48 protein-coding genes (2 of these 48 cut by a window edge) are annotated in these 56,827 nt (G+C 72.8%); 20 read left to right on the forward strand and 28 right to left on the reverse strand.

The window, feature by feature from the left end:
- Nucleotides 1-2,182 carry the 5' portion of an amino acid adenylation domain-containing protein gene (locus ACLWS4_RS02190; protein ID WP_416873182.1) on the reverse strand. 1,343 nt of this gene lie to the left of the window's left edge, so the window shows 2,182 of its 3,525 coding nt (coding positions 1-2,182); the start codon lies at nt 2,180-2,182; its stop codon lies off the left edge, out of view.
- A gap of 231 nt (nt 2,183-2,413) precedes the next feature.
- On the opposite strand from ACLWS4_RS02190, the gene ACLWS4_RS02195 reads away from it, so the two are divergent.
- Nucleotides 2,414-5,587, forward strand: a complete 3,174-nt coding sequence (locus ACLWS4_RS02195) for a putative bifunctional diguanylate cyclase/phosphodiesterase (RefSeq protein WP_159028424.1) — start codon at nt 2,414-2,416, stop codon at nt 5,585-5,587.
- Between the two features lie 12 nt (nt 5,588-5,599).
- On the opposite strand, the gene ACLWS4_RS02200 is transcribed toward ACLWS4_RS02195, so the two are convergent.
- Together ACLWS4_RS02200 and ACLWS4_RS02205 are read right to left on the reverse strand one after the other, a co-directional pair.
- Complete coding sequence (locus ACLWS4_RS02200) at nt 5,600-5,833, reverse strand: helix-turn-helix domain-containing protein (protein ID WP_049650998.1); 234 nt, start codon at nt 5,831-5,833, stop codon at nt 5,600-5,602.
- 110 nt (nt 5,834-5,943) lie between these two features.
- Complete coding sequence (locus ACLWS4_RS02205) at nt 5,944-6,255, reverse strand: ArsR/SmtB family transcription factor (RefSeq protein ID WP_416873183.1); 312 nt, start codon at nt 6,253-6,255, stop codon at nt 5,944-5,946.
- Between the two features lie 118 nt (nt 6,256-6,373).
- Here ACLWS4_RS02205 and ACLWS4_RS02210 point away from each other — a divergent pair, with 118 nt between their 5' ends.
- Nucleotides 6,374-7,984 carry an MFS transporter gene (locus ACLWS4_RS02210; protein WP_416873184.1) on the forward strand — a complete coding sequence of 537 codons (1,611 nt, stop codon included), beginning with the start codon at nt 6,374-6,376 and terminating at the stop codon, nt 7,982-7,984.
- 60 nt (nt 7,985-8,044) lie between these two features.
- On the opposite strand, the gene ACLWS4_RS02215 is transcribed toward ACLWS4_RS02210, so the two are convergent.
- Both ACLWS4_RS02215 and ACLWS4_RS02220 read right to left on the reverse strand, forming a co-directional pair.
- Nucleotides 8,045-9,853: a CocE/NonD family hydrolase C-terminal non-catalytic domain-containing protein gene (locus tag ACLWS4_RS02215; protein WP_416873185.1), complete on the reverse strand. Its 1,809-nt coding sequence runs from the start codon at nt 9,851-9,853 to the stop codon at nt 8,045-8,047.
- A gap of 143 nt (nt 9,854-9,996) precedes the next feature.
- Nucleotides 9,997-10,836, reverse strand: a complete 840-nt coding sequence (locus ACLWS4_RS02220) for a helix-turn-helix domain-containing protein (protein WP_416873186.1) — start codon at nt 10,834-10,836, stop codon at nt 9,997-9,999.
- Nucleotides 10,837-11,048: 212 nt separating this feature from the next.
- Between ACLWS4_RS02220 and ACLWS4_RS02225 the strand changes: the two genes are divergently transcribed.
- The 4 genes from ACLWS4_RS02225 (at nt 11,049) to ACLWS4_RS02240 (ending at nt 14,198) form a co-directional block, all read left to right on the forward strand.
- A complete protein-coding gene (locus tag ACLWS4_RS02225; protein ID WP_416873187.1) occupies nt 11,049-11,726 on the forward strand; it encodes a CPCC family cysteine-rich protein in 678 nt (225 codons plus the stop codon).
- Nucleotides 11,727-11,833: 107 nt separating this feature from the next.
- On the forward strand, nt 11,834-12,925 hold the full coding sequence (locus ACLWS4_RS02230; protein ID WP_416873188.1) for a hypothetical protein: 1,092 nt from the start codon (nt 11,834-11,836) through the stop codon (nt 12,923-12,925).
- Nucleotides 12,926-12,949: 24 nt separating this feature from the next.
- Nucleotides 12,950-13,816 carry a DUF3592 domain-containing protein gene (locus ACLWS4_RS02235; RefSeq protein WP_416873189.1) on the forward strand — a complete coding sequence of 289 codons (867 nt, stop codon included), beginning with the start codon at nt 12,950-12,952 and terminating at the stop codon, nt 13,814-13,816.
- Between the two features lie 16 nt (nt 13,817-13,832).
- Complete coding sequence (locus ACLWS4_RS02240) at nt 13,833-14,198, forward strand: hypothetical protein (RefSeq protein ID WP_416873190.1); 366 nt, start codon at nt 13,833-13,835, stop codon at nt 14,196-14,198.
- Here ACLWS4_RS02240 and ACLWS4_RS02245 read toward each other — a convergent pair.
- Nucleotides 14,185-14,568 (reverse strand): VOC family protein, encoded by a 384-nt coding sequence (locus tag ACLWS4_RS02245; RefSeq protein ID WP_416873191.1) that lies wholly within the window; start codon nt 14,566-14,568, stop codon nt 14,185-14,187. The genes ACLWS4_RS02240 and ACLWS4_RS02245 overlap by 14 nt on opposite strands.
- A gap of 198 nt (nt 14,569-14,766) precedes the next feature.
- On the opposite strand from ACLWS4_RS02245, the gene ACLWS4_RS02250 reads away from it, so the two are divergent.
- Nucleotides 14,767-15,108, forward strand: coding sequence for a hypothetical protein (locus ACLWS4_RS02250; RefSeq protein ID WP_074004125.1), 342 nt, complete (start codon nt 14,767-14,769; stop codon nt 15,106-15,108).
- Nucleotides 15,109-15,217: 109 nt separating this feature from the next.
- Here the strand turns inward: ACLWS4_RS02250 and ACLWS4_RS02255 are convergent, their stop codons facing one another.
- From ACLWS4_RS02255 to ACLWS4_RS02270, 4 genes are read right to left on the reverse strand one after another with little or no spacing between them, the layout of a single operon-like run.
- Nucleotides 15,218-15,703, reverse strand: a complete 486-nt coding sequence (locus ACLWS4_RS02255) for a GNAT family N-acetyltransferase (RefSeq protein ID WP_416873296.1) — start codon at nt 15,701-15,703, stop codon at nt 15,218-15,220.
- Between the two features lie 23 nt (nt 15,704-15,726).
- Nucleotides 15,727-16,158: an arsenate reductase ArsC gene (locus ACLWS4_RS02260; protein WP_049651010.1), complete on the reverse strand. Its 432-nt coding sequence runs from the start codon at nt 16,156-16,158 to the stop codon at nt 15,727-15,729.
- Between the two features lie 28 nt (nt 16,159-16,186).
- The gene (arsB, locus tag ACLWS4_RS02265; protein ID WP_049651011.1) at nt 16,187-17,287 is read right to left on the reverse strand and encodes an ACR3 family arsenite efflux transporter; all 1,101 of its coding nucleotides are present in this window, start codon (nt 17,285-17,287) and stop codon (nt 16,187-16,189) included.
- On the reverse strand, nt 17,284-17,706 hold the full coding sequence (locus ACLWS4_RS02270) for an ArsR/SmtB family transcription factor (protein WP_416873192.1): 423 nt from the start codon (nt 17,704-17,706) through the stop codon (nt 17,284-17,286). Before ACLWS4_RS02270 ends, arsB begins: the two co-directional genes overlap by 4 nt.
- A gap of 88 nt (nt 17,707-17,794) precedes the next feature.
- Here ACLWS4_RS02270 and ACLWS4_RS02275 point away from each other — a divergent pair, with 88 nt between their 5' ends.
- The 4 genes from ACLWS4_RS02275 to ACLWS4_RS02290 all read left to right on the forward strand — a co-directional run bounded on the left by ACLWS4_RS02275 (nt 17,795) and on the right by ACLWS4_RS02290 (nt 20,604).
- Complete coding sequence (locus ACLWS4_RS02275) at nt 17,795-18,238, forward strand: ArsI/CadI family heavy metal resistance metalloenzyme (RefSeq protein WP_416873193.1); 444 nt, start codon at nt 17,795-17,797, stop codon at nt 18,236-18,238.
- 82 nt (nt 18,239-18,320) lie between these two features.
- Complete coding sequence (locus ACLWS4_RS02280) at nt 18,321-18,815, forward strand: hypothetical protein (protein WP_049651013.1); 495 nt, start codon at nt 18,321-18,323, stop codon at nt 18,813-18,815.
- Nucleotides 18,816-18,937: 122 nt separating this feature from the next.
- Nucleotides 18,938-19,600: a ferredoxin gene (locus ACLWS4_RS02285; protein WP_416873194.1), complete on the forward strand. Its 663-nt coding sequence runs from the start codon at nt 18,938-18,940 to the stop codon at nt 19,598-19,600.
- Between the two features lie 161 nt (nt 19,601-19,761).
- Nucleotides 19,762-20,604: a methyltransferase domain-containing protein gene (locus tag ACLWS4_RS02290; RefSeq protein ID WP_416873195.1), complete on the forward strand. Its 843-nt coding sequence runs from the start codon at nt 19,762-19,764 to the stop codon at nt 20,602-20,604.
- A gap of 36 nt (nt 20,605-20,640) precedes the next feature.
- Here the strand turns inward: ACLWS4_RS02290 and ACLWS4_RS02295 are convergent, their stop codons facing one another.
- Nucleotides 20,641-20,907, reverse strand: coding sequence for a hypothetical protein (locus ACLWS4_RS02295; RefSeq protein WP_053111985.1), 267 nt, complete (start codon nt 20,905-20,907; stop codon nt 20,641-20,643).
- 228 nt (nt 20,908-21,135) lie between these two features.
- Between ACLWS4_RS02295 and ACLWS4_RS02300 the strand changes: the two genes are divergently transcribed.
- A complete protein-coding gene (locus tag ACLWS4_RS02300) occupies nt 21,136-22,098 on the forward strand; it encodes a phosphatidylinositol-specific phospholipase C (protein WP_049650199.1) in 963 nt (320 codons plus the stop codon).
- A gap of 240 nt (nt 22,099-22,338) precedes the next feature.
- Nucleotides 22,339-23,619: an acetylhydrolase gene (locus ACLWS4_RS02305; RefSeq protein WP_416873196.1), complete on the forward strand. Its 1,281-nt coding sequence runs from the start codon at nt 22,339-22,341 to the stop codon at nt 23,617-23,619.
- Nucleotides 23,620-23,677: 58 nt separating this feature from the next.
- On the opposite strand, the gene ACLWS4_RS02310 is transcribed toward ACLWS4_RS02305, so the two are convergent.
- From ACLWS4_RS02310 to ACLWS4_RS02335, 6 genes are all read right to left on the reverse strand, one after another.
- Nucleotides 23,678-23,926 (reverse strand): hypothetical protein, encoded by a 249-nt coding sequence (locus ACLWS4_RS02310; RefSeq protein WP_416873197.1) that lies wholly within the window; start codon nt 23,924-23,926, stop codon nt 23,678-23,680.
- A gap of 175 nt (nt 23,927-24,101) precedes the next feature.
- Nucleotides 24,102-24,614 (reverse strand): hypothetical protein, encoded by a 513-nt coding sequence (locus ACLWS4_RS02315; RefSeq protein ID WP_416873198.1) that lies wholly within the window; start codon nt 24,612-24,614, stop codon nt 24,102-24,104.
- Between the two features lie 479 nt (nt 24,615-25,093).
- Nucleotides 25,094-25,312, reverse strand: a complete 219-nt coding sequence (locus ACLWS4_RS02320; RefSeq protein WP_049650196.1) for a hypothetical protein — start codon at nt 25,310-25,312, stop codon at nt 25,094-25,096.
- A 91-nt stretch (nt 25,313-25,403) separates the two neighbouring features.
- Nucleotides 25,404-26,084: a hypothetical protein gene (locus ACLWS4_RS02325; RefSeq protein ID WP_416873199.1), complete on the reverse strand. Its 681-nt coding sequence runs from the start codon at nt 26,082-26,084 to the stop codon at nt 25,404-25,406.
- Nucleotides 26,085-26,646: 562 nt separating this feature from the next.
- Nucleotides 26,647-27,078 carry a hypothetical protein gene (locus ACLWS4_RS02330; RefSeq protein WP_049650194.1) on the reverse strand — a complete coding sequence of 144 codons (432 nt, stop codon included), beginning with the start codon at nt 27,076-27,078 and terminating at the stop codon, nt 26,647-26,649.
- 276 nt (nt 27,079-27,354) lie between these two features.
- Nucleotides 27,355-34,311 carry an RHS repeat-associated core domain-containing protein gene (locus tag ACLWS4_RS02335; protein WP_416873200.1) on the reverse strand — a complete coding sequence of 2,319 codons (6,957 nt, stop codon included), beginning with the start codon at nt 34,309-34,311 and terminating at the stop codon, nt 27,355-27,357.
- Between the two features lie 597 nt (nt 34,312-34,908).
- Here ACLWS4_RS02335 and ACLWS4_RS02340 point away from each other — a divergent pair.
- Nucleotides 34,909-39,195 carry a LamG-like jellyroll fold domain-containing protein gene (locus tag ACLWS4_RS02340; RefSeq protein ID WP_416873201.1) on the forward strand — a complete coding sequence of 1,429 codons (4,287 nt, stop codon included), beginning with the start codon at nt 34,909-34,911 and terminating at the stop codon, nt 39,193-39,195.
- 98 nt (nt 39,196-39,293) lie between these two features.
- Here ACLWS4_RS02340 and ACLWS4_RS02345 read toward each other — a convergent pair whose 3' ends face one another.
- The 4 genes from ACLWS4_RS02345 to ACLWS4_RS02360 form a co-directional block, all read right to left on the reverse strand.
- Nucleotides 39,294-40,055 carry a hypothetical protein gene (locus ACLWS4_RS02345; RefSeq protein WP_416873202.1) on the reverse strand — a complete coding sequence of 254 codons (762 nt, stop codon included), beginning with the start codon at nt 40,053-40,055 and terminating at the stop codon, nt 39,294-39,296.
- 91 nt (nt 40,056-40,146) lie between these two features.
- A complete protein-coding gene (locus ACLWS4_RS02350; protein ID WP_416873203.1) occupies nt 40,147-40,731 on the reverse strand; it encodes a PadR family transcriptional regulator in 585 nt (194 codons plus the stop codon).
- Nucleotides 40,732-40,807: 76 nt separating this feature from the next.
- Nucleotides 40,808-41,368, reverse strand: coding sequence for a YcxB family protein (locus tag ACLWS4_RS02355; protein WP_117490641.1), 561 nt, complete (start codon nt 41,366-41,368; stop codon nt 40,808-40,810).
- Between the two features lie 205 nt (nt 41,369-41,573).
- Nucleotides 41,574-43,616 (reverse strand): FAD-dependent oxidoreductase, encoded by a 2,043-nt coding sequence (locus ACLWS4_RS02360; protein ID WP_416873204.1) that lies wholly within the window; start codon nt 43,614-43,616, stop codon nt 41,574-41,576.
- A gap of 299 nt (nt 43,617-43,915) precedes the next feature.
- Between ACLWS4_RS02360 and ACLWS4_RS02365 the strand changes: the two genes are divergently transcribed.
- Nucleotides 43,916-45,226: an FAD-dependent monooxygenase gene (locus ACLWS4_RS02365; protein ID WP_416873205.1), complete on the forward strand. Its 1,311-nt coding sequence runs from the start codon at nt 43,916-43,918 to the stop codon at nt 45,224-45,226.
- Between the two features lie 77 nt (nt 45,227-45,303).
- Here ACLWS4_RS02365 and ACLWS4_RS02370 read toward each other — a convergent pair whose 3' ends face one another.
- Both ACLWS4_RS02370 and ACLWS4_RS02375 read right to left on the reverse strand, forming a co-directional pair.
- Nucleotides 45,304-45,879 (reverse strand): TerD family protein, encoded by a 576-nt coding sequence (locus ACLWS4_RS02370; protein ID WP_049650185.1) that lies wholly within the window; start codon nt 45,877-45,879, stop codon nt 45,304-45,306.
- A gap of 148 nt (nt 45,880-46,027) precedes the next feature.
- Nucleotides 46,028-46,444 carry a hypothetical protein gene (locus ACLWS4_RS02375; RefSeq protein WP_159028378.1) on the reverse strand — a complete coding sequence of 139 codons (417 nt, stop codon included), beginning with the start codon at nt 46,442-46,444 and terminating at the stop codon, nt 46,028-46,030.
- Nucleotides 46,445-46,572: 128 nt separating this feature from the next.
- Here ACLWS4_RS02375 and ACLWS4_RS02380 point away from each other — a divergent pair, with 128 nt between their 5' ends.
- Entirely contained in the window at nt 46,573-46,875 is a 303-nt protein-coding gene (locus ACLWS4_RS02380) for a hypothetical protein (RefSeq protein WP_074004108.1), read from the forward strand.
- A gap of 123 nt (nt 46,876-46,998) precedes the next feature.
- Here ACLWS4_RS02380 and ACLWS4_RS02385 read toward each other — a convergent pair whose 3' ends face one another.
- Together ACLWS4_RS02385 and ACLWS4_RS02390 are read right to left on the reverse strand one after the other, a co-directional pair.
- A complete protein-coding gene (locus ACLWS4_RS02385) occupies nt 46,999-48,642 on the reverse strand; it encodes a glycerol-3-phosphate dehydrogenase/oxidase (RefSeq protein WP_416873206.1) in 1,644 nt (547 codons plus the stop codon).
- On the reverse strand, nt 48,639-49,268 hold the full coding sequence (locus ACLWS4_RS02390; protein WP_079272406.1) for a TetR/AcrR family transcriptional regulator: 630 nt from the start codon (nt 49,266-49,268) through the stop codon (nt 48,639-48,641). The genes ACLWS4_RS02385 and ACLWS4_RS02390 overlap by 4 nt, the downstream gene beginning before the upstream one ends.
- Before the next feature lie 74 nt (nt 49,269-49,342).
- On the opposite strand from ACLWS4_RS02390, the gene ACLWS4_RS02395 reads away from it, so the two are divergent.
- Together ACLWS4_RS02395 and ACLWS4_RS02400 are read left to right on the forward strand one after the other, a co-directional pair.
- On the forward strand, nt 49,343-50,911 hold the full coding sequence (locus ACLWS4_RS02395; RefSeq protein WP_416873207.1) for an FAD-binding oxidoreductase: 1,569 nt from the start codon (nt 49,343-49,345) through the stop codon (nt 50,909-50,911).
- The gene (locus ACLWS4_RS02400) at nt 50,908-51,816 is read left to right on the forward strand and encodes a diacylglycerol kinase (RefSeq protein WP_416873208.1); all 909 of its coding nucleotides are present in this window, start codon (nt 50,908-50,910) and stop codon (nt 51,814-51,816) included. The genes ACLWS4_RS02395 and ACLWS4_RS02400 overlap by 4 nt, the downstream gene beginning before the upstream one ends.
- A gap of 54 nt (nt 51,817-51,870) precedes the next feature.
- Here the strand turns inward: ACLWS4_RS02400 and ACLWS4_RS02405 are convergent, their stop codons facing one another.
- Both ACLWS4_RS02405 and ACLWS4_RS02410 read right to left on the reverse strand, forming a co-directional pair.
- Nucleotides 51,871-52,788: a DUF6891 domain-containing protein gene (locus ACLWS4_RS02405; protein ID WP_416873209.1), complete on the reverse strand. Its 918-nt coding sequence runs from the start codon at nt 52,786-52,788 to the stop codon at nt 51,871-51,873.
- Between the two features lie 140 nt (nt 52,789-52,928).
- Entirely contained in the window at nt 52,929-53,549 is a 621-nt protein-coding gene (locus ACLWS4_RS02410) for a hypothetical protein (RefSeq protein ID WP_416873210.1), read from the reverse strand.
- A gap of 234 nt (nt 53,550-53,783) precedes the next feature.
- On the opposite strand from ACLWS4_RS02410, the gene ACLWS4_RS02415 reads away from it, so the two are divergent.
- Complete coding sequence (locus ACLWS4_RS02415) at nt 53,784-54,551, forward strand: dienelactone hydrolase family protein (RefSeq protein ID WP_416873211.1); 768 nt, start codon at nt 53,784-53,786, stop codon at nt 54,549-54,551.
- 329 nt (nt 54,552-54,880) lie between these two features.
- Entirely contained in the window at nt 54,881-56,041 is a 1,161-nt protein-coding gene (locus ACLWS4_RS02420) for a Cmx/CmrA family chloramphenicol efflux MFS transporter (protein WP_416873212.1), read from the forward strand.
- A 340-nt stretch (nt 56,042-56,381) separates the two neighbouring features.
- Here the strand turns inward: ACLWS4_RS02420 and ACLWS4_RS02425 are convergent, their stop codons facing one another.
- Nucleotides 56,382-56,827 carry the end of an NADP-dependent oxidoreductase gene (locus tag ACLWS4_RS02425; RefSeq protein WP_416873213.1) on the reverse strand. 532 nt of this gene lie beyond the right edge of the window, so only the last 446 of its 978 coding nucleotides appear in the window; the start codon falls outside the window, past its right edge — the gene reads right to left on this strand; the stop codon is at nt 56,382-56,384.

Consider the following 56,827-nt stretch of genomic DNA (forward strand, 5'->3'; position numbering starts at 1 on the left):
TCCGGGCCCGCGCCAGCATCTCCATCGCGAGCAGCGAGGTGCCGCCGAGCGCGAAGAAGTCGCCGTCCGGGCCGATGTGTTCGACGCCGAGCAGCTCCGCCCACAGCTGCCCGACGGCCGCCTCCAGCGCCCCGTCTCCGGCGGGGCCGGGTGCGGGAGCCGGCGAAGGGGTCGACGGGGGAACGGGAGCCGACGCCGGGGAGCGCACCGGCGCGTGCGGCAGCCGCCGCCGGTCGATCTTCCCCGCCGCCGTGAGGGGCATCGCCTCCAGCGGCACGAACTCGGCCGGCACCAGGTACTCCGGCAGCCGGTCGGCCAGGAACGCCCGGAGCCCCGGCGCCCCGACGGCCGTCCCGGAGGCGGGCGTGTAGTACGCGGTGAGCGTGCGGCTGCCGTCGGCCGACTCGCCGTCGGCCGCGACCCGGGCCTGCCGGACGTCGGGGTGCGCGGCCAGGACGGCCTCGACCTCGGCCGGGTCCACCCGGTGCCCGCGCACCTTCACCTGGTCGTCGAAGCGGCCGAGGATCTCCAGCTGCCCGTCCGCCCGCCAGCGCCCGGCGTCGCCGGTGCGGTACATCCGCTCGCCGGGCAGCGGCGCGTACGGGTCGGGCAGGAAGGACTCGGCGGTGAGCCCGGCCTGCCGCCAGTAGCCCCGGGCCAGTCCGGGCCCGCCGAGGTGGATCTGCCCCTTCTCCCCGGGCCGGACGGGGCGCAGCCGGGCGTCCAGCACGTGCACCCGCACCCCGGGCAGCGGCCGTCCGATCGGCACGGGCGCGGCCGGGGTGCCGCCCGCCCCCGCGGAGCTTCCGCCGCCCCCGTCGAGCAGCTCCGCGGTGACCTCGCAGAGCGTCGAGGTGACGGCCGCCTCGGTGACCCCGTACGCGTTGAGCAGCCGGGCGCCCGGCAGCCGGTCCAGGCAGTGCCGGCTGTCGGCGGCGTGCACGGCGTCCCCGCCGACCACCACCAGGCGCAGCCCCTGGGGGCCGGGCCCGCCGGGCGGGAGCAGGTCGAGCAGGTGGTGCCAGTAGGCGGGGGTGAGGTCGGCGACGGCCAGGCCCAGCCCGGGCAGCCGGCCGGCCAGCTCGGTGGGCGCCCAGGTGCCGCCCGCGCCGCCGCCCCCGCCGAGCACCACCGTCGCGCCCGCGAGCAGCGCGCCGAACGCCTGCTCCAGCGCGGTGTCGGAGCCCAGCGCGGCCAGGTGCAGGACGCGTTCGCCGGGGCGCAGCCGGTAGGCGTGGACGATCCGGTCGAGGGTGAACAGCAGTGCGCGGTGGGTGACGGGGACGCCCTTGGGGCGGCCGGTGGTGCCGGAGGTGTAGATCAGGTAGGCGAGGTCGTCGGGGACGGCGCCGTCGTCCCCGGCGAAGTACGCCCCGGGGTTCAGGGGCTCCCCGCCGTCCTCCGGCCCGGGCGCGGACACCCCGAGCACGGACACCCCGGGCACGGACACCCCGGGCACGGACACCCCGGGCACGGACACCCCGGGCACGGACACCCCGGGCACGGAAGCCCCGGACACAGACACCCCGGGCGCCTCCGGGAACCCGTCACCGTCCGCGACCACCACCCGCGCCCCGCAGTCCTCGACCAGCCGGGCCAGTCGCCGCGGCGGGTGGGCCGGGTCCAGCGGCAGGAAGGCCCCGCCGGCCTTGAGCACGGCCAGCCAGGCGGTGACCAGGCCCGCCCCGCGGTCCAGGCAGACCGGCACCACCTGCTCCGGGCCGGTCCCGCGCGCCCGCAGCGCGGCGGCCAACCGGTCGCTGCGCAGGTCGAGTTCGCGGTAGCTCAGCGTGGCGTCCGCGGCGATGACGGCAACCGCGTCCGGGTCGTGCGCCGCCCGCGCGCGGAACAGCCCGTGCACCGTGTCCGCGAATCCGGCGACGGTGTGCGGGAATCCGGCCGACGGGTCCGCCGATCCGGCCGTCGGGTCGGCGATTCCGCCCGCCGCCCGCCGCACCGGGGCGCCGTCGGGGAAGCCCAGCCCGGCCGGGCGCCACTCGCGCTCCACCCAGTCCCGGCAGTCGGCCCGTCCGGCCGGCCCGTGGACCTGCTGCCAGCCGGCCGGGACGGTCAAGTCGCCCGGCCAGATCGCATACTGACCGTTGCCGTTGCGGACCACGGCGTGACGGCCGGAGTTCGCATCCGTTCGTACGCCCTGTGCGCTGTCTACTGCGTCGTCCACCGGCTTGACCTCGTGCTGTGGCGGCAGAATGCTGGGGAGTGCGACATTTCCGACTATACGCACTCCTGCCCCGTCGAGGACGTCCGGTCGCACCCCCCACCGGACGCCTCGCTGCTGCGCGAAAGCGCCCATCCGCCCCACCCGGACCGGCTCCAACGCCCGGCCCGTCCCGTCCTCACCCGAACTCCCCCGCCCGACCGGCGGGGTGATGTCGTGGAGGAGGTAGCCTCGTTGACTCGCCGGCGACAACACCTGATGGTCTGTTACCTGCTCTGGATGGTGCTGTTCACCGGCATCTACTACGCGAATCCCGGCCAGCGGATCATCTGGTGGACCGGCATCGGCCTCGGCGGCGTCGCCGCCATCGTGGTCGGCGTCCGCCTCAACCGTCCCGCGCACGCGCGCTACTGGTACGTGCTGGCGCTCGCCAACCTCAGCTTCACGGTGGGCGAGGTGGTGCAGGCCGTCCAGTTGGACATCCTGCACGTGCCCAACCCGTTCCCGTCCGTCGCGGACGGCTTCTACCTCGCCGAGTACGTGCTGTACGCGGTCGGCGTGCTGGGCTTCATCCGCTGGCGCACAGCTCGTCAGGACCGCGCCGGGCTGCTCGACGCCCTCGTCCCCACCATGGGGCTGGCCCTGCTCGCCTGGATCTACCTGATCCTCCCGTACGCCCGGAACCCGGACCTCGACTGGTTCCAGAAGGCCGTCTCGATCGCCTACCCGCTCGGCGACGTGGTCGTGCTCGCCCTGCTGCTGCGGCTGCTGACCCCGCGCGGCGGCAACTCCCGCTCCCTGCAGCTGCTCGCCGTCGGCTCGCTCGGCATCATGGTCTCCGACGTGCTGTACGGGCTGATCCAGCTGCACGGCACCTGGCACATCGGCACGCCCGTCGAACTCGGCTGGGCCGCCTTCTACACCGCCTGGGGCGCGGCGGCGCTGCACCCGTCGATGGTCGAGCTGACCCGGCCGGTGCCCACCCAGCAGCCGGACCTGAGCACCGCCCGGCTGGTGCTGCTCACCCTCGCCTCGCTGATCGCCCCGGCGATCCTGATCATCGAGGCACTGGCCGGCAACACCAGCAACGCGGGCGTGATCGGCGCCTTCTCGGCGGTGCTCTACCTGCTGGTGCTGGCCCGGCTGGCGGTGGTCGTCTCCGCCCGCAGGCAGGCCGTGGCCCGCGAGCGGGCGCTGCGCGAGGCGGGCGCCCGGCTGACCGCGGCCGTCACGGTGGGGGAGGTCGCGGACGCCGTCCAGTCCGCCGCCTCCACCCTGATGCCGGCCGAGGCCGGGCACGTCGCCCTGCTCTCCGTCGCCGAGGCCGGGGTGCTGCACGTCCGGCACGCCGGGAGCGACACCCCCCGGCCCACGCCCGGGGACACCGCGCAGTCCGACCGGGTGCTGGAGCTCGCCACCGCCCGGGAGACCGTGCTGCTGCCCGTCGGCTCCCTCGGCCTGGACCCGGCCGCCACCCCGGCCGACGGCGGCCTCCTCGCCCGCCTCGGCGGCATGCCGTACGCCCTGGTCTGCCCGCTCACCCTCGCCGAGCGCCCCTCCGGCGACCCGCTGATCGGCGCGCTCGTCGTCACCGGGACGGAGCAGGAGCTGGCCGGCCTCTGGAGCTCGCTGGAGATCCTCGCCGCGCAGGCGGCCCTCGCGGTCGAGCGGGTGGTGCTGAGCCGCGAGGTCACCCAGCGCAACAGCGAGCTGTACTTCCGCACGCTGGTGCAGAACGCCAGCGACGTCATCCTGATCCTCGACGCCGACGACGGCGTGCGCTACGCCTCCCCGTCCGCCGCGACGGTGCTCGGCCGCCCCGACCTGGCCGGCACCCCGCTGACCGACCTGGTCCCGCCCGAGGACAGCCGGGAGGTCGGCAAGGCGCTGGCCCGGATGCGCGGGACCGCCGAGCCGCCCCGGGGCGAGCAGCCGCGCGAGCACTGGCGGCTGCTGCGCCAGGACCGCACCCCGATCGAGGCCGAGGTCCGCTCCGACGACCTGCGCGCGGACCCGACCGTCGGCGCCCTGGTGCTCACCCTGCGCGACGTGACCGAGCAGCGGCAGATGGAGCGCGAGCTGACCCACCGGGCCTTCCACGACTCGCTGACCGGCCTGGCCAACCGGGTGCTGTTCCAGGACCGGGTCGGGCACGCGCTCTCCCGGGGCGAGCGCAGCGGGGCCGTCACCGGGGTGCTCTTCATCGACCTGGACGACTTCAAGGTGGTCAACGACACCCAGGGGCACGCGGTCGGCGACGAGCTGCTGGTAGCCGTCTCGCTGCGGATCTCCACCGCGCTGCGCGCCTCGGACACCGCCGCCCGGCTCGGCGGCGACGAGTTCGCCGTCCTGGTGGAGGACGCGAGACGGCCCGCCGACGTGGACACCATCGCGTCCGGGGTGCTGGCGGTGTTCGCCGAACCGTTCAAGCTCACGTCGGGCACGGTGCGGGTGACGGCCAGCATCGGTGTGGCGACCACCGAGGACAGCGTGGACGCGACCGAGCTGCTCACCCACGCCGACCTCGCGCTCTACTCCGCCAAGGCGGCCGGCCGCCGCCAGTGGCGCCACTACCGGCCGGCCCTCCAGACCGGCATGGTGGAGCGGCACGAGCTGAACGAGCACCTCGACTCGGCGATCGCGGAATCAGCCTTCCAGCTGTACTACCAGCCGATCGTCGACCTGCGCTCGGGCGATCTGGTCGCCTTCGAGGCGCTGGTCCGCTGGCCGCACGACCGGCGCGGCATGGTGCTGCCCGACGAGTTCATCGCCCTCGCCGAGGAGAGCGGCCAGATCGTCCCGCTCGGCGCCTGGGTGCTGGAACGCGCCGCCCAGGAGGTCGCCGCCTGGCACGCCGCGAGCTCGGCGGCGCGGACGGCCGCCGGCCGGCCTCCGCTGCGGGTCAACGTCAACGTCTCGGCCCGCCAGTTCCGCGACGCCGGCTTCGTGGACGTGGTCCGCCGGGCGCTGGCCGCCACCGGCATCGACCCCCACACCCTCGTCCTGGAGCTCACCGAGTCGGTCCTGATGCGCCGCGACGACCGCGTCCACGCCGACATGGCCACGCTGTCCGGACTCGGTGTCGGCATCGCCATCGACGACTTCGGGACCGGCTACTCCTCGCTGTCCTACCTGCGCGAGTTCCCGATCTCCCTACTCAAGATCGACAAGTCCTTCATCGACGGCCTCGGCCACTCGCCCCAGCAGTACGCCCTGGTCGAGGGCATCACCCGGATCGCCGACACCCTCGGGGTCCAGGTCATCGCCGAGGGCATCGAACACCCCGACCAGCGCGACCTGCTCGCCGCCATGGGCTGCCCGCTCGGCCAGGGGTACCTCTTCGCCCACCCCATGGACTCCCCCCACGCCCGCGCCCTGGTCCGCCGGACCTCCTACGAGCCGGTCTGAAGACCTCCCCGGCTACACCTTCCGCAGGGCGCGCGACAGCACCGTGAGCAGCGCCAGTGTCGGCCTCGCGTGCCCCGCCTCGACGGCCCGGACGTCGGCCTCGGCGAGGCCCGTGCGAACGGCGAGGTCGGGGAGGGTGAGACCGAGGGCGGTGCGGCGGGCCCGGACGGCGCGGGCCAGGGCGTCGGCGGGGTCGCCGTCCGGGTGGGCGGGGAAGTCCTCGATCAGGGGGCGCGCCAGATCCACCGAACTCTCCTCATCGGCCTGCGGGGCGCACAGTTTGACACGCCGTCAGCCCTGGACGGCCCCAAGTGGAGGTCAAGGTTCCTTGACCTCCACTTGGGCCTCCCCCGCCGTCAGGAGTCGGCGCGGACCAGGTCGAGCAGCCCCGGAAAGCGCTGGTCGAGGTCGTCGCGGCGCAGCGTGGCGGCCCGGCTGTTGCCGCGGTCGACCTGGCGGATCAGGCCGGACTCGCGCAGCACCCGGAAGTGGTGGGTGAGGGTGGACTTGGAGACCGGGAGGTTGAACGAGGCGCAGGTGCGCGCCGCCCCCTCGCCCTCCCGCAGCAGGGCCGCGACCACGCCGTAGCGCAGCGGGTCGGCGAGCGCGCCCAGGACGGTGCGCAGGTCCATCTCCCCGGTCGAGGGGTGGCCTTCGGCGTCGGGCATCGGTTCCTCCTCCGCAAGGTATGGGTTGCATCGTACCTCGGCGCCGTGACAGCTTTAGGTTCGATCAAATCCGTACCTGGCCACCCCGTGGCCGGTTCAAGCCTGGAGTCACACCCCCTTGAGCACGCAGCCCACACAGGCCGCACAGCCGACGCAGGCCGTGCCGGCCGCGCCGTCAGACGCCCCCGACCAGCAGCGACGCCCCGCCCACACCCCCGTCCTCGCCGCCGTCCTCCTCGCGGTCTTCGTCGTCCCGATGTCCATCTCCGGCACCGCGGTCGCCCTCCCCCGGATCGGCGCCGGCACCCACGCCGACCTCGCCCCGCTCCAGTGGGTGGTCAACGCCTTCAACGTGGCCTTCGCCTGCTTCACCCTGGTCTGGGGCTCGATCGCCGACGTCATCGGCCGGGCCAGGGCCTTCGCCGCCGGCGTCGCCCTCTACGCGCTCGGCTCGCTCGCCAGCGCCGTCGCCGCCGACGTGCTCTGGCTGGACGCCGCCCGCGCCCTCACCGGCATCGGCGGCGCCGCGATCTTCTCCTGCGGCGCGGCGATCCTCTCCACCGTCTTCGACGGCCCGGCCCGCGCCAGAGCCTTCGCGCTGTTCGGCACCGTCGCCGGGGCCGGCGTCGCCCTCGGCCCGTCGCTGGCCGGCGTGCTGGTGCAGGGCCTCGGCTGGCGCTGGGTGTTCGCGGTGCACGCCGTCGCCCTGGCGTTCGTCCTACTCGCGCTGCCCGCGATCGCCCGCGCCGTGGCCGCCACATCCGCCGGCAGCGGCGGCACCGGCGGCGGGCGGATCGACGTCCCCGGCAGCGCGCTGTTCGTGCTCGCCATGGTGCTGCTCACCACCGCCATCGTCCAGGGCTCCCAGTGGGGTTGGGGCAGCGCGGGCGTGCTCGGCCTGTTCGCCGGCGCGGTCGCCGTACTCGGCGTCTTCGCGGCCGTCGAGCACCGCAGCGCCCACCCGATGCTGGACCTCGGCCTGCTGCGCGACCGCCGCTTCCTCGGCCTCTGCCTGGTGCCGGTGGCCGCCTCCTTCGGCTTCGTCACCGTGCTCACCTACCTGCCGAGCTACCTGACCGCCGTCACCGGCCGCGGCACCGGCGCCGCCGGGCTGCTGATGCTGCTGCTCACCGCACCGGTACTGGTCCTGCCGATGCTCGCCGCCAGGCTGGTCGCCCACGGCATGCGTCCGCTCACCCTGGTCCTCCTCAGCCTGGCCTGCCTGGTCGCGGGCGACCTCGCCCTCACCCTGCTCTCCCCCTCCGCCACCGTGCTGCTGCTCGCCGCCCCGATGCTCATCACCGGCGCCGGAATGGGGCTGTCGGCCGGCCTGGTCGACGGCCAGGCGCTGGAGTTGGTCGACCCGGCCAAGGCGGGCATGGCGGCGGGCTTCCTCAACACCCTGCGCCTGGGCAGCGAGGCCGTCGCCGTCGCGGTGTACGGCTCCGCGCTGGCCACCGTGCTCGGCACCCGGGTCGCCGACGGCATCGGCGCCCACCCGGGCGCCTCCCGGGCCGGCGAGGTCGCCGACCGGGCGGCCGGCGGGGACCTCACCGGCGCCGCCGAACTCTCCGGCGCCACCGACCACCGCGCCTTCACGGACTTCCTGGCGCACGCCTACGACTCGGCCTTCCACTCCGTGCTGTGGGGCCTGGCGGCCGTCGGCGCGCTGCTCGCCGTCCTCATCGCGCTGCTGCTGCGCGGCTCCTCCGCCAGGACCACGGTCTGACGGACGCCAACCGGCCCGCCGCCACGAGGGCGACGGGCCGGGGCAGGAGCGGCGGGCGGATCAGCCCAGCGGCAGCTCCAGCCGGGACTCGTTCCCGCGCGGCGAACCGATGGTGGTGGTGCTGCCCACCTCGCCCGTGAAGGCATACAGCCGGTCGCGGCTGTTGACGACCAGCGCCACCCGGTGCCCGTCCGGCACGTCGTACGCGGCGGGCTGGAGCTCCCACTCGACGGTGGCGTCCTGGCCGGGCGTCAGGCCGAGCACGGTGTAGGGATCGTGGGTGATGATCCGCGAGGTGCCGTCCGGGGCGACGTCGAACAGGTACGCCACCAGGGTGGCGGCGTCCGCGGTGCTGCGCACGGTCAGCCGGACCGTCGCGGCGCCCCGGATGCGGCGGGCCACCCCGCCGCTGCCGGTCAGCGCATCGGTCGACCAGACGAGCAGGTTCTCCCGCTCGAACTCGGCCAGGACGTACGGCCGGGGGTTGCCCGTCCACTCCTTCTGGCCGGTCTTGATGACCTCGTCCACGGCGGTGGCCTTGGTCTCCAGGCCGGCGGTGAAGCTCCGCGACCAGTCGTCGTTCTGCTTGTCGGCCAGCGCGCCGTCACCGTCGCCGTTGACGCCGGTGAGGTACCAGACCTCCGTGCCGGTGGTGACGTCCGCCCACGAGTCGTGGCCCTCCCTGCGGGCGGCCTCGGTGATCCGCTGCCCGCCGCCCAGCACGGGCTTGGTCTTGTAGGTGAACATGACCTGATTGGTCACCTGCTTGCGGTTCGGCGCCTCGTTGTCGGCACCCAGCAGGTGGTGGTCCAGGAACTCGTAGGCCTCCCGGAGGGGCTCCGCCAGGCCGGGGAACGGCAGGTGGGTCAGCAGGCCGGACAGGCCGGCGCCCTCCGGCGCGCCGTGGTCGCCGATCCACAGGTTCAGCTGCTTCGGCACGGTCAGCCGGTTGTAGACGTCGATCACCGGGGCGACCGGGAAGAGGGTCTCGTGCCAGGTGTTGGAGATGTAGGTCGGGATGCCGAGTTCGTTGGTCTTGTCCAGGTACGTCTCCGGCGAGCGCTTGGTGCCCCAGGCGACCACGTCGTCGAGGTCGCGGTCCTGGTCGAACTTGTCGAGGATGTCCAGGGCCTCCTCGTCGAACTTGTCGTCCCGCTCCCCGCCGGTGAAGCCGACCAGCAGGTTGACGGCCTCCACATGCCGCGTGTCGTTGGTGTAGAGGCTGGTGGCCAGGTTGCCCCAGGTGCTCAGCGCGACCACGGCGGCCACCCGTCGGCCCTCGTCGTGCGCGGCGACCAGCTGGCTGATCCCGGACCCGTAGGACATGCCGAGGAAGCCGACCTTGCTCGGGCTGAAGTGTCCCTGCGCATAGGTGATGACCTTCGAGCCGTCGGCCCAGTCCTTGGGCCCGGCGACGTCGACGCGCCCCTCGGAGGTGGAGATCCAGTCCGGGAAGCCGAGGCCTCGCGGGGTGTAGGTCAGCACGTGGTAGCCGCGCAGCGCCAGCTTGAAGTAGGCGTAGACGAAGGGCAGCCAGCCGAGCGGGTTCCACCCCGCGGGCAGGATCACGACCGGACGCGGCTCGTCGCCGTTCAGCTTGATGGTGAACGCCGACAGCTTGAGGTTCTCCTCGACGGGGATCCCCGTGACCTCGACCTCGGCGATCCGCCGCACCTGGGCCACCAGCTCGGCCAGCTCCGGCGGGAGCTCGACGCTCTCGTCGCCCTGGACGGCCGCCACCAAGGCGTTGCCGAGGTCGACGACGGCCTGGTTGACGGTGTTGCCAGGGCCCCGGAGGCCGCTGTCGGCGATCTCCGTGAGGGTCGCCTCGGTGATCGCCGGGATCGGCTGCCCACTGATACTGGCCATGCGAACCACCTTTTCCGTAACGGATGCTGACCGCATCATGGTCCGGAGCGACCGGATGCTAACTGATGCATCGTCAGATTCGCTCGGATAGGTGGTTCGCGGTCATCCTCCCTTGCCGATCGCCGAACCGTGGTACTCGCGCGTCACCCGAGCGTGTCGAGCGCCGAACCGATCAGCGCCCGGGCCCGGTCCCCGTACACGGCCGTGCCGGACAACTTCTCGAAGGCGTCCAGGTAGTGGGCGACCTCGCGGGGCCTGGTCACGGTCAGGCTCGCCGTGAGGGTCTCCACCTCCACCTGCTCCTCGTCGTAGACGCTGAAGGTCTCCAGCGGCCACACCTCCCGCTCCGCACCCGCCGGGACGATCCCCAACGAGACGGCGGGCAGCGCGGTCGCGGCCAGCAGGTCGTCCAACTGCCCGCGCATCACCCCGGCGTCCCCGATCCGGTGGCGCAGGACCGACTCCTCCACCAGCAGGGCGAACCGCCGCCCGCCCTCCCGGACGATCCGCGAGCGCGCGAGCCGGGCGTCGACCGCGTCGGCGACGTCGTCGGGGGTGCCGTGGAAACGGGTGATGGCGGAGAGCAACGCCGTTGCGTAGCCCCGGCTTTGCAGGAACCCGGGGACGAGGGAGGAGCTGTACACCCGGAACACCCTGGTGCGCTCGAACAGCGGTACGTAGGAGTTCTGCAGCCGGGTGAGCCCGGTGCGCTGGAGCCGCCGCCACTCCACGTACATCGACTCGGCGGAGCGCGTCGCGGCGATGAGGTCGGCCGACTCCTCCTCCGCCCCGCAGAGCCGGCACCAGGTGCGGATGTCCTCGTCGGACGGCGAGGTCAGCGCGTTGATGATCCGGGAGGACTTGGAGGGGTGCCAGCCGGCCCGGAGCGCCAGCTCGCGCCCGTTGAACCCGGCGTCGCGGCACAGCTCGCGCAACCGGTCGGCGACCTCCTTGCGGACCGCCACCGCGCTGCTGGACGGCATGACTGAGGGCATGGTTCACCTGCCTGGGAATTGTCGGGGTGGACGGCGCACTCCCCGTGCGGCTCCTACCGAGAAGCGTAGCCGCGCACCGCCGCCGCCCCCGAGCCGATTGCACACAGTTGCAGCGGAGTTGGGGAGCAGAACGGAAGGCTGACGAACGGCCGCGCGAAACCGGGTCGCCACGCACCGGGACGGCGGGCCAGACTGCCGGGGTGGACACTCGTCGGCCTTGCCCCTGCTGCGGCCATCTCGTCTTCGACGTCCGGGAGGGGTGGCCCGGTTCGTCCGTCGTCTGCCCGGTCTGCTCCTGGGAGGACGACCCGACCCAGCTCCGCCGGCCGCTCCTGCCGCGCGGCGCCAACAGCGTCTCGCTGGTGCGGGCCCAGCGGAACGTCCAGGAGTACGGCGCCTGCGACCAGCGCGGCCGCCGCTTCGTCCGGCCGCCGACGCCGGACGAGCCGCTCGACCCCGCCTGGCGGCCCATCGACCTGGCCACGGACGTCTTCGAGGACCGGGCGGACGAGGAAGGCCGCCCCTGGCCCGAGGACCGGTCGGTCTGGTGCTGGTGGCTGCCGTCCTTCCCGGGCGCCACCGAGGACCCGACGCCGAGCGTGCCCCGCCTCGTCACCATCGACGTCGGATCCGTCCGCGACGAGAGCGGTCTCCACACCGTCCTGAAGCGCGAACTCGGCTTCCCGGCGTTCTACGGCAGGAACTGGAACGCCTTCTGGGACGCGATCACCGGCCTGGTCGCGATGCCCCGCGAGCTGCGCTTCACCGGCTGGGCCGAGCTGGAGCGCGAGGTCCCGTCCTCGGCCGCGCTGCTACGCAGCCGGCTGGCCGAATTCGCCACGGCTGAAAGGGACTTCACGGTCGTCTATGACGAGTAGCCGACCGAGGCCGAAGCCCGTCCGGCGGGGCCCGTCGCGAGCAACTCCCCACCGGTGACGGCACAAAGGCCTATCGGCCGGCTCCTCCGCCCGGCACAATCACCGGTATGACGATCACCCCCGGCGTGCCGCCCAGGCGCAACCTGCCGATCGCCCTCGCCCGCAGTTTCCTGACGGGTGGCGTCATCGGAGGCTCGCTCGCCGGGCTGGTCGTCGGCGTCGTCCTGGAGAATGTGCCGCTGCTCGTCGGCGGCCTGGGCGTGCCGATCGGCTACGGCCTGCTGTACCTCCTCGCCGGTTGGCCGCGGCGGGCGCGGGAGGCGGCCGTCGTCCCGCGTACGGCGCTGGCGGTGGTCGAGGGCCGGACCGTCCCCGAGGGCCAGGTGACCGACCGGGCGGTGCGGTTCGACCTCACCGTCGTACCGGACGACGGGCCCGCGTTCCGGGTGGAGCTCACCCAGGACATCAACGTCGCCGACCTCCCCGACTACGTGCCGCGCACCGTCCTGGTGGTCCGCTACCCGCCGGACCGGCCGACGGACATGCGGATCGTGAAGCGGCCGACCCCGGAGTGGGAGGAGCGGGCGGCCGGAGCCCGACTCGACTCCGCACCCGAGGCGACCAGGCTGAGCGAGCCTCCCGAGAGCCGTGCCGTCGGCTTCGTCGGGCTCCTCGGCCTGCTGCTCGCCGCCACGGCCGTCGTCTTCCTGTTCCGCGCGGACCTGTTCGAGCAGCGGCCCGCCGACCCGCCGTCCTCCTCGGCGGACCCCTCGGTCTCCTCCTCGTGGTCGGCCGAGGTGGTGACGGGCGGGTCCGGCACCGTCGTGCTCGGCGCCGGCCAGTCCTTCCTCGACGACGGCGCGTTGGGCCGGTCGATCGACTCGGTGACCCGGAACGGCGAGTACGGCCCGGTGACCACCCTCCAGGTGACGGACAACCTGCTGGCGGTGACGTTCTCCTCGGCCGCCACGAAGGCCCGCGAGTTCGACCCGAAGTCGCTGCCCTACGAGCGGTTCCCCGCCCTGGTCGAGGAGGCCAGGACCACCCTCGGCGTCCACGCCCCGCAGGCCTGGAGCATCACCGTCCTCCGCACCGACGGCCCCGTCACCATCACGGTCAGCGTGACCGGGCCCGGGGGCGCCGCCGTGCTGGAGGCGGACGGGCAGGGCCGGGTGCTGCGGCGCACCTCGGCGCACTGAACCACGGACAGGAACGGGACGCAGATGAACTGGCACGGAGTTCTGGCGCTGTGGTGCGGGGCGTTCGGCCTCGTCGCGCTGGTCGGGTACGGGCGGTCGCTGGCCGGCCTGACCCGGGCGCAGCGGACGGTACGGGTGACGGGGCGGATCGAACGGGTGCGGGAGCCGCGGCACGGGAGCTCCCAGGAGGACGGGATCGCGGTGGTCGTCCGCTTCCGGGACCCTTCCACCGGCGAGGAGTTCGTCGTCACGAACGACACCGGGACCGGCGACCTGATCACCACGGCCTGGGTGGGCCGGGAGGTCGGAATCCGCTACCCGCCGGGGCGGCCGCACGCCTTCCGGTTCACCAACAGCCCCCAGGACGGCGGGCGCGGGCTCGGCCTGCCGAACTCCGCCGTCCTGCTGATCTACGTCGGGCTGGTGGTCGTCGCCTCGATCGACTGGGGCTGGCCGTGGGCCCTGGTCGCGGTCTGCGGGCCGCTCACCGTCCTCACCGCCTTCCACCTGCCCGGGGAGCGGCGGCGCATGAGGAAGCGTCTCGCCGAGCTGGACGCCATGGCGTCCGCGACGGGCCGCGTCATCGCCGTCCTCAGGACCGTCGAGACCGACGCGGACGGCGACCTCCGCACCAGCCGGACGCCCGTCTACTCCTTCACCACCCACGAGGGGACGGCCGTCACCGGCTACCAGCCCTCGTACCTGTCCGACACCACCGCCGTGTACGGCCAGGAGGTCGTGATCCACTACGCGCCCGACAACCCGGCCGACTTCACACCGGCCCTCGCCGCCACCCGCGGGTCCGTGGAGGCGAACCTCGGCTGCGCGGTCCTGGCCCTCGTCATCCTGGCCGCGGCGGCCGCCGCGGGAGCGGTCCTGCTCTCCCGGTAGCTCCCGGCCCCCGTCAGTGGGAAGTCGGCGCAACGGCGCGCCCGGGGCCCTGGTCTGGCTCGAACGGCACGGCGTCGACTTCACCGCCGTCCTCGCCCTGGCCGGGCTCGCCATGGCCTGCGCCCTCGCCTGGCCGTGGGGACGGCGCCTCCCGCGCGGGCCGCTGCTCGCCCTGGCCTGCGCGGGGACGCTGCTGGTCCCGTACGGCCTGCTCACCGCGCTGCTCGCCCTCACCGGGGAGGGCGGCGGCGCGGCGGCGCCGATCACCGGGTGGGTCGGGCCGGCCGGGGTCGGCGCCTTCCTGGGGATCGGGACGGCCTTGGGCGTCGGGGCCTGGTCGCAGCTCCGGCCGAGGCGGCGCGCCGGCGTCAGGAGTTCGTGACGGCCCGGTCGGAGTCGCTGCGCAGCACACAGAACTCGTTGCCCTCGGGGTCGGAGAGGACGGCCCACCCCGAACCGTCGGGGTTCCGGTGGTCGCCGACGAAGGTGGCGCCGAGGCCGAGCAGCCGCTCCACCTCCTGGTCGCGCGAGGTCTCGGGCCGCAGGCACAGGTGGACCCGGTTCTTGACCGTCTTCGCCTCGGACACCTGGTTGAAGTACAGCACCGGCCCCTCCGCCAGCAGCACCTGCGTCTCCCGGTCCCCCGGCCGGCAGTCGGGGTCCAACGGCCGACCGGTCACACCACTCCAGAACCGCGCCAGCTCATAGGCGTCCGCACAGTCGATCGCCACGTTCTGCAACACCGAAACCATGCGCGCGAGTCTCCCCGATCCCCGCGCCGGACGCCACCGGGTCGCGCCCGCTCCCCGCACCCCCGCCGAGGGCGGGACCGGCCCGTGAGGAGCGGCCCCGCCGACGACCCTGACCTGCGGCGATACGGCCCGGATGCAGGCCCTCACGGACGTGCCTACGGTGGAAGGAGTAGCCCAGAGCATCCAGGAGGTTACGTTATGACTTCCGACAAGAAGCCCGTCCAGCTCACGGCACGCACGGTGAGCGGCCACGTGGTCGCCAACGCACCGATCAGCGGCGACTTCGAGGCCACGCTGACCGACACGGACGGCAAGCCGATCGTGGGGCGGCAGATCACCTTCTACAGCACCGCGAGCGGCCAGCGCGTCGGCTCCGCGACCACCGACCAGAGCGGGATCGCCAAGCTGAACTCCGGCTCCAAGATCCTCGATCCGGTCATCGTCGCCAGCACCCTCACCACCGGCTGCGAAGCACGGTTCGAGGGCGACGACGAGTACCAGGCGGCCTCCGCCCACGCCGGCACCGCGGTCGGCGTGTAGTCGGCGCCGTACCCGGACACGTACGGAGTGGGAAGTCGGCCCGGCCGACTTCCCACTCCGCACCGCCGGGCGGACGGCGCTCCGGACGGCGATTCGGTCAGCGATGTGCTCAACCGACCGTAGGACTGCGGCGTTCGAGGAGAACCACGTCGCGCCACCGGCCGTCGCGCCGGCCGATGCGCTCCCGCGTCCCGACGACCCGGAACCCGGCCCTGGCGTGCAGGGCGAGACTGGCCGTGTTCTCCGGGAAGATCCCCGACTGGATCGTCCAGATCCCGGCCCGCTCGGTGGAGGCGATCAGCGCCTCCAGCAACGCGGCGCCCACGCCCCGCCCCCGCGCTTCGGGGTGGACGTAGACGGAGTGTTCGACCACACCCGCGTACGCGCACCGGTCCGACACCCGGGCCACGGCGGCCCAGCCGAGCACCCGGCCGTCCCCGTCCCCATCCCCGTCGAGGGCGACGAAGCGGTGCTCGGCCAGGCGCGCGGCGTCGAACGCCTCCCAGCTCGGCGCGGCGGTCTCGAAAGTGGCGTCGCCGCCGTCGATCCCGAACCGGTAGATCGCCAGGACCTGTTCGGCGTGCGCCGCCGTCATCGCGACGACGGCCACTCCCCCGTTCACGCCCCCGCCCCCACGCCCAGTTCGGCGAGCAGACCGCGGACGCGCCGCTCGATCTCGTCGCGGATCGGGCGCACGGCGTCGACACCCTGGCCGGCCGGGTCCGCCAACTGCCAGTCCAGGTAGCGCTTTCCGGGGAAGTACGGGCAGGCGTCGCCGCAGCCCATGGTGATCACCACGTCCGAGGCCCGGACCGCCTCGACGGTGAGGACCTTGGGCGTCTCGGCGGAGAGGTCGATCCCCACCTCGGCCATCGCCCGGACCACGGCCGGGTTGACGGTGTCGGCGGGCGCAGAGCCGGCTGACCGGACCTCGACCCGGTCGCCGCCGAGGTGGCTGAGGAAGGCGGCGGCCATCTGGGAACGGCCGGCGTTGTGCACGCAGACGAACAGCACGGACGGCTTGGAGGGCTTGGACGGCCCGGACGGCAACACGGCTGCGGGCACGGGCGGCTGAGGCTCAGACACGGGCGGACCCTTCGACGGCGGTGGCGGGCTGGGGGAAGTAGCGGCGGGCGGCGAGGGCCACGTGGACGAGGCCGATGAGCACCGGCACCTCGATCAGCGGCCCGACGACTCCGGCGAGGGCCTGGCCGCTGGTGGCGCCGAAGGTGGCGATGGCGACGGCGATGGCCAGTTCGAAGTTGTTGCCCGCGGCGGTGAACGCCAGGGTGGTGGCGCGCGGGTGGTCCAGGCCCACCGCGCGGCCCAGCGCCAGGGAACCGGCCCACATGACGGCGAAGTACACCAGCAGCGGCAGCGCGATCCGGGCGACGTCGAGGGGCTGCGAGGTGATCGCACGGCCCTGGAGCGCGAACAGGACGACGATCGTGAACAGCAGCCCGTACAGCGCGAACGGGCCGATCCGCGGCAGCAGCCCGGTCTCGTACCAGGTGCGGCCGCGGGCCTTCTCGCCCAGGCGGCGGGTGAGGTAGCCGGCGGCGAGCGGGATGCCGAGGAAGACCAGCACGCTGCGGGCGATCTCCCAGGCCGACACGTCGAGCGCCGCCTGTTCCAGGCCGAGCCACCCGGGCAGCACGGACAGGTAGAACCAGCCCAGCGCGCCGAACGCGACCACCTGGAAGACGGAGTTCAGGGCGACGAGCACGGCGGCGGCCTCCCGGTCGCCGCAGGCCAGGTCGTTCCAGATGATCACCATGGCGATGCAGCGGGCGAGGCCGACGATGATCAGCCCGGTGCGGTACTCCGGCAGGTCGGGCAGCAGCAGCCAGGCGAGGGCGAACATCACGGCGGGCCCGACCAGCCAGTTGAGCACCAGGGAGGGGATCAGCAGGCGGCGGTTCCGGGTGACGGTGTCGAGCCGGTCGTAGCGGACCTTGGCGAGCACCGGGTACATCATCACCAGCAGGCCGAGCGCGATCGGCAGCGAGACGCCGGTGACGGTCACCTTCGCGAGCGCGTCGCCCAGGCCCGGGACGAGCCGGCCGAGGCCGATGCCGAGGGCCATCGCGGCGAGGATCCAGAGCGCGAGGTAGCGGTCGACGAACGACAGCCGGCCGGCGACGGGGGCGGGGGCGGGGGCCCCGGTTGCGGCGCTCACTCGGCGGCTCCGAGCGGCACCGGGCGGGTTCGGGTCGACGCCGGGCCGGGTTCGAGCGGCGCCGGGCGGGTGAGGACGCCCGCGAGGCGGTCGGTGGTCTCGGGGACCAGCCGGTAGTACACCCAGGTGCCCCGGCGCTCGGAGTCGATCAGCCCGGCCTGCCGCAGCAGCTTCAGGTGGTGGGAGATCGTCGGCTGGGACAGGTCGAAGGCCGGGGTCAGGTCGCAGACGCACACCTCGCCGCCGGCGCCGGAGGCGATCATCGACAGCAGCCGCAGCCGCACCGGATCGCCCAGGGCCTTGAACAGCGGCGCCAGTTCGGCGGCCTGCCCTTCGTCCAGCGGAGCGCTCAGCAGCCCGGGGCAGCAGCCGTCCGCGCCGTCGTCCTGGCCCAGCACTCGGAGTTCCTGTTTCGACATGCTTCTATATTGACGAACGCCGATCCAGTCCGCAAGCTTGCATCGACGGATATCGATCCAGGCTCGATCCAGCCTGTTGGAGGCCACCATGTCCCGTGTCCAGCTCGCCCTGCGCGTCGCCGACCTCGAAGGCTCCATCGCCTTCTACGCCAAGCTCTTCGGCACCGAGCCCGCCAAGCGCCGCCCCGGCTACGCGAACTTCGCCATCACCGAGCCCCCGCTGAAGCTCGTCCTCATCGAGGGCGAGCCGGGCGAGGACACCCGCCTGGACCACCTCGGCGTTGAGGTCGCCTCCACCGAGCAGGTCACCGCCGCCACCACCCGCCTCCGGGACGCCGGCCTCGCCGCCTTCGAGGAGAACGACACCTCCTGCTGCTATGCCGTCCAGGACAAGGTCTGGGTGACCGCCCCCGGCAAGGAGCCCTGGGAGGTCTACGTGGTCAAAGCCGACGCCGACACCCTCGGCAAGAGCGCCGCCGGCGCCCCCGAGGCCTGCTGCACGGACACCGCCACCGGCGAGCCGTCCGCCTGAGCCGGCGTCCGCGGGAAGTCGGCGTGCGCGGGAAGTCGGCCCGGCCGACTTCCCGCACACCGGGCCTGATTGGATGACGACCATGAACAGCGGCGGTCACCAGGAATCAGGCCTCTCGAAAAGCGTCTGGAGCGACGCCGACTTCGAGGAAATGGGCTGGCACGACGCCACCGTCCACGGCCTGTACGTGCAGCAGACCGACGACTTCCTGCCGCGCCTCCTCCTCGACCTCGACTACATCGTCCAGTGGGTCCACCCCGTCCGGCCCGCGCGGAACTTCTCCTTCTGGGTCGCCCCCGCGACCCTCGCCTTCGAAGAGGTCTGGGACCTCCAGGGCGACTTCGGCTTCGAGGGCATGGCCCCGGAGCTGGAGATCGCCGACCTGCACCGGCTGGCACCGGACGACGACAAGCAGGACTCGCCGCACTGGCACATCGAGGGCCACTCCTTCGACCTGAAGTTCCGCGCCTCCGGCTTCCGCCAGTACATCCGCGAGACCCCGCGGCTCACCTCGACCCCGGTCCTGTCCGGCGCCGAGCGCGGCGGCTGCCGCTTCACCGAGGCCGGCTTCGCCTGAGCGGTTCCGAGGGCCCGCGAGCCCGCGAGCCCGCTCAGGCGAATGCCCCGTCCACGGGCCGGCACTCCCCCGCCCCCCGGGCGAACGACGCGCGCCCAAAGGCAGGTCCTAGGCTGGGCCGCATGAGCAAGACGCAGGTGGGCGGGGTGATCGGCCGGTGGATCCGGTCGCTGAACCGGGGGCAGGAGCTCTCGCACGAGGCGGCGCTGCGGCAGTCGGCAGTACGGATGCGCGGGCGGCTGCTCCTCCACCCGGCGGAGGGGCCGTGGCAGGAGCTCGCCTACTGGGACCCGCTGCCGACCGCCCGGGAGATGACCGACTCGGTGGGCTACGGCCGCTGGGAGCAGCGCGGCAGGCTGAACGTGCCCGGCCCGTTCTACGCCGGCGAGACCGACAGCGGGCTGAACGGCCCGTACTACCTCCCCGAGCACGTGCTCTCCGACGACAGGCACTGCGAGTTCGTCCACCGCCAGCCCGCCAACCCGCGCGAAGTGGCCGCCCTGGTCGAGATCGCCCACGACGAGCCCCTGGGCGGCTACGCCTGGGACGGCGACCGGCACTGGACCCCGCAGGCGGTGCGCGACTGGTGGTCCCGCCGGGACGAGGTCCGCGCCTGGATCACCGCCGAATTGCAGCTGGGCGATGGCAGCCGGAACGAACCGGAAGCCCTGCGCCAGTACGCCGCCTACCTCGACGACGGACTGGAGGCCTACCTGCGCGGCTACCTGTTCTGGCTCACCGAGCACCGCGAACCCCGCGCCGGCGAGGCACTGCCGGAACTCTGACCCGCGGCGGCGGGCACGAGGAGCGGAAAGCCGGCCGGACCCGCCACGCCAGGGGCCCTGCCGGTTGGCAGGGGCTGACCGCCGTCCGGGACGAGCCGTGCCGCGAGGAGCGAGGGCAGGATGTCACTGATGGACCGTCATGTCCGTTTAGGGTGGCGCCCATGACCGACCCGCGCCCCACCTCGGCCTTCCACCGCGCCAACGCCGACCCGGCGAAAACCGACCGCTTGGTCGCCGCGCTGGACGCCCAGGCCGCCAACCCCGGGGTACGGCGCCTGCGCGCGTGGGCGCACGCCCGGCTCGCCGTACGCCCCGGCGAGCGCGCGCTGGACGTCGGCGCCGGCACCGGCTCGGAGACCCGCGTGCTCGCGGCGGCGGTCACCCCGGAGGGCGGTGCGGCCGGCCGCCCCACGGGAAGCGCGATCGGCGTCGAACCCCACCCCGGTCTGCGGGCCGTCGCCGAGCGGCGCACCACCGAGGCCGGCAGCCCGGCCCGCTTCCTGGACGGCGACGCGCAGGCGCTGCCGCTGCCCGACGGCGAGCTGGACGCGGTCTGGTGCGAGCGCGTTCTCCAGCACCTCACCGACCCGGCGAAGGCCGTCGCCGAGATGGCCCGGGTGCTGCGCCCGGGCGGCCGGGTCGCGCTGCTGGACACCGACTGGTCGACCTTCCTGCTGCACCCGGTGGCCCCGGACGTCCGTCCCGCGCTGGCCGCCGTCGTCCAGGGCGCCGCCGCCCAGCCGGAGGCCGGGCGCAGCCTCGCGGGCTGGCTGGTCGAGGCCGGGCTGACCGTCGACACCCTCGGCGCCGACGTCCTCCTGCACGACCCCCACACGGTCGGCGGACCGATCCTCCGCGGTCTCGGCGCGGCGGCCGTCGGCCGGGGCCTGCTCACCGAGGAGCAGCGCGACCGGCTCTACGCCGACCTCGACGCGGCCGCCGGGCACGGGGCGTTCCACCTGTCGGTGACGATGTTCGCCGCGATCGCCCACCGGCCCCGCTGACCGGCCGCTCGAACGTTCTCCTGGTCCTCAGGACTCTCAAAGCCGGTGCAGCGCCGCCTCGCAGAGCCGGCACCGCTGCTGCTCCAGCTCGGGCGGGTACCACGGCTCGCCCGGCCGGGCGGGGCGGTAGTGGGCGTGCTCCATCGGCGCGGTGTCCAGCCCGCAGAGGGTGCGCGCCTGCGGGTCCTCCGGGACGTCCGGGTCCTGGCCGGCGGCGTGCACCGCGACCACACCCGGCCCGACGCCCTCGGGGCCGAGGGCCTGGTCCGGGGCCAGTTCGAAGAGGACGACGATCGCAGCCACGGTCCCACCGTGGCGGGCGGCGGCCGTCCGCGCATTTCGATCTTCACCCCGCCGGGGCCGTCCGGCCCCGGATTGCTGGCGTCGTGAACCTGCCAAAGCAGTGGCCGCGTGCTCCAAGATGACAAGCGCACCACTCGCACGCCTCGCACAACTCGTACGACCGACCGGACCGACCCCGGATCAACCCCGGATCGACCCCGGACCGACTGGACCCCAAGGAGCCGCACCATGGGCATCGCACGTCGTGAACTCCTCAGCTGGGGGGCGGGATTCGGCGCCGCCGCCCTCGGAGGCCTCGCCCTCCCGGGCAGCGCCTCGGCCTCCCCCTCTGCCGCCGCCTCGACCACCCCGCGCGGGCTGCCGACCGACAGCTGGATGAGCCGCCTGAACGGCAGCACCTCCCTCCTGGACCTCACCATCCCCGGCACCCACGACTCCTGCTGCGAGAACCCCGCCTACGGCACCGAGTGGTCGCACACCCAGAACTGGGGCCTGCCCCAGCAGTTGACCGAGGGCGTCCGCTTCCTCGACATCCGCTGCAACGGCCTCCAGGGCGCGCCCGACGAACTCGGGATCTACCACTCGGACAACTACCAGCACATTCGGCTCCAGGACGTGCTCGACCAGTGCCGCTCCTTCCTCCGCTCGCACCCCGGCGAGACCGTCCTGATGCGCCTGCGCAACGAGCGCGCCGGCGGCCAGGCGCTCGACGACACCGAGTTCATGCGGCGGATCAACCACTACCTCGACGGGCTCGGCTACCGCGGCCTGTTCCACTTCTACGGCTGGCCGACCCTCGCCACCGCCCGGGGGAAGGTCGTCCTGATCGCCGACTTCACCAACCCGTGGGGCCTGATCGACTGGTCCAGCGGCGAGAACGGCTACTTCGACACCCAGGACCTCTGGCAGACCGGCGGCACCGACCCCCTGGGGACCAAGGGCCAGCGCATCGTCGCCCAGTTCGACAAGGCCTTCCTCAACCCGGGCTACTCGAAGATGTTCGTCAACTTCCTCTCGTACGCCGGTGGTTACTGGCCCAAGACCAGCTCTCAGGCGTTGATGGACCGCAGCATCTACCCGTACCTGAACGCCCGCACCCAGCAGCGCGCCCGGTTCGGCATCGTGCCGATGGACTTCCCGGACTTCCACGTCAACGTGCTGCAGATGCTGATCGACAAGAACTTCGTCTAGGCACATCGGCAACGGCACCATCCCTCTCGGCACCATCCGCCTCGGCCCCCTCGGCCCCCTCCCGCACCCGAGGGGGCCGAGACGTCGACCGCACGCCCTCGGGGCCGCCCTTCGCGAGACCCCGCGCACGCCCGTTCCGCATCAGCCCGGGGATGTAAACCCGTGGGCCAATGCCGGGTGACAGATCATCAATCCGCAGGCCGATGCCGCCCCCGCGCCCCACGTGACAGCGTTCCGCGCATGGACACCACGCCGATGGACACGACGCCGACGGGCACCACGCCGATGGACAGCACGCCGACCGCCCGCCCCACCGGACCGAGCCGCCGCCGCATGCTCGGCGCCGCCCTCGCACTGGGCGCCGTCGCGCCGCTGGGCCTCGCCCACGCCGCCTCGGCCGCCCCCGCCTCCACCCCCGCTTCCTCCACCGGCTCCCCCGGCCGCCTCACCCTGCCCGCGCCCACCGGCCCCTTCCCCGTGGGCATGGTGCCGCTGCACCTGCGCGACGAGGCCAGGCTCGACCCGAACGCCCGACCCGGAAAGTTCCGCGAGCTGATGGCCACCGTCTGGTACCCGGCCCGGGCCGCGGCCGCCGACGCGTACCCGCTCGCCCCCTGGATGACCGACGGCGCCCTGAAGGCCTTCCTCGACGACGCCGGCTTCCCCCTCCCTCTCTCGCTCGCCCCGCTCACCGCCGGCCACCAGGGCGCCCCCGTCCACCGGGCCGGCCGGCCGCTGCCCGTCATCGTCTACTCGCACGGCGCGGGCAGCCACCGCGCCGACCACACCATCGTGGTCCAGGAGTTGGCCAGCCACGGCTTCGCCGTCGTCACCGTCGACCACACCCACGACGGATTCACCGAGTTCCCCGACGGCACCGTCGTCACCCGGGACGGCGTCGCCCCGGGGCTGGCCCCGAAGGACTACGCCGCCGACCTGCTCTTCCTCCTCGACCGCGTCGTCGACCTCGCCAACGGCCGCAACCCCGACGTCGACGGCCGCACCCTGCCGACCGGCCTGCTCGGCAACCTGGACGCGCGGAACATGGGCGCCTTCGGCTGGTCCAAGGGCGGCACCGCCGTCGGCCTCGCCATGGTCGCCGACCAGCGCATCCGCGCCGGGCTCACCCTGGACGGGCGGATGGAGTCGAACCCCGCCATCACCACCGACATCGACCGGCCGTTCATGATGATGACCGCCCGCTACACCCGGGCCACCAGCCCGTTCATCGAGACCTTCTGGGGCCACCTGCGCGGCTGGCGCCTCGACGTCCAGGCCACCGGCGCCATCCACAGCTCCTACGGCGACAACATGACGCTGATCCCGCAGGCGGGCAAGCTGCTCGGCATGACCGAGCAGGACATCCAGTCCCAGGTCGGCACCCTCGACCCCGACCGCGGCGTCCTCGTCCAACAGGCCTACCCGCGCGCCTTCTTCGACCTCCACCTGCGGGGCCGCCACTGCGGCAACCTGCTCGACGGACCGTCGACGGCCTTCCCGGAGGTCGTCTACCACCCGTAGGCCCGGTACGGCGGGCGGCCGTCACGGGGGTACGGCCGCCCGCAAGGCCCGCAGACGCTCAACTCCCCTCCCTGATCTTCGGGTTGACCGCGCAGAAGTAGACCCGGCCAGTCTGCTTGTCGAAGTAGAAGCTCCCCGAGTACTGGGTCCGGGTGACCGACTCGTCGAAGGCCCTGCTGTGGAGCCACCTGGTCGGGTCACCCACCTCGGCGGCGATCTCCTCCGGGACACCGCACCCGATGGAGACCTCCTCCCACGTCCCGTTCGCCGTGATCTCCGCCAGCGTCGCCGACTCGACCTGTGCCACCCCTTGCACACTCACGTCGGTCGGCCCGGGAACCCACGTCACGGAGTTCTGCGTCAGCACCCGACCGACCCACATCGCCGCCGACAGCGAACCCAGCTGCGGGAAACGGCGCTTCAGCAGTTCGGCGTCGGCCAGGCAGATTCCGCCCGCGCACCGGCCCGCGGCGGCCGGCCCCTCAGCACTGCACGACACGGCCCTTCTCGAAGCCGAGGTCGAGACGATCCTCGTCCGGCTTCCCGTCCCGCTGGACGGCCACCCGGTACTCCCCCTGGAGATTCCTCGGGATCGAGGCGGTGTAGACGGTGCGCCGGGCCCCGGCCAGGTCGACCGCGAACACCTGACGGACCGGGAACTCCCTTCCCTGGCACGACAGACGGTCGATCGTCTCACCGCTGGCCATCACCCGCACCACCCACGACGCCTCCCCGTCGCGTTCGCGCAGCCCCGGGTCCACGAAGACGCCGACGCCGGGAACCCGCCGACCGGAGGTCTCCTCCACCGTCTCGCACCAACCCGCCATGACGCTCTCCGACGCGGCGCACAGACCCCCGGTCCGCTCCGCCTGCCAGATCAGCTCCGGCCCGTACCCGCCGTCGTACTCGACCAGCGTGAACCGATCACCCGCCGGCGCCGTCCCGTTCTCCTTCGCCGTCCGCAGGATCACCTGCTTCGAGCTCTCCGCAAACACCGGCCGGACCACGGGCGCCGACGTGACACTCTTGCCCGCCACCCCTCCGGCCCCACCCCCGCTGCACGCACTGGCAGCACACACCAGACCCACGAGAACAGCGCTCACCCTCATGGAACGTCCCACCACGTGACTCATCCCCCCATGCGCATTGCTCAAGACTTCGCCATGGCACCGCCGACCGGACGGCCCCAGTCTTCTCGGCCTGCCGGATCAGCGCCGGGCGAACTACGCTCTCACGATCAGCAGGAGGCCTGCCAGCAGGACCACCCCCTCCCGCGACTTCGGGAAGCCCCGCACAGCACGGTCACCTGTTCCTCCCCCGGCGGCCCGGGCCGGGACCGGCACCGCTTCGCCTCCGGATGAACGCCGTGGGCGTCCCACCCGATCATCGGATGGGACGCTCACGGATGACCCACCGTTCCACGTCAGCGGCCCGGAACGCACCCGGGATCGCCTCCGCGGCGGAACTCAGCGGCTCACTTGTTGAAGAAGAGCGACACGAGTATGCGTATGACCATGACGCTCGAGAGGACGGTGAACCCCCACCCCACGACCAGGTGGATGCCGGCTGGCCCGTCCTTGGAGGACCTCCCGGAGGGCTGCGTGAACCACTTCGAGAAACCTCGGTAGTCCGTGACCATGGCCACTCCGAGGAACAGGGGGATCAGGAACGCCAGAGCAACGAGGATGCGCACAAGGATCTCCCGGACGGTCCAGGGCGGTAGCGGCGGCAGGAACCCGACCCGCGGACCCTACCAAGCCCAGTCCGCTGCCTCGCCCGCCCGGTCAGCACCGCGCCGGGCCGGCGACCCGATCCATGTTGAGCGTCACGCGGTCCTCGGCCGGCTGCCCGTCCCGTCGGACGGCCACCCGGTACTCGCCCTGGAGTCCGCGCGGTATCGACACCGTGTAGACGGTGTGGAGCACGCCGTCGACCGTGACCTCGTACGCCCGCCGCGCCGGAAAGCTCCGCCCCTGGCACATGACCCGATCGACCGTCTCACCGCTGGACAACAGCATGACCGACCACTTCCCCTCGTAGTAGGCGGCGCCGATGAAGATTCCGACGCCCGGGTTCGGCCTCGCGGCGATGTCCGCCAGCGGAACACAGGGACCCGAGCCACGCGACGATCCCGAACAGACCGCGCCGGTCCCCTTCGCCCGCCAGATCAGCCCCGGGCCGTACCCGCTGTCGTACCGGACCACCGTGGCCTCGCCACCGGCCGGAGCCCAGCCGTTCTCCTCGGCCGATCGCAGGATCCGCCGCCTCTCGACCTCCGAGAGCGTCGCCCCTTCCTCACCGAGCGGCCACGCGACCTCGGCCGCCACCCCACCGGACACGGCGCCCGCCGACGCCCCGCCGTGCCCACCGGACGCCCCAGTGCACGCACTGGCGCCACACAACAGCCCCACCAGAACCACCCGGAACACCGTCGAGCGTCCCACCACGCGAATCGCCTCCCCCACCGAAGACCGGTCTCCCGCTCGTCCCACCGCGCGCGTCAGGATCCCGCCACGCGAGCCACCTCCCCTCCAGAAGCCAGGTCCTCGTGCCCATCAATCGTCACCAACCCCCTTCCGCCCCTGAACAAGTACGCAGGGACGCCCCACGCGACGAACGGATGGGAAGATTCCCGGAGACCGGTTCGACGCAGCTTCGTGATCCTCGGGCTATTGCCGATAGGACGGCCCTTGGCGGGCACCCATATCGACCAGCCTTAGCACGTCCCGACAAGCCCCGTCGCGGAGACCATCACGAGGGCGCCCAAGGCGTAGGGGATCGGCCAGCCCATCCCTGGTCCCGGAGTGACCGTCGCGACCCCGGCCAGCCAGGCCGGAAGTCCCCCGTGACACCGTCGTACAAGACGCCGATATCGGTAGGGCTGCGACCCGAGTCCCAGCCATCGCTCCAATACAGGGTTCGAAGGTCCCTCACAGACTCCGCCAGCTCAAGGGCCTCACCAAACACCGGTGGCGGGACAGCCCCGAAGGCCGCCCCGCCACCGTCACACATACCGACTACGTCGGCTCAGCACTGAACGGCGTAGCCCTTCTCCAGACCGAGGTCGAGCCGTTCTTCTTCCGACTGCCCGTCTCGCTGGACGGCCACCCGGTACTCACCTTGAAGACTCCTTGGGATGATGGCGGTGTAGACGGTGCGCTGGGCGCCGGCCAGGCTGATCGAGTACACCTGACGCACCGGGAAGTTCCTTCCCTGGCAGGAGAGATGGTCGATCGTCTCACCGCTGGCCATCACCTGCACTGCCCACCATGGATCCTCCTCGCGGTTGAACAGCCCGGAGTCTCCGAAGATGCCGACTCCGGGAACCCGTTCCTCGGCAATCTGCTTCTCAGTCTTGCATCTCCCGGACGCGACGACCTCCGATGCGATGCAGAGACCACCGGTCTCCTCCGGCTGCCAGATCAGCTGCGGGTCGTACCCGCCGTCGAACTCGATCACCGTAAACCGGTCACCCGCTGGTGCCGTCCCGTCCGCCTTCGCGGTACGAAGGATCAGCTTCTTGTAGCTCTCCGGGAAGGTGTGCTGAGCCGTAGCCGTCGATGCGGTCCCACCAGTGGCGACCGACCCGTCGCCTCCGGACGCCCCGGTGCACGCACTTACACCGCACAACAGACCTGCGAGGACAACACAGAATATCGCCGAACGTCCCGTCACATCACTCACCTCCCGTGGGCGAAAATTTGCGCCTGCTCGAACCGGAGACTCCATGGCCCATCAATTCCTACCTAGGACCAGCTCGGGCGAGGAGTCGAAGGTGACGCGGTTCCAGTTGAGCATCTCGTAGGTTGCCCAATCCTTCGTTGTCACACTGCCGTCCGAATGATAGTAGGTCGTCCGGTAGCTCCATTTCCGGAAAGACGGCGCGAACCCGTATTGTTGCCCCTTCTTGACCATCAGGTTCCGTGACTCGGTGGTCGTGTCCGCGTCGGTCGTCGCCTCGGACGTCTGGGTACTATCCTCCGTGCTGTCGTTCCAGTTGATTTCGCCGTCGACCTTGAGGACGCCATAGAAATCCGCCGATCCGGCGATCTTGCGCCCCTCCGACTTGCTCACCTTGCTCGCAAGCTGCTTGGTCCACTGCTTGGTCTTCGTTCTGCTGTCAACGAGCGCGAGCGGCCCGTCCGCATCCGCGGTCCGGATATCAGCCCCGACGTTCTTGTCAATGTAGTCCTCGTAGGTACTCTTCGTCGAGGTTGCGAGGACATCGGTGCCACCATCGGGCCGGTTCTTGCTCACGTCATAGGCGCGGTCAGGCTTCGGCTTCTTGTTGTTCCTAGGCGAACCCAACGGCGGCGGGCTGTTGAGGTACTCTTCCAACCCCTGCTGCCGGTAGGCCTCTCCAGCCTTGTTGTCCGCAACAATCTTGTCGTAGTTCGGGCCCTGCCACTGCGTCTCCTCAGTGAGCTTGGTGCCCATGTTGGTGCACTTGGCGAAGCCGCTCGCGCACTCCTCCAACGCCATGCCGGTGGGGTCGGTCTTGTTGACCGGACTGTTGTTGCTGTAGGCGTAGGCGTTCCACTGCTGCGGGTCCTCGGGGAGGAGCAGCGGGTCGGGGTTGAGGAAGCGGCCGGTGCCCGGCTGGTACTGGCGGGCGCCGAGGTTGGTGAAGCCGGTGGTGTCGTCCTTGAGTCCGCCGACGTAGCCCTTGTCGCCGGCCCAGGAGTTGGCCGCGCCGGAGCCGCGCAGGACGCCGAACGGGTCGGTCCAGCGGCGGGTCTCGGCACTGGTGGCCGAGTCGATGGAGAGCGTGCCGGTGTTGTGGTGGTCGGTGAACTGGTAGGTGAGCTTGGTCGGGCCCTGGCGGACCAGGGTGACGCCGCCGGGCATGGTGTAGTAGCGGGTGCCGGTGCTGGCCTTGGTGCCGGTGTCGTAGACGAGTTCGTCCCCGCCGCCGAGGTTGACCGTGATCTTGCCCGGGTTGCGGCGGATCAGCTGGTTGCCGTCCGCGTCGTAGAGGTAGCCGGTGGTGGAGGTGCCCTGCTTCATCGAGGCGAGCTTGCCCTCGGCGTCCCAGGTCAGTTCCGTGCCGTTGGCCGCGTCCACGGCGTTCCAAGTGGAGGTGCCCCACTTGGACACCCAGCCCGGCGCGTAGACGATGAACTTGCCGTCGTCCTGGACGACCGCGAAGTACTTGCTGTTCGCCCCGATCCAGGTCTGCGAGGACCACAGCGGCACGCGCTGCGGGTCGTAGACCACGAAGTTGCCGTCGTCCTGCATGGTCGCCCAGGCACCCGGGTGGTTCTGGGTGTTGGTCGACCAGGTCACCAGGCCGGTGCGCAGCGAGGTCAGCACGAGGTTGCCGTCGGTCTGCATGGTCAGCTGAGTGGAGTTGGAGCGCACCGACTCACCGGAGTTGAGCACGAAGCCCGCGCCCAGCGTCTTGGTGGCGGCCGGGTTGGCGATCTTCGTGGTGTTCCCGGCCGCGTCGTACTGGTTGCTCCCGGGGGTGCTGCCGTTGTTCGGGAAGGTGGACTTCACCGTCGTCGGCACGTGCGGACCGCCGGTGCCGCCACCCGTGCCGGCCGCGGTGGTCGGCGTGTTGCGGGTGCCCGGGGCCGGGAAGGCCTGGTCGATCGTCAGGTCCTTCGAGACATCGCCGGTCGGGTTGTGCATGACCAGCTTGGTCCGGTTGCCGACCGCGTCGTAGGTGTAGTCCTGCCAGTACGCCGCACTCCCGCCCACCGTGGTCTTCGCCGGAGCGACCGCACCATTGGTCGGCGTCGCGTTGGCGCACGCGCCCTGCCCGGCGAGCGACGGCGTCGGCTGGTTCAGCTTCCCCGTGTCCGACCAGGCCGAGGTCAGTCGGCCCAGGTAGTCGTGGGTGAAGCACTGGAGGTCGGTCGCGGCCGGAGTGTTGTTCGGGATCGTCCGGATCGCGGTGATCTGGCCCGCCGGGTCGTACGCGTAGGTGGTGTTCTGGACGGTACCGGTGGTGGCGGTCTGCTTGTCGACGTACTGGGTCAGCACGCGCCCGGTCGGCTCGTCGTACGTGTTCGTCGCGACGATCTGCGTGCCCCACGGGTTCATCGTGGTACGGATGTTACGCCCGTAGGCATCCCAGTCCGCCTGCCGCAGATAGGTGTAACCGGCCCCACTGATGTCGTTGAGCTCGCCATAGGACTCGTAGTTGTAGTTGATCGACTCCTGCGCCAGGTCACCCGCCGCGGCGCGCCCGTCAGCGATGATGGAGCCACTGACAGGGTTGTACGCCGCCGTGTAGTCGAACGTCACCTGCCCGGTCTTGCCGACCTCGCTGCCCGGGATGGCGACGGTGGTCTTCGTCGGACGGTAGGCAGCGTCGAACTCGCCAACGGACTTGGTGTAAGCCGCGCCCCCGGCACCACCGACGTAGCGGGTCGAGGAACTGGCCTGCCCCTTGGCCACGGTGTCGTAGGTGAAGCCGGTCAGCTGGTTCGCCGGGTCCGTCGTGCCACTGAACGTACCCGTCTTGCGGCCGAGCAGGTCGTACGTCATCGCGATCGTCTGCCCACGCGCGTCCGTCGTGGTCGCGACCCGTCCGCCCGCGTCATACGTACGTGTCGACACACCGGAGTCCGGGTCGTCGTTCTTCACCAGGCGGCCGCGCTGGTCGTAGGCGAGGCTCCAGGTGTTGCCTGCGGCGTCCACCCGGGTCGCCGGCTGGCCGTTCGCGTTGTAGGTGTACGTGGTGACGTCGGCGTCGGCCGGGTTGCCGGTCGCCGTCGGTGTCCGGTACTGCCACAGCTGCGCGGTGCGGCCACGGGCGTCGGTCACGGTGCTGGTCGCGGTCGCGCCACTCGGCGGCGACACGTCGACCCGGTCCGCCCCCGGGTACGCCGTGGTGTTCGTGGTCTGCAGCGTGCCCAGCGCCACGAACTGCGTGCTCACCGCTCGCCCCAGGCCGTCGAACTGGATCACGCTCGCGCTCGGCACCTTCGCGCCTTCGGGGATCCACCGGGTGGTGTTCGGAGTGGTGGTGTCCTCGTAGTAGTTGTTGTACTTCCGGTTGACGCGCCCCTGCGAGTCGTAGAACGTGTCCGTGATCAGGCGGCCGTGGTAGGAGGAGACCGCGGGATCGCCCTGGGTCTGCACCAGGCGGCCCAGACCGTCCAGGATCTGCACCGACTTCCCGTACGTCTTGCCGTCCGGACGCAGCGAGTTCGTCGTTGTGGTGGACGGTGACGACGTGCCGTTGACGGCGTAGTCGTAGGTGGCGTTGGCGTTGCTCGCCGTGTCCTGTCCCGGAGCCCAGGCCGCCTTCAGTCGGCCCAGCCCGTCATAGGTCTTGGTCACGGTCCGGCCGTTGGGGTCGCTCGTGGTGAGCGCCAGACCGCGGGCTGGGTTCAACGTGACCGTGGTCGTGCGGGGCGTGCCCGCGTCGGGTGCACCGGCCGGGGCCGGGCTACCGGTGACCACCTTGGTGGGCAATTCGCCCGGGCTCGCCGAACTGTACGCGGTCGTCACGGTCGCGCCGCCGGGGTTGGCCTTGTCGGTGACCGTCGGGTCCGTGGCGGCCGTGGTGCGGCCGTATGTGTCGTAGCCGGCCGTGGCCTTGAGGACGTACTGGGCCGCACCGTTGGCGTCGTAGTGGTCCAGTACCTGGGTTCCGGTGGCCTCGCCCTTGGCTCCGGCAGTGCCGAAGTCCTGGCCGTCGTAGAGCGTGCGGGTGTCGGAGATCGTGTTGGCCGGCGACGCGTTGACGGTGCAGGCGTTGGCGCCGGAGATCACGAAGACCTCGGAGACCAGACCGGTCATCTGCCGGTTCGCCGCAGCCGCGTAGCGGTAGCGGGTGCACACATCCGACGTGCCGTCGGCCGTGCTCAGCGAGGTGGTGACCCGGTTGTTGCTATCGGGGTCAGTGGTGGTCGCGGTCGAGGTGGTGCGAGTACCAGTCGTGGTCACTGCCGTGGTGGTCGAGGTGACCTTGGTCGCCTGGTACCGGGCCACCAGGTCCGGCAGTCCGGCCCGCGTGCGCGTGGCCTTCGCCACGGGGGCCTCGTACGTGTTCACCGTGTACGAGAGCGGCGAAGCCGGGTCGGCGGACGCGTCCGCGTAGCTGTCCGTCTCCAGGATCTGACCGAACAGCCAGTCGGAGTCGGCCCGTCCGCCGCTCTTCACGCCCGCGACGGAAGCGGCCTTGGCCTTGCCGTCCGCCTTGTAGTCGCCGTCCATGCCCTGGTAGTAGCTGGTCGTCGACTTCGACCGCGGCCCGTCCTTGCCGGAGCCGGTCACCGTGGTGACGCCGGCGTAGCCGCGGAACTGGTCCCAGGTTCGGTAGTCCGATTCGACGAGCGCACTGTCGTTGCGGTGCCACGCGGCGGGACCGTACACGTAGGAGGTCGTCGTCGCCACCGCGCCGGTGATCAGCTTGGCGTTCGGGTCGGCGGTGACCGTCTCCACCGGGTACCGCAGGAACCAGTCGTCCACCGTCGTCTGCACTCCGGTGTCGAACCACTTCACCGGGAAGCAGCTCTTGTCGTTGCCGTCCGCCGAAGCCGGCATCCTCCCGGTCGTGCGCGAGCAGGACTCCTTGGCGTACGACACCAGGATCGTGCCGCCGGTCTCGGTGGTGATGACCGCCAGACGCGGGCGGTAGTACCGCGGACGCGCGGGCACCAGGCCGTCGACCCGGTTGGGCAGCAGCTCGTCGGCGAAGGTCATCTCCGGCAGCGCCTGCTCGGCCTGGCCGTTGGCGGTGTCCTTGCCCGTGCGCTTCACGGACTGCAGCCAGGCGATCGGTGCGTTGTCCGTCGCGTTCGCCGGCGTCTTGAACACGTGCTTCAGGTCGTAGTGGTCCACTGGTCGGTACGTGCCGCCCGAACGGATCGTCGTCGTGATCCCGTTCAGCCACTTCGTCGACCAGTACGTCGGAACGAAGTTGGTGCACGTCCCGGTGTCCTGGCACTGCTTGTCCAGCGGGGCATCCGGCCAGTTCGCCGCGTTCGCCGCCGTGCGCTGCGAAGGGTCGCAGGCCTTGGCGTCCTCCAGGCAGCGCTCCCCCGACTCGAAGTCGATCTTCGCAGCCGCCTGGTACGTGCCTCCGGCGGCGAGCTGGTCGGACAGCTGCTGCCCGTAGGCGATCGACAGGAGCACACCACCGCGGGTGTACGACGTGTTCGTGCCCTTCCCGCTGTTCTGGGCGCCGCCGCGCGCGTACACGTTGGTCTCGGGCGTGTAGGAGTAGGTGGTCAGGTTGCCGTGCGGGTCGACCACGTAGTCCAGGTTCCAGCGCCACGCCGTCTGGCACCAGGAGCCCTTGCCCTTGGCCGCGTCGTAGCACGGGTCACCGGCGTTCGGCGAGTACACCGGCGTCGTCCACGCGGACTTGCTCTCCGGGCCCACCTTGCTGGGCGAACCGTCGGCCGCCGGAAGCTGGTTGAGGCCGAAGTAGTAGACCACTCCCGAGGTGTCCGTCACCTTCAGGTACGAGCCGTTCCAGGTGCCGTTGTTGGCGCCGGTCAGGAACTCGATCTTCGTCCCGTCGTCATTCTTCAGGTGCCAGGTGCACTTCGACTGCTCGTCGACACCGTTACCGGCCGTGCAGGAGGGCTCCGGAACGAGCTCACCGGAGTGGCCGCCCAGCGACAGCGTCAGGTTCGCACCGCCCCAGCACTGGTCACCCGAGCCGGGGATGCCGGCCTTGTCGCACGTCCGGTAGCCCCGCTCGACGAATCCGGAACTCAGGTCCCAGCCGTCACCGATCCACGACGCCTGCGCGTTCGTCGATGCCGTCTTCCCGTCCACCGACGCCGAGTCGTAACCCAGCGCCAACGTGGGAGCGGCACCTCCGAGAGTCGACGGGGTCACGATCGGGTAGCTGTAGGTGAACGACCCCGAGCCGCTGCCCGCCGCCCACGCCTGGCTCGGCGACAGCGACGTCGCGCTGTAGGTGCCGGTCCCGCTGGAAGGAGCGGCGGTGAGTGCCAGCACCACCTGCGCGGGAGCGGCGGCCAGTGCCGGCGCACCCGCGGACTTGGCCTGAGCGCGCTGCCCCTCGGCCGAGCCGGTCGTGGTGGCGGGCAGGTCGATGTCCGCCACGAGTCGCTTGGCCTGCTCGTCGTAGTGCGAGGCGACCGGCGTACGCGCCTGGCAGCCGTCGGCGTCCGGCGTCGTCAACGCACACTCCGGCAGAACCGCCAACCCGGCCCTGTGCGCGAAGTCGCCACCGGAACCCAACGATCCCAGGTCGAGCCCGATCCGGACCTTCCCCGGCTGGGCCCCGTCGCCGCTCCGCGACAGCGCCACCAGTGTCGTCGGCGCACCCGCGTCCGGACCGGAGCCCGGCGCGGCCGCGAGCTTCACCTGCACGGGCGCGGCAGCAGCGGCGTCGCCGGCGCGGGCGACCGGAGCCACCCAGACCGGCAGGTCGCCCGCCTGCTTCGACGCGCCGACGACAGACTCCCGCCCGTCCGCCGCGCCGGCGTCCCGGTCGGTCGGCGTGTCCAGGGCGACCACCGCCGTGCCGTGCTTCGGCTGCGGCACGCTCTTCGGTGGCACCCAGTCCGGCGAGCCGGTGTTCGGCGAGGAAGCCTTGGACTTGTCCGTCGTCCCGGGCACCGAGGCCGTCCGCTGGAGCGGCGTGTTCGGCGGCGACCAGACCTTGCCCTTGCCCCCATCCGCGGGGGCCGCGACTGCGGTACCGAGCGGCGCGGCCAGCATGCTCAACACGGCGAAGGAACCCAGAATTGCCATTCGAGGCTTGCGCCACCGTGACGGGGAATCACCCCATCCGGATTCACCGGGTGGTCTTTCTACTTCGGAAGACACTTTTACCCCCCCAAGAAGAGTCCGCACCGCTGGTCGATGCGGACGGGATCTCGCAGGAGGGTAGGGGACAAACCATCCAATGGTCGAGCAAATTGAGGAAAGGCTGAGGATGTGATCGATATCACATTCGAGAAAATTGGCGGACGACCCACCAAATCGGACACGTCTGCAGAAATAAGAAGTTGACGATCCTTTGACCGGCAGCGGTAGTTTGCTGGGCGCCTCTGCACACATCCTCTGCAGAGTCAGATCCCGCCTGGTCAGGCTAGATCAGGACATCTCACGTGGGGGGACTTCACCATGCCTGCCGCTCCGCTCGGAGCCACCTCCGAAGCGCGCCGTTCCAGATATCCGTCACGGACCGCTGTCGCCACCGCAGTCGGCCTCGCCCTGGCGCTGACCTCGATCACACCGTTCGCCTTCGCTGACGGTCCATCGGCCACTGCCACCACCCCGGCCGACGCTCCGGCCGGGAGCCCCGCCGCCAGCCCCTCGGCCATCCCGCCGGAGCTCGCCGCACAGATGGCCACGGTCGACGCCGAGCGCGCCGGCAACAAGCCGCTGCTCAGCCCGACCGACAAGGCCATCGCCGAGGCGCAGAAGTCCGGCAAGCCCGTCCCGATCCCGGAGTTGACGGACGAGGTCAGCGAGACCGTCGCGACCCCGGCCGGCCACCTCAAGCGCACCGAGCACGTCGAGCCGCAGCGGGTGAATCAGAACGGCGCCTGGGCGACGCTTGACGGCGCTCTCGTCCCGGACGGGCAGGGTGGCTACCGGCCGAAGACCGCGCTGTCGGGGTTGCGCCTGTCCGGCGGTGGCCAGGGCCCGCTCGCCACCCTGACCAGCGCCGACGGCGAGACGCTCACCATCGACTCGCCGTTCCCGCTCACCAAGCCGGCAATCGACCCGAGCGGGGACGCGCTGATCTACCCCGAGGTTGCCCCCGGCGTCGACCTCAAGGTGACCGCCTCCAAGTTCGGCGGGCTCTCCACCGTCCTGATCGTCAAGACCGCGGAGGCGGCGAAGAACCCGGCGCTGAAGAAGGTCCGCTTCGGTACCCAGGGCAAGGGCGTCACCGTCCGGGCCGACGAGGCCGGCAACCTCACCGCCGCGGCCGCCGACGGTACGTCCCGCTGGCACGCCCCCAGCCCGCAGATGTGGGACAGCTCTGCCGCCGCCCCGGTGGCGGCCGCCAAGTCGGCCCCCGCCCTGAGCGCTTCGGCCGGAGACACCCCGCAGGCGAAGTCCGAGGCGCGCAGCACCGCCGAGGGCCCGGGCTACGGCGCGAAGGTCGCCACCATGTCGACCACCGTCACGGCCGACGCCGTCGAGCTGACCACCGACGACGCGGTGCTCGGCAAGGGCCAGGGCCCGTGGTTCATCGACCCGGCCTGGATCCCCGACCGCAACGTGGCCAACAACTGGACCTGGACCCAGGCCGCCTACCCCGGCAAGGCCAACATCGGGCGGACCACCGGCAGCGGGGACCAGTACGCGCGGCCCGGTGTCGGTTACCAGGGCTACCGGGTCGACAAGGGCATCGAGCGCTCCTACTTCCAGTTCGACACCCACTGGTACCGCGGCGCGATCATCAACCGCGCGACCATGTCGGTGTGGGAGCACGAGTCCTCGGACTTCTCCTGCACCAACAAGTACACCCTGGACCTCTACCTCACCAGCCCGATCAGCGACCAGACCACCTGGAGCAACCCGCCCGCGAACCAGGGCGGCCGGCTCGGCGAGGCCTCGGTCCCCGGCGCGGGTCAGCCCGGCTGCGGCGGCGAGTACCAGTTCAACTACGACGTGACCGGGGTCTACCAGAACTTCGGTACCAGCCGCGACACCCTCACCTTCGGTGTGTTCGCCCGCGACGAGTCCAACATGTCGGCGTTCAAGCGGCTCGGCTACAGCCCCGCTGTCGAGATCGAGTACGACCGCGTCCCCAACGTCCCGACCGGCACGTACGCCTCCCCCGCTCCCACCACGGCCGTGCCGTGGGCAGACAACCAGGGCTGCACCGGCGGCACGATGGGCTGGATGAACTCCGCGTCCGGTTTCAACGGCGCCGTCACCCTCAACGCGACGGTCAGCAGCCCGGTCCAGCAGTCGCTCTACGGCTGGATGGGCATCTGGGACTACGCCGACACCAACCGGGCCGACAGCGGCCAGACCCCCGAGGTCGCCAACGGCGGCACGGCCGCGTTCCAGGTCAAGCAGGGCCTGCTCCAGGACGGCCACGTGTACGGCTGGGACGTCATGGCCACCGACGGGCTGGTCCAGCGGTCCGGCGGGAGCCCGGCCTGCCGCTTCGGCGTCGACCTGACCCCGCCGACCCTCTCCGTCCCGGACGCCAACACCCTGCTGCCGGAGGCCGAGCTCGACTACAAGCTCCCGCCGTCCGGCAACGGCCAGGTGACCAGGAAGCACGTGGGCCAGGAGGGCCTGGTGCCGTACACCGCGGCCGACCCGGCCCCAGGCGGCAACGCCTCCGGTGTGGTCTGCGCGCGCTGGTCCTGGGACCCGCAGTTCGCCGGGGACGGCTGGTACTGCGGTGGCGGCATCAGCAACGGGTTCCCCGTCACGCTCTCCCGCTGGGGCACCAACATCCTGTACATGCAGGTGATGGACAACGCGCGCAACGTCTCGCCGGTCGCGCAGTACTCCTTCTACGTGCCGTGGAACCCGGACGGCCCGCCACCCGTCTTCGGTGACGTCACCGGTGACGGCGCCCCGGACATCCTGCAGCCCGACCAGGCCGGCTACCTGCGCGCCTACAACGCCCCGGGCAACTCGAAGGTCCGCTCCCCGGCCGTGGCGGCCGTCGCCACCCCGGCCGACGCGCCCGGCGGCAAGGGCTGGAACACCATCCAGATCGCCCACCGCGGCACGCTCACCGGTGGCAACAACATCGACGACGTGTTCGCCCATGCTCCCGGTGACCCGCTGCTGCGGCTCTACCAGAACCCCGGGAACACCGGCGCCTACGGCCGGATCGACAAGTCGGTGCCGATCGCCAAGCCGAAGTGCGTCCCGACCGCGTCCGAGGACTGCGCCTGGCTGAAGGCCGCTGGGTACAACGCCGCCGACTGGTCCGGCACGCTGCGGATCGCCGCCCTCGGCGACCCGGTCAGCACCGACCTCGACCCCAAGCTGGGCTTCAAGAACAAGACCGGTCTACTCACCGTCGAGAGCACCAACAACGGTGCCGACGCGGCTCTCTGGTACTACCCGGCCACCAACGCCAACACCCTGGGCAAGCCTGTCCAGCTGGCCGCGTCCGGGTGGAAGGACAAGGAGCTGATCACCCCCGGCGACTGGGCCAAGCAGGGCCGCCCGGGCCTGTGGGCCCGCAACCTCGCGGCCGCCGCCGACGGACCCAAGGACGACCTCCTCGCCTACACCTTCACCACCGGGACCGTCACCGCGACCGACAGCCTGGGCGCGCCCGTCATCGACAGCAACGGCAAGCCGCTGCTCGTGCCGACGCTGACCCAGATGGCGCCGGTCGGCACCCGGATCGGCTGGGTCTCCACCGACACCTACCCGACCGTCGGCTCGGACGGCGACCTCACCGGCAACGGCAACCCCGGCCTCTGGGCCCGGAAGGCCGACGGTTCCCTGGAGATCTGGTGGGGCCAGCCCACCACCCCCGGCAACCCCTCGGCCGGCTTCGGCTGGCTGGCCGGTCCCAGCCCGATCGGGAACACCTCGGTCTCCCCCCAGTGGTGGGCGCTCGACGGCACCGGTGACAGCAGCGGCACCAACACGCTGTACAGGAACGGCGGCGACCCCAAGGCCACCTACCCGGCCGGGGCCGCACTCACCACCGACCACAACCGTGCGGCGAACAAGGCGACCGCCTTCGACGGCACGACGGTCTACCGCACCACCGCGCCGGTCAACTCCGGTTCCAACACCCCGGGGCTGGACACCACCCAGAGCTACAGCGTCTCAGCCTGGGTGAAGATCAACAACACCGACGGCTACCACACCGCGGTCTCGCTCACCGGCAACGAGGCCAGCCCGTTCTATCTGCAGTACTCGAAGTCCCTCAAGAACTGGGCCTTCGTCCTGCCGAGCAACGACAGCTTCAACGCGAGTGCCTGGTACACCGCGTACGACCAGAGCGGCCGCACCACGGCCACGGTCGGCCAGTGGACCCACCTGACCGGCACCTACAACGCCACGAACGGCATGGCCACCCTGTACGTCAACGGCCTGGCCGTCGGCTCCACCAAGGTGGGAACCACGTGGAAGCCGCCGGCGGGCAGCCTCAACATCGGCGGCGCCGCGTACAACAAGGACGTCCCCGCCGACCTCGTCAACGGCGCGATCAGCGACGTCCGGGTCTACCCGTACGCGCTGACCGACCCCCAGGTGAACACCGTCGCCACGTCGCAGTCCATCGTCCACATCCGCAGTGCGGTCGACAAGCACAAGTGCCTGGACAACTGGGGCAGCACCGCGGGCTCGCCGGTGGTGATCTACGACTGCTGGAACGGTGACAAGCAGCACTTCACCGCTACCCGGGACAACCAGCTCAAGACCGTACCGAACGGGCTCTGCATCGGCACCCGGGACGCCAACGTCATCGACGGCACCCCGGTGGTCTCGCAGGCGTGCGACAACTCCGGGGCCCAGACCTGGATCCGCCGCTACGACGGCACGCTCTTCAACCCGGCGTCGAACAGGTGCCTGGACCTGCCCGCGTCCAACACGCAGAACACCACCGCACTGGCCGTCTGGCCATGCGGAAACCAGGCGAACCAGCACTGGCTCTTCGACAACCAGACCCTCGCGGGCGTGTAGCCCCCGTCCGGTCGCCGTCAGGCCACCGCCGCGGCCCCTCGCCGAGCGCCTCGTGCGTTCGGTGGGGGGCCGCGGTGGTGTTCGGAGGGCGGGGCGGGTCAGACGCGGCGGCCCTCGGTGGGGGTGGCGGGGACGGCCGTGGGGGCGGTGGTGCTGCCGGCCTTGGCGCCGAGGGCGCGTTCGACCTTGGCGACGGCGGTGCGGTACTCCATGGAGGCGGTCTGTTCGTTGCTGCCCTGGCGTTCGAAGTAGCCGAAGGCCATGGCCACCGTGCCGAAGCGTTCGATGCCGACGTAGCCGTTGAGTCGGACGCCGGCCAGGGTGCCGTCGAGGTGGACGGCGGGGGCGTCCTTGCGGTCGCCGAGGGTGACCGGGCTGACGGTGAAGGTCACGGTGTCGCTGGGGCCGGCGTTGAAGGTGATGGTGTGGCAGGTCTTCAGAGCGTCGGCGGCGGAGTTGAAGTCGGTGGCGAGTTGGTCGGACGGCTCGGCCGCGAGGGCCTGGGTGACCATCGGGTTGCCGTTCGGGCCGTCGAGTTCGGTCTCGGCGCGCGGGATCGCCGCGCCCGGCCGGGTGACGTACATGTTGATCAGGGCGCTGAGCGCGTCGCATCCGGTCACCGGGTTCGACGGGCTCGCGCTGGGGCTCGCGCCGGCGCTGGGGCTGGGGCTCTGGGTCACCGGGGGCTCGGTCCAGCCGGGGCCGAGGTCGGCCGCGGTCAGCAGGGCCGACTTCAGCTGGTCGGCGGAGGGCAGTGGCTGGGCGGTTGCGGCGGACGCCGGGAGGGCGGCCGGGCCCAGGGCGACCGCCACGACGACGGCCGCGGCGGTGAGGGCGTGGAAGGGCCTGGTCAGAGACATACGGGTCCCCCGGTCGAGAGTTCGGGAAGGGACAGGCCACCAGTGTCCCACCGGGGGCTGGGCCGGGCGCGCGGGCGGGGATCGGCGCAGGTCAGGGCCGGTCGGAGGCCGCGGAAGCGTCGGAGGGGCGGGCCGGGCGGGAGGGCTCGGCCGGCAGGGTGTCGAGGGTCTCGGCGAGCCACTGCACCCAGAAGCTCTCCAGTCCGATGCCGGCCCGCAGCACCGCGTGCTGGAGCCGGTTCTCCTCGTCCGCCCGCTCGGCCGGGAAGTCGCGCCGCTCGATCTCCCGGTAGTCGGCCAACTGCTCGCGGTGCAGGGCGAGATGGCGTTCCAGCTCGGCCGTCAGGCCGTCCGTGCCGACCACCGCGGCCGCCCGCAGCCGCAGCAGCAGGGGCTCCCGGACGGCGCGCGGCGCGGCGCCCTCGGCGGTCCAACGGGCCAGTTCGGCGCGGCCCTCCGGGAGCACCTCGTACTCCTTCTTCTGCCCGCGCACCGGTGCCTCCGGCCGGAGGGCCCGGATCTGTCCGGAGGCCTCCAGCCGGCCCAGTTCGCGGTAGATCTGCTGGTGGGTGGCGGGCCAGAAGAAGCCGATCGACCGGTCGAACCGCCTGGTCAGCTCCAGCCCCGAGGACGGTTTCTCCAGCAGGGCGGTGAGGATGGCGTGCGGCAGCGACATGCCGTCGATCGTACGGGGAGCGGGCAGGGGACGAACGGGGCGAAGGCGGGGTACGGGCGCGCGGGACGGGCCGGGCTCAGCCCCGGGCGGGCGCGGGGGCGTGCCGGTCGAGCACGGCGCGCAGCCGGTCGGGGTCGGCGGTGCCGCGCTTGGGCAGGACGGCCAGGCAGGAGTTGTTCTTGTCGTTGCTCAGCAGGACGAACAGCCCCGGGGTCTCCACGTGGTGCGGGACCGCCTGCCAGGTCAGGGTGCTGGTGGAGTGGCGGTTGGTGATGGTCACGCCGGACGCTGCCACGGTGGCGGTGAACTCGCCCTTGTCGGCGGTCAACTTGTGGAACTGGCCGGCCTGCAGCCGGGGCAGCCAGAGGAGCAGGGCCAGCGCGGCGAGCACCATGAACACCGGCGGGAAGCCGATGCCCTTGCCGGTGGAGAGGTCGAGCGCGGCGATGAGCGGGCCGCAGACGACGAGCAGGTACAGGAACGCCCGCTGGCGCCGGCCCGCGCGCGTCGCCCGGGACCGGGCGGCCAGGGCCTCCCGGAAGTCCGCCACCGTGGGCGTGTACGCCAACTCGACCCGCTCGTCCGCCGCCGGCTCGTCCGCCATCGGCGCGTACGCCGTCTCGCCTTGCTCGTCCATCGGCCTGCTCTCCCCTGTGATCCGCTCCACGCCCCGCGCGCCGTGATCCGCGCTGCGACCTGCGGATACTAGCAACGGCCCCCGGGCGGACGGCGAGTGGTTTTCGGTCGGCGCCCCCGCTCGCGGCGGGGGCACCGACCGTGCGGGACGCGGGGGCGCCGACCGTGCGGGACGCGGGGGCGCCGACCGTGCGGGACGCGGGGGCTCAGAGCGCCGCGGCGAGCTCGGTGCCCTGCTTGATGGCGCGCTTGGCGTCCAGTTCGGCGGCCACGTCGGCGCCGCCGATCAGGTGCACCGGCAGGCCGCGCTCGCGCAGCGCCTCGTACAGGTCGCGACGCGGCTCCTGGCCGGTGCAGAGCACGACGGTGTCCACGGGCAGCAGTTGGCGCTCGCCGTCCACCGTGATGTGCAGACCGGCGTCGTCGATCAGGTCGTAGGTGACGCCGGGGACCATCACCACGCCGCGGTGCTTGAGCTCGGTGCGGTGGATCCAGCCGGTGGTCTTGCCGAGGCCGGCGCCGACCTTGCTGGTCCTGCGCTGGAGCAGGTGGACGCTGCGCGGGGGCTTCGGCCGCTCCGGGGCGCGCAGGCCGCCGCGCTCGCGGTACTCCGGGTCGATGCCCCACTTCGCCTGGAACACCGGCGGGTTGAGGCTCGCCGCGTCGCCCGGGTCGGTGAGGAACTCGGCCACGTCGAAGCCGATGCCGCCGGCGCCGAGGATGGCGACCCGCTCGCCGACCGTCGCGCCGTCGCGCAGCACGTCGAGGTAGCCGAGCACGCTGGGGTGGTCGATTCCCGGGATGTCGGCGGGAGTTCGCGGGGTGACGCCGGTGGCGAGGACGAGCTCGTCGTGGCCCTGCCCGGCCAGCTGCTCGGCGGTGACGGTCGCGCCGAGCCGCAGCGTGACGTCCAACTCGGCCAGCCGGGTGCGGAAGTAGCGCAGCGTCTCGTCGAACTCCTCCTTGCCGGGGATGCGCCGGGCGATGTTCAGCTGCCCGCCGATCGTCTCGGCGGCGTCGTACAGGGTGACGTCGTGGCCGCGCTCGGCGGCGGAGACGGCGAAGGCGAGGCCGGCCGGGCCCGCCCCGACGACGCCGATCCGCTTGCGCAACTGGGTGGGCCCGAGGACGAGTTCGGTCTCGTGGCAGGCGCGCGGGTTGACCAGGCAGGAGGTGATCTGGAGGTTGAAGGTGTGGTCGAGGCAGGCCTGGTTGCAGCCGATGCAGGTGTTGATGGCCTCGGCGCGGTCGTCCCGGGCCTTGGCGACGAAGTCGGCGTCGGCGAGCAGCGGGCGGGCCATCGAGACCAGGTCCGCGCTGCCCTCGGCGAGCAACTGCTCGGCGATCTCAGGGGTGTTGATGCGGTTGGTGGTGACCAGCGGGATGCCGACCTTGCCCATCACCTTCTTCGTCACCCAGCCGAAGGCGCCGCGCGGCACGGAGGTGGCGATGGTGGGGATGCGGGCCTCGTGCCAGCCGATGCCGGTGTTGATGATGGTCGCCCCGGCGGCCTCGACGGCCTGGGCGAGCCGCACGACCTCGTCGAGGGTGGAGCCGCCGGGCACCAGGTCGAGCATGGAGAGGCGGTAGACGATGATGAAGTCCTCGCCGACCCGCTCGCGGACCCGGCGGACGATCTCCACCGGGAAGCGCATCCGCCGCTCGTACGTGCCGCCCCACTCGTCCTCGCGGTGATTGGTCGCGGCGACGATGAACTCGTTGACCAGGTACCCCTCGGAGCCCATGATCTCGACGCCGTCGTACCCGGCGCGACGGGCGAGTTCGGTGCAGCGGGCGAAGTCCTCGATGGTCTGCTCGACCTGCTCGGCGGTGAGCGCGTTGGGCGTGAAGGGGCTGATCGGGGCCTGGATCGCGCTGGGGGCGACCAGGTCGCGGTGGTAGGCGTAGCGGCCGAAGTGCAGGATCTGGAGGGCGATCCTGCCGCCGGCGGCGTGCACCGCGTCGGTGACCACGCGGTGCTTGTCGGCCTCCTCCTCGGTGGTCAGCATCGCGCCGCCCTCCCAGGGGCGCCCGGCCTCGTTGGGGGCGATGCCGCCGGTGACGATCAGGCCGACGCCGCCGCGGGCCCGCTCGGCGTAGAAGGCGGCCATCCGCTCGTAGCCACCGGGGGCCTCCTCCAGGCCGACGTGCATCGAGCCCATGATCACGCGGTTGGGCAGGGTGGTGAAGCCGAGGTCGAGCGGGCTGAGCAGGTGCGGGTAGCGGTTGCTGCCGGGGTGGGCGCTCATCGACGTCTCCTGGGGCGCGGGCGGGGAGTGGACCGGGAAGTGGACCGAGAAGTGGACCGGGGCGTTGTGGACCGGGGGCGTTGTTACCGCAGGGTAGGGGACGGGCGGCGGGGTATGCAACTAGTTGCATAAGGCTCTCCCGGGTCACCGGGAGGGCCCTCCGGATGGCTCGAACACGGCGCCGGGGACCGACCGGACGCGTATCGTCGTGTCCCGGACATCGCGGGGGCGTCGCGGGGGGACATCGCATCGCGGGGACGCCGCGGACTCGAAGCTCGGGACTCAGGAGAGGAGCGACCGTGCGCGGTGGCTCGGTGGCCGTGGTCGGGGGCAGCATCGCCGGGAGCGCCTTCGCCGGCGCGGCCGCCCGGCTCGGCGCGGAACGGGTGGTGGTGCTGGAACGCAGCCCCGGGCACCTGGAGGACCGCGGCGTGGGCCTGTGCACCCACAACGACCGCTTCGACGAACTGGTCCGGGCCGGACACCTCGACGCGGACACCCGCCGCCACCGCCTCACCGTCCGCCGCTGGGTCGCCCGGGGCACGGCCGGCGAGGGCGACGGGCTGGACGGCTGCGGGCGACTGCTCTGGGCCCAGCCCTTCCCGTTCCACTCGCACCACTGGGGCGTGCTCTGGCAGGCCCTGCGTGAACGGATGCCCGAGCAGGTCGAGTTCCGGCTGGGTGCCACCGTGACGGCCGTCGGCAACGAGCCGGGCGGGGACGAACCGGACGGCGGCGGGTCGGAGGGCCCCCAGGCTGAGGCTGACGGCCCCCGGGCCGAGGCCGACGGCGCCTGGGTCGAGACGGACGGCGGCCGCGAGACGTACGACCTGGTGATCGGCGCCGACGGCTACCGCTCGGTGGTCCGCGAGGCCGTCTGCCCGCAGGCCGAGCCCGAGTACGCCGGGTACGTGTGCTGGCGCGGCAGCTACGACGCCGCCCTGCTGGCCGAGCTGCCCGGCGGCGCGGCGCCCTGGCCGGAGGAGCAGTGCATCACCGCCTGCTACCCCGGCGGCCAGGTGGTGATCTACCGCATCCCCGGGGTCGCGCCCGGCCGCACCCAGGTGAACTGGGTCTTCTACGCCCCCACCCCCGCCTGGCTGCGCCTGGACGGCCCGACCAGCATCCCGGCGGGCAGCCTCACCGACCCGCAGGTGGACGAGCTGCGCCGGCTCGCCGAGCGGTACCTGCCGCCGTACTGGGCCGGCCTGGTCACCCTGACCCCGCGCGAACGGACCTTCCTCCAGCCGGTCTACGACCTGGCGGCCCCGGCCCGGACGGCCGGACGGCTGCTGATCGGCGGGGACGCGGCCACCGTGGTGCGCCCGCACAACACCAGCGGCGCGGTGAAGGCGATCCAGGACGCCCACGCCTTCGAGCTGGCCGGGCGGGAGGCCGGCTCCTGGGCAGCTCTGCTGGCTGCCTACGACCGCGAACGGACGGCGGCCGGGCGGGAGTTGGTGGAACTGGGCCGCACCCTGGGCCGGGCCCAGGTCACCGCGGCGCCGGACTGGTCGGGGATGGACGAACCGGCCATGACCGCCTGGTGGCACCACCAGTTCACCGGCGGCGGGGGTTTCGGCGGCCACGCGCTCGGCCGTACCGACTGAGCGCGTGGCCGTGACTGCCGAACCCCGGTCGACCCGCTTCGGTCGAACGGGCGTCGACCGCTACCGGCTGGCGACGGTCAGACGTTGACGCCGTAGTCGGTCGCGATGCCGCGCAGGCCGGAGGCGTAGCCCTGGCCGATGGCGCGGAACTTCCACTCGTTGCCGTTGCGGTACAGCTCGCCGAAGACCATCGCGGTCTCGGTCGAGGCGTCCTCGGTCAGGTCGTAGCGCGCGATCTCCAGGCCGTTGGCCTGGTTGACGATCCGGATGAACGCGTTGCGCACCTGGCCGAAGTTCTGCAGCCGGGCGTCGGCGTCGTAGATCGACACCGGGAAGACCACCTTGGCCACGTCGGCCGGGACGCGGTCCAGGTCGACCTTGATCTGCTCGTCGTCCCCGTCTCCGCCGCCGGTCAGGTTGTCGCCGCTGTGCTCGACCGAACCCTCGGGGCTGCGGAGGTTGTTGAAGAAGACGAAGTGCTGGTCCGAGACCACCTTGCCCAGCGCGTTGCACAGCAGCGCACTGGCGTCCAGGTCGTAGTCGGCCCCGGTGGTGGTGCGCACGTCCCAGCCGAGACCGACGATCACGGCGCTCAGACCGGGCGCCTCCTTGCTCAGCGAGACGTTGCCGCCCTTGGCCAGCGAAACTCCCACAATGCCCTCCTCTGATCTCTCCCTGTGGACGAATCTACAACACTGTAGAGATCACGAGAATCCGTCTGCAGGCGGGCCCACCCCGGGAATTTCTCCGGGTCGCACACGGGAACCGTGCGCGGGAACCGCCGCCGGCCCGGCCAGGGCGTCACCGCACGGCGTCGATCTCGATCCGCAGCGCACCGTTCTCGGCCGTCGCCCTGCGGCCCCAGCCCAGCAGCAGGCCCAGCACCTCGCGCTCGGCGGCCGGGAGCCGGGCCAGGTCCACCTGCTCGATCTCCCGGACCAGCGCGGCCATCGACGGCTGCCGGATCCGGCTGCTGAAGTCGAGGTCCGGCTCGTGGCGGGCGAGGGTGGGCAGGGTCCGCGCACCCAGACGGCGCAGGACGGCCCGCAGGGCGCCGCCGTCGACCCAGGCCTCCAGCCGCCCGGGCTGCGGCGCCGGGCCGGCCCCGCGCCCCGTCCTCGCCTTGACCGGCACCCGGTACAGGCCGAGGACGTACTCGTCCTCGGCCACCTCCTCGTCCGGCCCGTACGGCCGCAGGCCGCCCGCTGTGCTCCGCATGCCGAGCACCCTAGCGACCTCCCGCCCTAGACTGGCAGTGGATTTCCCCTCGTCCGATCTTCACCCGTTCCCCCTCGTCGGCTCGCCGCCGTCTCCCCTCGTCGCAGGCCCGGTCGCCGGAGGTCCCGATGCGCCAGCGGTACAGCTTCCACCTCGACCAGGGCGGGCACTCGGTGACCGTCAACGTCCGGTCCGGCTGGATCACCGAGACCGAGCTGCTGGTCGACGGCAAGGAGTGCGACTTCCACCGCGTCCACGGGCACGGCGACTATCCGCTGACCCTCACCGCCCAGGTCGCCGAGGAGCCGCCGACCCCGCCGAGGCCGCTCGCGGTGCGGCTGGACCGCACCGGCCGGGCCGAGCACCCGCTCTCCTGCGTCCTGGAGCTGTCCGGCGCCGAGCACCCGATGCCCGAGCGCACGGCGCGCTGATTCCGCCTCCTCCGCACGGCCGCGCCCATCCACGGCTGCCGCGCCAAGGCGTGGAGCCGCAGGAACGGAGCGGACACGTGCCGGTACGGCGATCAGCCGTACCGGCCCCACCCGCTCACCGCGCTACGCCTCCTCGACGATCTCCTCGACCGCCTTCCTTACCCGCTCGGCGTCCTCCGCGACCAGCCCGATCCTGGTGCGGCGGTCGAGCACGTCGGCCGCGTCCAGCGCGCCCTCGTGGCTGACGGCGTAGGCGATCTCGGCGCGGGTCACGTCCAGGCCCTCGGCGATCGGCGTCAACTCCCCGGCCGCCAGCACCTCGTGGGCCGCGCCGCCGTGGCGGGCGAGCAGTGAGGCGGGCACCCGCCCGGCGGTTCCGCCCTCCGGGACCCCGGCGGGCAGCGGGCGGCTGTCCCCGTGGCCGGGGGCGCCGACCAGCGGCAGCCGGGCCGTCCAGCAGGCGCGGGCGCGCAGGCCGCGCAGCCGGACGGCGGTGTCCACCGCGTCCTCGGCCATCCGGCGGTAGGTGGTGAGCTTGCCGCCGACCACGGTGATCACCCCGGACGGGCTCTCCAGCACCGCGTGCTCGCGGGAGATGTCGGCGCTGCTGCCGTCCCCGGTGTCGATCAGCGGGCGCAGCCCGGCGTAGGCGCCGATCACGTCCGCCCTGGTCAGGGCGGTGGCGAGGGCGGCGTTGACGGTGTCGAGGAGGAAGGAGCACTCGGCCTCGGTGGGCTGCGGCTCGTCCGGGATCGGGCCCGGGGCGTCCTCGTCGGTCAGGCCGATCGCGACCCGGCCGAGCTGCTGCGGGAGGGCGAAGACGAAACGGCTGGTGGAGCCGGGCACCGGCACGGTGAGGGCGGCGGTCGGGTTGCCGAGGGCCTTCGCGTCCACCAGCAGGTGGGTGCCCCGGCTGGGCCGGAGCCGGATCGAGGTGTCCACCTCGCCCGCCCAGACGCCGGTGGCGTTGACCACCGCGCCGGCCCGGACGGTGAGTTCCCGCCCGGTCAGGGTGTCGACCAGCCGGGCCGAGGTGCCGGTGACCTGCTCGGCGCGCACCCTGGTCAGCACGCTGGCACCGTACTGCGCGGCGGTCCGGGCCAGTGCGACCACCAGCCGGGCGTCGTCCACGAGTTGGCCGTCGTGGGCGACCAGCGCGCCGCGCAGCCCGTCCGTCCGCACGCCCGGCACCAGCCGGCGGGTCCGGTCGGCGTCGATCCGGCGCACCCGGGGCAGCAGCGCGCCCGGGGTGCCGGCCGTCAGGCGCAGCGCGTCCCCGGCGTGGAAGCCGGTACGGATCAGCGCGGCCTGGCCGGGGCGCAGCAGGTCCGGGAGCAGCGGCACCAGTTGGGGCAGTGCGCGGATCAGGTGCGGGGCGGTGCGGGTCATCAGCACGCCGCGCTCCACCGCGCTCTCCCGGGCCACCTTGATCCGCCCGGAGGCGAGGTAGCGCAGGCCGCCGTGCACCAGCTTGGAACTCCAGCGGCTCGTCCCGAAGGCGAGGTCACGGGCCTCGACCAGCACCGTGCGCAGGCCGCGCGAGGCCGCGTCCAGGGCCACTCCGGCGCCGGTGACGCCGCCGCCGATGACCAGGAGGTCGATCCGGGCGTCGTCGCCGAGCGCCTCCAGCTCCGCCGCCCTTCGGACGGCGTTGAGCCGGGAGGTCCCGGCGTGCGGACCGGTGTACGGGCCCGCGTGCGAACCGGAGGACGGACCGGCGTGCGCGCTGGAGTGCGGACCGGTGTGCGGGCCTGCGGTGGGGGTCATGGCGCGAGGTATCCGTTCAGTGCTCTGGCCAGTTCGCGCCGCCAGGCCGCCTCGGGCAGCAGGGAGGCGACCATGCGGTGCGACTGGACGGTGGACTGGGCTGTCAGCAGGACCATGGCGGCCAGTTCGAGCGGCTCGCCCTCCCGGATCGAGCCGTGCGCCTGGCCCTGCTCGATGCCGGTGCGCAGTGCCTCCAGCAGGCCGCGCTGGCTGGCGCCGAGCCGCTCGACGACGTACTCGAGCAGCAGGTCGGAGTCGTCGGAGCGCAGCAGCGCGCCGATCACCGGGTGGTCGCGCAGCCGGACGGCGATCTCCACGGTCCGCTCGACGAAGGCCTCCCGGTCCCGGCCGGTCGGCACGGCGGCCTCCAGGGTGGCCAGGATCTCCCGGGTGAGCAGCGCGCCGATCACCGCCCGGACGTCCGGCCAGCGGCGGTAGACGGTCGGCCGGCTGACCCCGGCACGGCGGGCGATCTCGGCGAGCTGGGTGCGGCGCACGCCGAGATGGACCATCAGGTCGGCGGCGGCGTCCAGGATCGCGTCGTCGGTGCTGCGGGCCCCCGGGACCTGGCCGGTGCCCCCGTGGGTCTGGCCCGGCGTCTCGGGCTCGTCGTTACTACTTGACATGATGTGTGAAACTGTAACGCATGGCACCTGAGACGCAAGCGGGACCGGCCGGCGCCGCACTTCCGCTCCCCCCGATGAAGTGGGACGCCTGGGGCGACCCGGCCCTGGCCAAGGAGCTGTCCGCCGACATCAAGGGACTGCTCGCCGCCGCCCTCGGCGTCACCGGCGACGCCGCTCCCGGGCCGAGCGCCGACGAGGTCGTCCTGCACCCGTCCCGGCTCTCCGCCGAGGACCTCGACGCGCTGGCCGGCGCGGTCGGCAAGGAGCACGTCAGCGCCGCCGACGCCGACCGGCTGCCGCGCGCCGGCGGCAAGTCCACCCCGGACCTGCTGCGCCGCCGCAGCCGCGAGGCGCAGGACGCCCCCGACGCCGTCGTGCTGCCCGGCAGCGAGCAGGAGGTCGCCGCCGTCCTCGCGGTGTGCGCCGAACGCCGCATCGCCGTCGTCCCGTTCGGCGGCGGCACCAGCGTGGTCGGCGGCCTCGACCCCGAGCGCGGCGGCCTCGCCGCCGTCGTCTCCCTCGACCTGCGCCGCTTCGACGGGCTGCTCGACCTGGACGAGACCTCCGGCGAGGCCGTCCTCGGCGCCGGCCTCACCGGCCCGGCCGCGGAGGAGCTGCTCGCCGAGCGCGGCTGGGAGCTCGGCCACTACCCGCAGAGCTTCCGCTACGCCACCATCGGCGGCTTCGCGGCCACCCGCTCCTCCGGCCAGGACTCGGCCGGGTACGGGCGCTTCGACGAGATGGTGCGCGGACTGCGCGTCGTCACCCCGGCCGGGGTGCTCGACCTCGGCCGCGCCCCCGCCTCCGCCGCCGGCCCCGACCTGCGCCAGCTCTTCCTCGGCTCCGAGGGCACCCTCGGCGTGATCACCGCCGTCCGGCTGCGCGTCCACCCGCTGCCCGCCGTCAAGGCGTACGAGGCGTGGAGCTTCCCCGACTTCGCCACCGGCACGGCCGCGCTGCGCGCCGTCGAGCAGCAGGGCACCGGCCCGACCGTGATCCGGCTCTCCGACGAGGCCGAGACCATGATCAACCTGGCCATGACCGAGCAGATCGGCGGCGCCCCAGCGGTCAGCGGCTGCCTGGCCGTCACCGTCTTCGAGGGCGGCGCCGCCCAGGTCGCCGCCCGGCAGCAGCTCACCCGCGACGCCCTGCTCGCCGCCGGCGGCACCTCGCTCGGCGAGGGCCCCGCCCGGGCCTGGGAGCACGGCCGGTTCAGCGCCCCCTACCTGCGCGACTCGCTGCTCGCCGCGGGCGCGCTGTGCGAGACCCTGGAGACCGCGGCCTCCTGGAGCCGGCTGCCGGCCCTGCGGGCCGCCGTCACCGAGGCGCTCACCGGCGCCCTGCCCGGCTCCCTGGTGCTCTGCCACGTCTCGCACGTCTACCCGACCGGCGCCTCGCTCTACTTCACCGTCGTCGCCGCCCTCGGCGAGGACCCGCTCACCCGCTGGGGTACCGCCAAGCGCGCCGCCGGGGACGCCATCCTCCGCACCGGCGGCACCATCAGCCACCACCACGCCGTCGGCGCCGACCACCGGCCCTGGATGACCGAGGAGATCGGCGACCTCGGCGTGCGCATCCTGCGCGCCGTCAAGGCCGAACTCGACCCGGCGGGCATCCTCAACCCGGGCAAGCTGATCCCGTGAACGACGTGAGAACCGTCCGCAGGGTCGCCGTTCTCACCAACCCGGCGGCGGGCATCGGCCACGCCGAGCCCGCCGCCCACCGGGCCACCGCCCGGCTGCGGGCCCTCGGCGTCGACGTCGAACCGCGGGCCGGGCGCTCCCCCGAGGACGCCGTCCGGCTCGCCCGCGAGGCGGCGGCCGACGGCGTGGACGCGGTGGCCGTGGTCGGCGGCGACGGCATGATCAACCTCGCCCTCCAGGCCCTGGCCGGCACGCCCGTCCCGCTCGGCGTGATACCGGCCGGCACCGGCAACGACCACGCCCGCGAGTACGGCCTGCCGCTCGGCGCCCCCGAGGCCGCCGCCGACGTCATCGCCGCCGGGCGCACCCGCGGCGTCGACCTCGGCCGGATCACCGGCCCGGACGGGGCGGTGCGCTGGTACGGCTCCGTCCTCGCCACCGGCTTCGACTCCCTGGTCAGCGACCGCGCCAACCGGCTGCGCTGGCCGCGCGGCCGGATGCGCTACAACCTCGCCATCGCCGCCGAGTTCGCCAACCTCCGCCCGCTGCCGTTCCGCATCACCCTCGCCGACGGCACCGTCATCGAACGCGACCTCACCCTGGCCGCCGTCGGCAACACCCGCAGCTACGGCGGCGGCATGCTGATGTGCCCCGCCGCCCTGCCCGACGACGGACTGCTCGACCTCACCCTCGTCGACGCCATGCCCCGGCTGCGCATCGCCCGCTTCTTCCCCACGCTCTTCAAGGGCACCCACACCACCTACCCGGAGGTCACCACGCTGCGCACCGAAGCCCTGCGGATCGAGTCCCCCGGCATCACCGCCTACGCCGACGGCGAGTTCATCGCCGCGCTCCCGGTGGACGTCGCGGTGGTACCGGACGCCCTACGGGTGCTGGTGCCGTGAGGGGCTGACGCCGCCGTCCGGCCGTCGGGGTGCCGCCGGACCGCGGTGCCGGTCTCACCCCGCCAGGCGGCGGCGCCACAGCAGCGGGCGTATCTCGACGGCCTGGGACGGGTCGCCGTTCCAGACCGTCGGCAGACCGGCCTCCGCCAGGGCGGCGACCACCTCCTTCCCGACCGCGGCGGTGGCCGCCGGGGAGCCGTCGAAGCCGCCGTACCGCAGGGACAGGCCGTGGCCGAGGGCGGCGGATTCGGTGCCCTGGGCGTGGAAGTAGACGAAGCCGCGGGCGTCGGCCTCGCCGGCCTCGGCGATCTCGGCGTCGCCGCAGGAGGGGCAGCAACCGAAGTCCTCCCGGGCCGTGATGCCGCCCGCCTCCAGGGCGGCGAAGGCCCGGGCCAGGCGCTCCGGATCCGTCTCGCCGATCCAGCCGGTCTGCTCGCCGACCCGCTCCAGCCAGAGCCGGTCGGCGAGTTGCTCGGCCTGGGGGCGCGAGAGCGGGCGGCGGTCGCCCGCGACCAGGTGCTCCTCGGCCTGCTCGGCGAGCCGGGCGCGGTCGGTGTAGCCGCAGGCCAGCGTCAGCCGCAGCCGGTCCTCCAACTCCCGCCGCTCGCCCGCCTCCAGGTCGATCGGCGGCACCGGCGCCGGCGCCGGGCCCAGGTCGAGCGGCTGCCAGTCCAGCCCCTCGTCCCAGCCCGCCGCGCCACGCGCCCAGCCCGTCATCGCCGCGACCACCGGCTCGGGCCCGGCCAGCCGCACCTCGAAGTGCCGCTCGGCGGAGCCGTCCCGGTGCTCCAGCGTGTACTCCTCGCCGTCGGCGTGCCACACCTGCACGTACACGTCCGGCAGGTCCGGTATCCGCTCCACGACGAGGAAGCGGTCGTCCGGCGCACCGATGCGCCGGACCATCCCCGCGAGGTCGTCCGCGGACACCCTCAGGTGCCGCGTCTCGTTCGTCTGCACCGTGATCGCCAGCATGACGTCACCGTTGCACACGGCACTGACAATCCCCGTGGCCGGTCCCCGGCGGCCGATCCCCGCAACAGATCCCGCGGTTCAGGCCCGCCACGCCCGTACCCGGCCGGCCGGCAGCGCCACGGCCGCCGGCGAACGTCCCGTCAGGCCCCCTGGACGAGGGACTTCAGCTCGCCGACGCTCTCGGTGAGGGTCGGTTCGCCGGAGCCCGGGTCGACGGTGAAGACGCGGTAGCCGGCGTCGGTGGTGACCCGGACCCGGCCGGACCCGGCCCATTCCGCCGCGACGAACTCCCCCTGGCCCCGGAAGCCGCCCGTGTGGAGGGCGAGGACGTCCCAGCGGCGGGTCGACAGGCCGGTGCCGGTCTCCAGCCGGACGAAGTAGCGCCCGTTGTAGCCCTCCGGATCGTCGTGGTGGGCCACCGTCAGGACGTGGTCCGCCCGCTCCGGGGAGGCGGTGCGGCTCACCCCCTGGACCTTCGGTCCGAACATCTGCAGGACGTGGCCGCCACCCGACAGCAGCAGCCCGAACACCGCGAACGCCGACGCCAGCCCGCCGACGACGTCCCACCGGCCGCGGACCACGACCGCGGCCAGCAGCAGGACGGCGGCCAGGCCGAGCATCGCCCACGGCCGGTTCAGGACGTCGGCCGCCACCGCCCGCCCGCCGTTGCCGGACTCTATCCGCCCCACCGCCCACAGCGCCGGCGGCAGCAGCAGCGCGGTGACGGCCACGATGCCGCCGGCTCTCCCACGGTTCGCCATCGAACCCCCTCCTCGGTTTCCGGGCATCCTAGGGCGCTGCCCGCCCCGGCCCGGCCGAGAGGTTCTCCGGTGCCCCGGTACCGCCGGTCTGCTAGCCTCCTGGAGGCCGTGCGAGAGAACGAGGAGGTGGTACCCGTGAACGTTTCGACATGGGTGCTCTCCTCCGGGGTCACGGTCGGGCGATAGGTCGTCGTCCGGGAGCGCCGTTCCAGTGCACTCCCGAAAGGCACGACCATGCGTTTCACTTCCGAACAGCACCTCGACGACGGCGTCCTCGAGCGTGGGTTCACCCTCGGCGAGATCCCCGGCATCCTGTGGACGCCCGCATCCGCCTCCCCGTCCGAGCCGGTCCCGCTGGTCCTGCTCGGCCACCCCCCGCTCGGACTGCGCAGGATGCACCCCCGGCTGGTCGCCCGGGCCCGACGCTGCGCGGCGGACGGCTTCGCCGCGGCCACCATCGAGCTCCCCGGCAGCGGGGACCGGCCCCGCTGGGCCGCCCTCGAGCAGGCGCGCGCCGACCTGCGCCGGGCCATGGAGGCCGGCGAGCCGGTCGGCGAGGAGATCGTCGACGCCCTCGTCCTCCCGCTCGTCGACAAGTCCGTCCCGGAATGGCAGACCGCCCTGGACGCCCTCCTCGCCCTGCCCGGGATCGGCGGCCCGGTCGGGTACTCGGGGGGAGTCATCTCCATCGGCGTCCGGCTGGCGGTGGTCGAGCCGCGCATCGTGGCCGCCGGCCTCTTCGCCGGGAGCCTCGTTCCCCGCGCCGTGTTCGAGGAGGCCCGCCGGGTCACCATTCCGCTGCACGTCCTGCTGCAGTGGGACGACGAGGGCAACGACCGGCAGGCGTCCCTGGACCTGTTCGACGCCTTCGGCTCCCGGGAGAAGACGCTGCACGCCAACATGGGCGGGCACACGGGCGTCCCGCGGTTCGCGGGCGAGGACGCGGCCGGGTTCTTCGCCCGGCACCTGCGCCAGCCGCAGGCCGGTCCCGGTGGACGGTAGGCAGTAGGCCGGTGCCGGCCGGCCGTCGCGATCGAGGAGGGTGCGGTCCCTCCTCGATTCGCGGCGCGCCGGCCGGTGGCTCCCGGCCCGGCCGCCGGGAAAACCGGGTGACCCGGCGGCAGGGGGTCGGGTAGCGTGCCGGGCATGTCGAGCCCTGAGGCATCCAGGGTGGGGGCTTTCGGTCACGCACCGTCAGCCCCCTGAAACCCCGGAGATCCTGAACCACCGAGGTCCGAGCGAGCGCCACGCCTGCGCCGCCCGGGGGTTGAGCGTGCGGTGACGAGACGTCCGTCCTCCTCGTTCCCACCGCCCCGCTTCGGAGCCTCTCGATGCCCCTTCCGCTCTATCTGCTCGCCCTGGCCGTGTTCGCCATGGGCACCTCGGAGTTCATGCTCGCCGGGCTGCTGCCCGGACTCGCCGCCGATCTCGGCGTCACCGTCGGTACGGCCGGCGGGCTGACCTCGGCCTTCGCGGTCGGGATGGCGGTCGGCGCGCCGCTGATGGCCGGTCTCGCCCGCGGCCGGTCGGGGCGCGGCAGCCTGCTCGGGTTCGTCCTGGTGTTCGCGGCGGCGCACGCCGTCGGGGCGGTGACGACGAGCTTCCCGGTGCTGGTGGCCACCCGGGTGGTCGCCGCGCTCGCCAACGCCGGGTTCCTGGCGGTGGCGCTGACCACCGCCGCCGCGCTCGTCCCGGCGGACCGCAAGGGGCGGGCGCTCGCCGTGCTGCTGTCGGGGACGACGGTGGCGACGGTCGCCGGCGTCCCGGGCGGGGCGGTGCTGGGCGCGCTGTTCGGGTGGCGCGCCGCGTTCTGGGCCGTCGCGCTGCTCTGCCTGCCGGCCGCCGTCGGCATCGCCAAGGGCCTTCCGCCCGTCGCCCCGTCGACCGACCGGGCCGCGGCCCCGGACCCGGCCCCGGCCCTGCGCGCGGAGCTCGGCGAGCTGCGCCGCCCCCCGTTGCTCCGCGCGATGCTGCTCGCCGCGCTGGTGAACGCGGCGACCTTCGGCGGCTTCACCTTCCTCTCCCCCGTGGTGACCGGCCCGGCCGGGCTGGGCGACCTGTGGGTGCCGGTCGCGCTGGTGCTGTTCGGGGCCGGGTCGTTCGCCGGGGTCACCGTCGCCGGGCGGCTCGCGGACCGGCGCCCCGGCCTGGTCCTCGCCGTCGGCGGCCCGCTGCTGCTGGCGGGCTGGCCCGCCCTGGCCGTCCTGGCGGACGCGCCGGGCGCGCTGCTGCCGCTGGTGTTCCTGCTGGGCGGGCTGTCCTTCGCGGTCGGCGGCACGCTGATCACCCGGGTGCTGTACGAGGCGGCCGGCGCCCCCGCGCTGGCCGGCGCCTACGCGACCGCCGCCCTCAACCTCGGCGCCACGGCCGGCCCGCTGTTGGCCGCCACTTCCCTCGGCACGGCGGCCGGTGACCTCGGCCCGTTCTACGCGGGCGGCCTGCTGGTCGCCGCCGCACTGCTGGTCGCGGCGGTGCGGCCGCGGCTCGGCTGAGCGCTGCCGGAGCCGATTGCGGGCGGCGGGGCCGGAAGCCGGCCGCCGCCCGCGGCGCGGTTGGCCGCTCCTGGTCCGGCGTGTCGACCGGCACCCGGGCGTGCACGCCGGCCGGCGCCTGTCGATCGCCCGGGCGGCGGGGCCGGGCCCGGCACCCAGGAGACCGGCCCCGACGGTGCAACTCCGCTGCCCACGGCGGCCGGTGGCCCGGTGATGCCCCGCCGGGGACCGGCCCTGACAGCCGGCTCCCCCACCCGCGACGACCCGCGCCGCAGCCCGACGCAGGGTGACTGCCTGCCGGGACCGACCCCCGTACGGCCCCGGCACGCCCCCTCCCCCGCTACCCGACCACCCGCAGCACGATCTTGCCCTGGATGTGCCCCCGCTCCGCCCGGCGGTGCGCGGCGACGGCCTCCCGCAACGGGTAGACGCCGTCCACGGCCACCCGGACCCGGCCGTCCGCCAGCAGAAGGGCGAGTTCGGCGAGGTCGCCGCCGCTGGAACGGACCTGCCACAGGCCCTCGTTCAGGGCCACCCCGAGTTCCGCGGCCCGCTCGGGCCGGTAGTCGCCGAGGAAGCAGGACACCAGTCGGCCCCCGCGCCGCAGGGCGCCCAGCAGGCGGTGGGCCTCGGGGCCGCCGACGGTGTCGACCAGCAGGTCGGCGCCCTGGACGGCCTCGGCGGCCGGGGTGCGGGTGTAGTCCACGAAACGGTCGGCGCCGAGGCCGTGCAGGAACTCCTCGTGCCGTCCGGAGGCGACCGCGACGACCTCCTCCGCCCCGGCCA

The organism is Kitasatospora sp. SC0581, assembly GCF_048159585.1.
Lineage (GTDB): Bacteria > Actinomycetota > Actinomycetes > Streptomycetales > Streptomycetaceae > Kitasatospora.

Excerpts from the sequence above, each read along its gene's own strand:
- ACLWS4_RS02205 (WP_416873183.1), bottom strand. The coding sequence starts at position 6,255 with ATGCCCGACGCCGAAGGCCACCCCTCGACCGGGGAGATGGACCTGCGC.
- ACLWS4_RS02215 (WP_416873185.1), bottom strand. The coding sequence starts at position 9,853 with ATGGCCAGTATCAGTGGGCAGCCGATCCCGGCGATCACCGAGGCGACC.
- ACLWS4_RS02220 (WP_416873186.1), bottom strand. The coding sequence starts at position 10,836 with ATGCCGTCCAGCAGCGCGGTGGCGGTCCGCAAGGAGGTCGCCGACCGG.
- ACLWS4_RS02230 (WP_416873188.1), top strand. The coding sequence starts at position 11,834 with ATGACGATCACCCCCGGCGTGCCGCCCAGGCGCAACCTGCCGATCGCC.
- ACLWS4_RS02235 (WP_416873189.1), top strand. The coding sequence starts at position 12,950 with ATGAACTGGCACGGAGTTCTGGCGCTGTGGTGCGGGGCGTTCGGCCTC.
- ACLWS4_RS02245 (WP_416873191.1), bottom strand. The coding sequence starts at position 14,568 with ATGGTTTCGGTGTTGCAGAACGTGGCGATCGACTGTGCGGACGCCTAT.
- ACLWS4_RS02250 (WP_074004125.1), top strand. The coding sequence starts at position 14,767 with ATGACTTCCGACAAGAAGCCCGTCCAGCTCACGGCACGCACGGTGAGC.
- ACLWS4_RS02255 (WP_416873296.1), bottom strand. The coding sequence starts at position 15,703 with ATGACGGCGGCGCACGCCGAACAGGTCCTGGCGATCTACCGGTTCGGG.
- ACLWS4_RS02270 (WP_416873192.1), bottom strand. The coding sequence starts at position 17,706 with ATGTCGAAACAGGAACTCCGAGTGCTGGGCCAGGACGACGGCGCGGAC.
- ACLWS4_RS02275 (WP_416873193.1), top strand. The coding sequence starts at position 17,795 with ATGTCCCGTGTCCAGCTCGCCCTGCGCGTCGCCGACCTCGAAGGCTCC.
- ACLWS4_RS02280 (WP_049651013.1), top strand. The coding sequence starts at position 18,321 with ATGAACAGCGGCGGTCACCAGGAATCAGGCCTCTCGAAAAGCGTCTGG.
- ACLWS4_RS02285 (WP_416873194.1), top strand. The coding sequence starts at position 18,938 with ATGAGCAAGACGCAGGTGGGCGGGGTGATCGGCCGGTGGATCCGGTCG.
- ACLWS4_RS02290 (WP_416873195.1), top strand. The coding sequence starts at position 19,762 with ATGACCGACCCGCGCCCCACCTCGGCCTTCCACCGCGCCAACGCCGAC.
- ACLWS4_RS02300 (WP_049650199.1), top strand. The coding sequence starts at position 21,136 with ATGGGCATCGCACGTCGTGAACTCCTCAGCTGGGGGGCGGGATTCGGC.
- ACLWS4_RS02305 (WP_416873196.1), top strand. The coding sequence starts at position 22,339 with ATGGACACCACGCCGATGGACACGACGCCGACGGGCACCACGCCGATG.
- ACLWS4_RS02335 (WP_416873200.1), bottom strand. The coding sequence starts at position 34,311 with ATGGCAATTCTGGGTTCCTTCGCCGTGTTGAGCATGCTGGCCGCGCCG.
- ACLWS4_RS02340 (WP_416873201.1), top strand. The coding sequence starts at position 34,909 with ATGGCCACGGTCGACGCCGAGCGCGCCGGCAACAAGCCGCTGCTCAGC.
- ACLWS4_RS02345 (WP_416873202.1), bottom strand. The coding sequence starts at position 40,055 with ATGTCTCTGACCAGGCCCTTCCACGCCCTCACCGCCGCGGCCGTCGTC.
- ACLWS4_RS02350 (WP_416873203.1), bottom strand. The coding sequence starts at position 40,731 with ATGTCGCTGCCGCACGCCATCCTCACCGCCCTGCTGGAGAAACCGTCC.
- ACLWS4_RS02355 (WP_117490641.1), bottom strand. The coding sequence starts at position 41,368 with ATGGACGAGCAAGGCGAGACGGCGTACGCGCCGATGGCGGACGAGCCG.
- ACLWS4_RS02360 (WP_416873204.1), bottom strand. The coding sequence starts at position 43,616 with ATGAGCGCCCACCCCGGCAGCAACCGCTACCCGCACCTGCTCAGCCCG.
- ACLWS4_RS02375 (WP_159028378.1), bottom strand. The coding sequence starts at position 46,444 with ATGCGGAGCACAGCGGGCGGCCTGCGGCCGTACGGGCCGGACGAGGAG.
- ACLWS4_RS02380 (WP_074004108.1), top strand. The coding sequence starts at position 46,573 with ATGCGCCAGCGGTACAGCTTCCACCTCGACCAGGGCGGGCACTCGGTG.
- ACLWS4_RS02385 (WP_416873206.1), bottom strand. The coding sequence starts at position 48,642 with ATGACCCCCACCGCAGGCCCGCACACCGGTCCGCACTCCAGCGCGCAC.
- ACLWS4_RS02390 (WP_079272406.1), bottom strand. The coding sequence starts at position 49,268 with ATGTCAAGTAGTAACGACGAGCCCGAGACGCCGGGCCAGACCCACGGG.
- ACLWS4_RS02395 (WP_416873207.1), top strand. The coding sequence starts at position 49,343 with ATGAAGTGGGACGCCTGGGGCGACCCGGCCCTGGCCAAGGAGCTGTCC.
- ACLWS4_RS02405 (WP_416873209.1), bottom strand. The coding sequence starts at position 52,788 with ATGCTGGCGATCACGGTGCAGACGAACGAGACGCGGCACCTGAGGGTG.
- ACLWS4_RS02410 (WP_416873210.1), bottom strand. The coding sequence starts at position 53,549 with ATGGCGAACCGTGGGAGAGCCGGCGGCATCGTGGCCGTCACCGCGCTG.
- ACLWS4_RS02415 (WP_416873211.1), top strand. The coding sequence starts at position 53,784 with ATGCGTTTCACTTCCGAACAGCACCTCGACGACGGCGTCCTCGAGCGT.
- ACLWS4_RS02420 (WP_416873212.1), top strand. The coding sequence starts at position 54,881 with ATGCCCCTTCCGCTCTATCTGCTCGCCCTGGCCGTGTTCGCCATGGGC.